At 72.4% G+C, this 55,891-nt stretch carries 56 protein-coding genes and 1 riboswitch (2 of these 57 only partly in view); of the genes, 9 read left to right on the forward strand and 47 right to left on the reverse strand.

All coding sequences use genetic code 11. The features are described 5' to 3' along the window. Positions 1-9, forward strand: partial view of a glycoside hydrolase family 18 protein gene (locus AB0F77_RS06940; RefSeq protein ID WP_361942691.1) — the end only. Its footprint begins 1,242 nt before the window's first position; the window shows 9 of its 1,251 coding nt (coding positions 1,243-1,251); the start codon falls outside the window, past its left edge; it ends in the stop codon at positions 7-9. A 60-nt stretch (positions 10-69) separates the two neighbouring features. Here the strand turns inward: AB0F77_RS06940 and AB0F77_RS06945 are convergent, their stop codons facing one another. From AB0F77_RS06945 to AB0F77_RS06955, 3 genes are all read right to left on the reverse strand, one after another. Beyond that, a complete protein-coding gene (locus tag AB0F77_RS06945) occupies positions 70-723 on the reverse strand; it encodes a TetR/AcrR family transcriptional regulator (protein ID WP_361942694.1) in 654 nt (217 codons plus the stop codon). A 101-nt stretch (positions 724-824) separates the two neighbouring features. Continuing rightward, a complete protein-coding gene (locus AB0F77_RS06950) occupies positions 825-965 on the reverse strand; it encodes an SCO1431 family membrane protein (protein ID WP_361942697.1) in 141 nt (46 codons plus the stop codon). Between the two features lie 148 nt (positions 966-1,113). Continuing rightward, positions 1,114-2,469, reverse strand: coding sequence for a peptidase C39 family protein (locus AB0F77_RS06955; RefSeq protein ID WP_361942700.1), 1,356 nt, complete (start codon positions 2,467-2,469; stop codon positions 1,114-1,116). Positions 2,470-2,803: 334 nt separating this feature from the next. Here AB0F77_RS06955 and AB0F77_RS06960 point away from each other — a divergent pair, with 334 nt between their 5' ends. Continuing rightward, entirely contained in the window at positions 2,804-3,424 is a 621-nt protein-coding gene (locus tag AB0F77_RS06960; RefSeq protein WP_361942703.1) for a hypothetical protein, read from the forward strand. Between the two features lie 429 nt (positions 3,425-3,853). Next, complete coding sequence (locus tag AB0F77_RS06965; protein ID WP_361942706.1) at positions 3,854-5,713, forward strand: AAA family ATPase; 1,860 nt, start codon at positions 3,854-3,856, stop codon at positions 5,711-5,713. A gap of 157 nt (positions 5,714-5,870) precedes the next feature. Here AB0F77_RS06965 and AB0F77_RS06970 read toward each other — a convergent pair whose 3' ends face one another. The 10 genes from AB0F77_RS06970 to AB0F77_RS07015 form a co-directional block, all read right to left on the reverse strand. Further along, positions 5,871-6,956, reverse strand: coding sequence for a hemolysin family protein (locus AB0F77_RS06970; RefSeq protein WP_361942709.1), 1,086 nt, complete (start codon positions 6,954-6,956; stop codon positions 5,871-5,873). Next, complete coding sequence (locus AB0F77_RS06975; protein ID WP_361942712.1) at positions 6,953-8,287, reverse strand: hemolysin family protein; 1,335 nt, start codon at positions 8,285-8,287, stop codon at positions 6,953-6,955. The genes AB0F77_RS06970 and AB0F77_RS06975 overlap by 4 nt, the downstream gene beginning before the upstream one ends. A gap of 202 nt (positions 8,288-8,489) precedes the next feature. Continuing rightward, positions 8,490-8,945, reverse strand: coding sequence for a PH domain-containing protein (locus AB0F77_RS06980; RefSeq protein WP_361943473.1), 456 nt, complete (start codon positions 8,943-8,945; stop codon positions 8,490-8,492). A gap of 23 nt (positions 8,946-8,968) precedes the next feature. After that, complete coding sequence (gene hisG, locus AB0F77_RS06985) at positions 8,969-9,817, reverse strand: ATP phosphoribosyltransferase (RefSeq protein WP_361942715.1); 849 nt, start codon at positions 9,815-9,817, stop codon at positions 8,969-8,971. A 58-nt stretch (positions 9,818-9,875) separates the two neighbouring features. After that, on the reverse strand, positions 9,876-10,148 hold the full coding sequence (locus tag AB0F77_RS06990) for a phosphoribosyl-ATP diphosphatase (RefSeq protein ID WP_361942718.1): 273 nt from the start codon (positions 10,146-10,148) through the stop codon (positions 9,876-9,878). 34 nt (positions 10,149-10,182) lie between these two features. Then, on the reverse strand, positions 10,183-10,668 hold the full coding sequence (ribH, locus tag AB0F77_RS06995) for a 6,7-dimethyl-8-ribityllumazine synthase (protein ID WP_361942721.1): 486 nt from the start codon (positions 10,666-10,668) through the stop codon (positions 10,183-10,185). A 30-nt stretch (positions 10,669-10,698) separates the two neighbouring features. Then, entirely contained in the window at positions 10,699-12,030 is a 1,332-nt protein-coding gene (locus tag AB0F77_RS07000; RefSeq protein ID WP_361942724.1) for a bifunctional 3,4-dihydroxy-2-butanone-4-phosphate synthase/GTP cyclohydrolase II, read from the reverse strand. Then, entirely contained in the window at positions 12,027-12,668 is a 642-nt protein-coding gene (locus AB0F77_RS07005) for a nicotinamide mononucleotide transporter family protein (RefSeq protein ID WP_361942727.1), read from the reverse strand. The genes AB0F77_RS07000 and AB0F77_RS07005 overlap by 4 nt, the downstream gene beginning before the upstream one ends. Beyond that, positions 12,665-13,267: a riboflavin synthase gene (locus AB0F77_RS07010; protein ID WP_361942730.1), complete on the reverse strand. Its 603-nt coding sequence runs from the start codon at positions 13,265-13,267 to the stop codon at positions 12,665-12,667. Before AB0F77_RS07010 ends, AB0F77_RS07005 begins: the two co-directional genes overlap by 4 nt. Positions 13,268-13,422: 155 nt before the next feature. Next, a riboswitch (FMN riboswitch) is annotated at positions 13,423-13,553 on the reverse strand. A gap of 279 nt (positions 13,554-13,832) precedes the next feature. Then, positions 13,833-15,452, reverse strand: coding sequence for an ROK family transcriptional regulator (locus tag AB0F77_RS07015; RefSeq protein ID WP_361942733.1), 1,620 nt, complete (start codon positions 15,450-15,452; stop codon positions 13,833-13,835). Positions 15,453-15,595: 143 nt separating this feature from the next. Here AB0F77_RS07015 and AB0F77_RS07020 point away from each other — a divergent pair, with 143 nt between their 5' ends. After that, entirely contained in the window at positions 15,596-16,819 is a 1,224-nt protein-coding gene (locus AB0F77_RS07020; protein ID WP_361942736.1) for an MFS transporter, read from the forward strand. Here AB0F77_RS07020 and AB0F77_RS07025 read toward each other — a convergent pair. Then, a complete protein-coding gene (locus AB0F77_RS07025; protein WP_361942739.1) occupies positions 16,779-17,237 on the reverse strand; it encodes a thioesterase family protein in 459 nt (152 codons plus the stop codon). The two genes, AB0F77_RS07020 and AB0F77_RS07025, sit on opposite strands and share 41 nt — an antisense overlap. Before the next feature lie 346 nt (positions 17,238-17,583). Between AB0F77_RS07025 and AB0F77_RS07030 the strand changes: the two genes are divergently transcribed. After that, positions 17,584-18,270, forward strand: a complete 687-nt coding sequence (locus AB0F77_RS07030) for a DUF5995 family protein (RefSeq protein ID WP_361942743.1) — start codon at positions 17,584-17,586, stop codon at positions 18,268-18,270. A gap of 29 nt (positions 18,271-18,299) precedes the next feature. Here the strand turns inward: AB0F77_RS07030 and AB0F77_RS07035 are convergent, their stop codons facing one another. From AB0F77_RS07035 to AB0F77_RS07070, 8 genes are all read right to left on the reverse strand, one after another. Next, positions 18,300-20,012, reverse strand: a complete 1,713-nt coding sequence (locus AB0F77_RS07035) for an NAD(P)/FAD-dependent oxidoreductase (RefSeq protein WP_361942746.1) — start codon at positions 20,010-20,012, stop codon at positions 18,300-18,302. A gap of 49 nt (positions 20,013-20,061) precedes the next feature. Continuing rightward, the gene (locus tag AB0F77_RS07040) at positions 20,062-20,847 is read right to left on the reverse strand and encodes a carbon-nitrogen hydrolase family protein (RefSeq protein WP_361942749.1); all 786 of its coding nucleotides are present in this window, start codon (positions 20,845-20,847) and stop codon (positions 20,062-20,064) included. 211 nt (positions 20,848-21,058) lie between these two features. Beyond that, entirely contained in the window at positions 21,059-21,496 is a 438-nt protein-coding gene (locus AB0F77_RS07045; protein ID WP_361942751.1) for a roadblock/LC7 domain-containing protein, read from the reverse strand. A 181-nt stretch (positions 21,497-21,677) separates the two neighbouring features. Next, on the reverse strand, positions 21,678-23,144 hold the full coding sequence (locus AB0F77_RS07050) for an HAD-IA family hydrolase (RefSeq protein ID WP_361942753.1): 1,467 nt from the start codon (positions 23,142-23,144) through the stop codon (positions 21,678-21,680). Positions 23,145-23,158: 14 nt separating this feature from the next. After that, positions 23,159-24,238 carry an ABC transporter ATP-binding protein gene (locus AB0F77_RS07055; protein WP_361942757.1) on the reverse strand — a complete coding sequence of 360 codons (1,080 nt, stop codon included), beginning with the start codon at positions 24,236-24,238 and terminating at the stop codon, positions 23,159-23,161. 4 nt (positions 24,239-24,242) lie between these two features. Then, positions 24,243-25,061, reverse strand: coding sequence for an ABC transporter permease subunit (locus AB0F77_RS07060; RefSeq protein WP_361942760.1), 819 nt, complete (start codon positions 25,059-25,061; stop codon positions 24,243-24,245). Continuing rightward, positions 25,046-25,945, reverse strand: coding sequence for an ABC transporter permease subunit (locus AB0F77_RS07065; RefSeq protein ID WP_361942763.1), 900 nt, complete (start codon positions 25,943-25,945; stop codon positions 25,046-25,048). The genes AB0F77_RS07060 and AB0F77_RS07065 overlap by 16 nt, the downstream gene beginning before the upstream one ends. Beyond that, positions 25,942-27,102: an extracellular solute-binding protein gene (locus tag AB0F77_RS07070; protein ID WP_361942766.1), complete on the reverse strand. Its 1,161-nt coding sequence runs from the start codon at positions 27,100-27,102 to the stop codon at positions 25,942-25,944. The genes AB0F77_RS07065 and AB0F77_RS07070 overlap by 4 nt, the downstream gene beginning before the upstream one ends. Before the next feature lie 211 nt (positions 27,103-27,313). Between AB0F77_RS07070 and AB0F77_RS07075 the strand changes: the two genes are divergently transcribed. Beyond that, positions 27,314-28,054 (forward strand): GntR family transcriptional regulator, encoded by a 741-nt coding sequence (locus AB0F77_RS07075; RefSeq protein ID WP_361942769.1) that lies wholly within the window; start codon positions 27,314-27,316, stop codon positions 28,052-28,054. A 3-nt stretch (positions 28,055-28,057) separates the two neighbouring features. Here the strand turns inward: AB0F77_RS07075 and AB0F77_RS07080 are convergent, their stop codons facing one another. From AB0F77_RS07080 to rpe, 6 genes are all read right to left on the reverse strand, one after another. Further along, the gene (locus tag AB0F77_RS07080; RefSeq protein WP_361942772.1) at positions 28,058-28,510 is read right to left on the reverse strand and encodes an Lrp/AsnC family transcriptional regulator; all 453 of its coding nucleotides are present in this window, start codon (positions 28,508-28,510) and stop codon (positions 28,058-28,060) included. Positions 28,511-28,597: 87 nt separating this feature from the next. After that, a complete protein-coding gene (locus AB0F77_RS07085) occupies positions 28,598-30,040 on the reverse strand; it encodes a GuaB1 family IMP dehydrogenase-related protein (RefSeq protein WP_361942776.1) in 1,443 nt (480 codons plus the stop codon). A 169-nt stretch (positions 30,041-30,209) separates the two neighbouring features. Then, positions 30,210-30,530 carry a barstar family protein gene (locus tag AB0F77_RS07090; protein ID WP_361942779.1) on the reverse strand — a complete coding sequence of 107 codons (321 nt, stop codon included), beginning with the start codon at positions 30,528-30,530 and terminating at the stop codon, positions 30,210-30,212. Then, positions 30,527-30,946 carry a ribonuclease domain-containing protein gene (locus AB0F77_RS07095; RefSeq protein ID WP_361942782.1) on the reverse strand — a complete coding sequence of 140 codons (420 nt, stop codon included), beginning with the start codon at positions 30,944-30,946 and terminating at the stop codon, positions 30,527-30,529. Before AB0F77_RS07095 ends, AB0F77_RS07090 begins: the two co-directional genes overlap by 4 nt. 49 nt (positions 30,947-30,995) lie before the next feature. Next, positions 30,996-32,039 (reverse strand): sugar-binding domain-containing protein, encoded by a 1,044-nt coding sequence (locus AB0F77_RS07100; protein ID WP_361942785.1) that lies wholly within the window; start codon positions 32,037-32,039, stop codon positions 30,996-30,998. Between the two features lie 78 nt (positions 32,040-32,117). Beyond that, on the reverse strand, positions 32,118-32,804 hold the full coding sequence (gene rpe / locus AB0F77_RS07105) for a ribulose-phosphate 3-epimerase (protein WP_361942788.1): 687 nt from the start codon (positions 32,802-32,804) through the stop codon (positions 32,118-32,120). A gap of 263 nt (positions 32,805-33,067) precedes the next feature. Here rpe and AB0F77_RS07110 point away from each other — a divergent pair, with 263 nt between their 5' ends. Continuing rightward, positions 33,068-33,337 carry a hypothetical protein gene (locus AB0F77_RS07110; RefSeq protein ID WP_361942791.1) on the forward strand — a complete coding sequence of 90 codons (270 nt, stop codon included), beginning with the start codon at positions 33,068-33,070 and terminating at the stop codon, positions 33,335-33,337. A gap of 42 nt (positions 33,338-33,379) precedes the next feature. Here the strand turns inward: AB0F77_RS07110 and AB0F77_RS07115 are convergent, their stop codons facing one another. After that, positions 33,380-34,807 carry a transcription antitermination factor NusB gene (locus AB0F77_RS07115; RefSeq protein ID WP_361942794.1) on the reverse strand — a complete coding sequence of 476 codons (1,428 nt, stop codon included), beginning with the start codon at positions 34,805-34,807 and terminating at the stop codon, positions 33,380-33,382. 109 nt (positions 34,808-34,916) lie between these two features. Continuing rightward, positions 34,917-35,849 (reverse strand): methionyl-tRNA formyltransferase, encoded by a 933-nt coding sequence (fmt, locus tag AB0F77_RS07120; RefSeq protein WP_361942797.1) that lies wholly within the window; start codon positions 35,847-35,849, stop codon positions 34,917-34,919. A gap of 328 nt (positions 35,850-36,177) precedes the next feature. On the opposite strand from fmt, the gene AB0F77_RS07125 reads away from it, so the two are divergent. Further along, complete coding sequence (locus AB0F77_RS07125) at positions 36,178-36,717, forward strand: hypothetical protein (protein ID WP_361942800.1); 540 nt, start codon at positions 36,178-36,180, stop codon at positions 36,715-36,717. A 107-nt stretch (positions 36,718-36,824) separates the two neighbouring features. On the opposite strand, the gene AB0F77_RS07130 is transcribed toward AB0F77_RS07125, so the two are convergent. The 14 genes from AB0F77_RS07130 to pyrR all read right to left on the reverse strand — a co-directional run bounded on the left by AB0F77_RS07130 (position 36,825) and on the right by pyrR (position 53,444). Beyond that, positions 36,825-38,972, reverse strand: a complete 2,148-nt coding sequence (locus tag AB0F77_RS07130) for a primosomal protein N' (RefSeq protein ID WP_361942803.1) — start codon at positions 38,970-38,972, stop codon at positions 36,825-36,827. 113 nt (positions 38,973-39,085) lie between these two features. After that, positions 39,086-40,294, reverse strand: coding sequence for a methionine adenosyltransferase (metK, locus tag AB0F77_RS07135; RefSeq protein ID WP_361942806.1), 1,209 nt, complete (start codon positions 40,292-40,294; stop codon positions 39,086-39,088). Between the two features lie 236 nt (positions 40,295-40,530). Continuing rightward, entirely contained in the window at positions 40,531-41,733 is a 1,203-nt protein-coding gene (coaBC, locus tag AB0F77_RS07140) for a bifunctional phosphopantothenoylcysteine decarboxylase/phosphopantothenate--cysteine ligase CoaBC (RefSeq protein ID WP_361942810.1), read from the reverse strand. Positions 41,734-41,852: 119 nt separating this feature from the next. After that, a complete protein-coding gene (gene rpoZ, locus AB0F77_RS07145) occupies positions 41,853-42,125 on the reverse strand; it encodes a DNA-directed RNA polymerase subunit omega (protein ID WP_003970369.1) in 273 nt (90 codons plus the stop codon). Between the two features lie 74 nt (positions 42,126-42,199). After that, entirely contained in the window at positions 42,200-42,793 is a 594-nt protein-coding gene (gene gmk, locus AB0F77_RS07150) for a guanylate kinase (protein ID WP_361942813.1), read from the reverse strand. A 37-nt stretch (positions 42,794-42,830) separates the two neighbouring features. After that, a complete protein-coding gene (locus AB0F77_RS07155; protein ID WP_003977346.1) occupies positions 42,831-43,154 on the reverse strand; it encodes an integration host factor in 324 nt (107 codons plus the stop codon). A gap of 267 nt (positions 43,155-43,421) precedes the next feature. Next, positions 43,422-44,267: an orotidine-5'-phosphate decarboxylase gene (gene pyrF, locus AB0F77_RS07160; protein ID WP_361942815.1), complete on the reverse strand. Its 846-nt coding sequence runs from the start codon at positions 44,265-44,267 to the stop codon at positions 43,422-43,424. Beyond that, positions 44,264-45,370 carry a quinone-dependent dihydroorotate dehydrogenase gene (locus AB0F77_RS07165; RefSeq protein WP_361942818.1) on the reverse strand — a complete coding sequence of 369 codons (1,107 nt, stop codon included), beginning with the start codon at positions 45,368-45,370 and terminating at the stop codon, positions 44,264-44,266. The genes pyrF and AB0F77_RS07165 overlap by 4 nt, the downstream gene beginning before the upstream one ends. A 55-nt stretch (positions 45,371-45,425) precedes the next feature. Further along, on the reverse strand, positions 45,426-48,734 hold the full coding sequence (gene carB, locus AB0F77_RS07170) for a carbamoyl-phosphate synthase large subunit (RefSeq protein ID WP_361942821.1): 3,309 nt from the start codon (positions 48,732-48,734) through the stop codon (positions 45,426-45,428). After that, positions 48,727-49,911 carry a glutamine-hydrolyzing carbamoyl-phosphate synthase small subunit gene (gene carA, locus AB0F77_RS07175; RefSeq protein WP_361942824.1) on the reverse strand — a complete coding sequence of 395 codons (1,185 nt, stop codon included), beginning with the start codon at positions 49,909-49,911 and terminating at the stop codon, positions 48,727-48,729. Before carA ends, carB begins: the two co-directional genes overlap by 8 nt. Further along, on the reverse strand, positions 49,908-50,468 hold the full coding sequence (locus AB0F77_RS07180) for a hypothetical protein (RefSeq protein WP_361942827.1): 561 nt from the start codon (positions 50,466-50,468) through the stop codon (positions 49,908-49,910). The genes carA and AB0F77_RS07180 overlap by 4 nt, the downstream gene beginning before the upstream one ends. Further along, positions 50,465-51,760 carry a dihydroorotase gene (locus AB0F77_RS07185; RefSeq protein WP_361942830.1) on the reverse strand — a complete coding sequence of 432 codons (1,296 nt, stop codon included), beginning with the start codon at positions 51,758-51,760 and terminating at the stop codon, positions 50,465-50,467. Before AB0F77_RS07185 ends, AB0F77_RS07180 begins: the two co-directional genes overlap by 4 nt. Positions 51,761-51,765: 5 nt before the next feature. Then, on the reverse strand, positions 51,766-52,746 hold the full coding sequence (locus AB0F77_RS07190; protein ID WP_361942833.1) for an aspartate carbamoyltransferase catalytic subunit: 981 nt from the start codon (positions 52,744-52,746) through the stop codon (positions 51,766-51,768). Positions 52,747-52,886: 140 nt separating this feature from the next. Further along, positions 52,887-53,444: a bifunctional pyr operon transcriptional regulator/uracil phosphoribosyltransferase PyrR gene (gene pyrR / locus AB0F77_RS07195; protein WP_361942836.1), complete on the reverse strand. Its 558-nt coding sequence runs from the start codon at positions 53,442-53,444 to the stop codon at positions 52,887-52,889. A gap of 254 nt (positions 53,445-53,698) precedes the next feature. Here pyrR and bldD point away from each other — a divergent pair, with 254 nt between their 5' ends. Continuing rightward, positions 53,699-54,202 carry a transcriptional regulator BldD gene (bldD, locus tag AB0F77_RS07200; protein WP_014671524.1) on the forward strand — a complete coding sequence of 168 codons (504 nt, stop codon included), beginning with the start codon at positions 53,699-53,701 and terminating at the stop codon, positions 54,200-54,202. A gap of 229 nt (positions 54,203-54,431) precedes the next feature. Here bldD and nusB read toward each other — a convergent pair whose 3' ends face one another. The 3 genes in view from nusB to AB0F77_RS07215 are tightly spaced (at most 49 nt apart) and all read right to left on the reverse strand, a layout consistent with a single transcriptional unit that may run on beyond the window. Next, entirely contained in the window at positions 54,432-54,860 is a 429-nt protein-coding gene (nusB, locus tag AB0F77_RS07205; protein ID WP_361942840.1) for a transcription antitermination factor NusB, read from the reverse strand. 2 nt (positions 54,861-54,862) lie between these two features. After that, positions 54,863-55,429 (reverse strand): elongation factor P, encoded by a 567-nt coding sequence (gene efp, locus AB0F77_RS07210; protein ID WP_361942843.1) that lies wholly within the window; start codon positions 55,427-55,429, stop codon positions 54,863-54,865. A 49-nt stretch (positions 55,430-55,478) separates the two neighbouring features. Continuing rightward, positions 55,479-55,891: the 3' end of an aminopeptidase P family protein gene (locus tag AB0F77_RS07215; RefSeq protein WP_361942846.1), read on the reverse strand. It continues 700 nt past the right edge of the window; only the last 413 of its 1,113 coding nucleotides appear in the window; its start codon lies beyond the right edge, outside the window; the stop codon is at positions 55,479-55,481.

Below are 55,891 nucleotides of genomic sequence, written 5' to 3' on the forward strand. Positions count from 1 at the left end.
ATCAACTGAGCGCTCAGCTGGGCACGGACGGACCGACCGGGGCGGGGGCGTGACGCCTCCGCCCCGCCGTCACCCCTCGCGGCGGGCCGCCCCGGGCGCCCGGTGGGCGGGGTCCAGCTCCTCGATGGCGCGCAGGACCCCGCCGAGCGTGCGGACCAGCAGTTCGCGCATGGTGTCCCGGGAGAGCCCGGGGGTGCCTATCCAGTCCAGTGTGGAGCCCTCCACGCTGCACACCCAGGACAGCAGGCCCATGCGGGCCAGCGGGGAGATGTCGCTGCGGCCGTAGGCGCCCTCGGCGATGGTCGACACGATCGCCTCGCGCACACCGTCCCGGATGGCGTGCACCTCGGCGTCGAAACCGACACCGCCGCTGACGATGGTGCGGTACGCCTCCTGGTGGTGCTCGGCGAAGCGCAGATAGCTGTCGATGGTGCGCTGCACGCGGTTCACGGCGGGCAGTTCGACACCGCTCGCGGCGAAGGAGACCAGGTCGGCCACCGAGTCCTGGATGATCGCCAGGTAGTAGCCGCGCTTGGACTGGAAGTAGTAGTAGATCAGCCCCTTGGCGACATGGGCCTGTCGGGCGATGTCGTCCATGGAGAGCGCGTCGTAGGACGTGTCGGCGAACAACTTCCGCCCGATGGCGATGAGTTCGGCGCGGCGTGCCGTGGAGCGCTCGGTGCCGCGCGCCCGGGGGCGGACGACGGCGGGCTGTTGCCTCATATTCGATTTACACCCTGGTCTCAACGGGCGGCGGGACATCCGCAGTATGTCAGAACGTCCTCATGTGATCCGGTGCCGGACCGGGCGTTCGGACGGGCCGCTCAGAGCAGACCGAGCTGGGTGACGAGCATCGCGACGACCACGACGAGGGTCCAGCCGAGGACGTGTTCCAGGATCTTCGGGGTCTCGTCCCGGGGGCCGCCGGTACGGGTGCGGACGGCGGTGGCTGACTGTGCGGTCATGGTGTCTCGCTGAGGTCGCTGTACGGGTGGACTCCCCCCACCGGTTCGTCCACCTTGCCACCGTGGGCGCCATTTGTGGCGGAGACCTTGGTCACAGGGCTCGCGGGCCGCGACCCCCGGTCCCGCCCGGGGATCGCGGCCGGCCGCTTCAGCGCACGCCCACCGCCGCGAGCGCCCTGCGCTGGCGCGGGGTCGGACGGGCGGGGAAGTAGAGGTAGCAGACGCCGCCGGTGCCCGAGGAGACCCCGCCGCTCGCGTTGTACCGCTTCGTCCTGAGCCAGATGTTCTCCCACTCGCGCCGCCGGTAGACGCGCCGTACCGCCTCGTCGTCGGGCGAGGCCGGGTCGTTGGCGATCACGTCGCCCTCGGCGGTGAAGCCGATCACGGTCATCAGATGGCCGGAGGTGCCGTAACCGGCGCCGGTCAGCTCGCTCGCCAGGAACGACTGGGACGTTATGGCCGGGATGCCGGCCGCGATCAGCGTCTCCAGGTCGGTGAGCGAGCCGAGGCGGGTGACCACGCCCTGGATGCCGTCGAAGGTGGCCGCGTAGGCCGCGTTGAACGGCCAGTTGCCGCAGCCCTCGTACTGGTGGTCGTAGGTGAAGCGGGCCGCGTGGTCGACCTGCGGGTCGGCGTAGGCCGGGTCCACCCAGGACAGTTGCGCGGGGGTGAGCCGGCCTCCCCAGTACTCGATGATCATTTGCGAGGAGGTGGGGCTGCACCACGCCTCGCCGCCGTTGTCGTACTCCGGGTACTGGCCGGTGTGGATCTCCTGCGAGTAGCGCGGGACGACCAGTTCCTCGGCGAGGCCGGGCGTGGAGGCGGGGACGGTGAAGCGGTCGGGAACGTCCGAGCCCATCGCGCCCAGCCGCCACACGGTCGGGGTGAGCCGGGTGCCCGGCCGGCGGTGGAGGGTCAGGCGCAGCCGGTACGACACCAGGCGCAGACCGGTGCTCGCGTCGTCGATCGCGAACGTGTCCGTCCAGATGCTGCTCCTGCCGTCGCCCTGGCCGTCCACCGAGGTCCGCTTGATGTCCTGGTCGCCGGCCGCCCAGCGGCCCATCACGTACCAGGGGGTGGCGGTGCCGTCGGAGTACGTCCCGGACAGTTCGACCTGGAGCCAGGTGCCGGCCGGGGTGTGCGCGTTCCAGGAGGCGACGACCTCGGTGGCGGGGACCCGCAGCCGGTGCACGGGTGAGGTCCAGGTCGCGTACTCCCAGGTGGCGGTGGTGCCGGTGTGCGGATCGGTGTAGTCGGTGGTGCCCGCCGGAGCGGCGATCACCGCGCCGGGGCGCGGGCCCGCGTGGGCGCGGACGCCCTGGGCGCTGCCGGTGCACCAGTCCGTGTACGTGGTCCAGGCGCGGTTGTCGACGGGGCGGGCGGTGTCGGGGTCGTCGGCGTCGGAAGCGGTGGCGGCGGACGCCTGTCCCGTGCCGCCGGCCACGGCCGCGGCGACCGCGGCGGCCAGGACGGTTCTGCGGGACGGCTGTTCGGCTCTGCTCATGGGCGCGGGTACCCCCAGGGGTCCGAGTCGGGTCCGGTGCGCGGCGGTTCGCGCCGGGGACGCGCTCCGGTGTCCCCGCGGCTCGCCCGCCGTGCGGTCGTGCGCCAACTATGCGGCAGGCGGCATGGCCCTGCCAGCACTTCGGCGGATGCCACGCCCGGCAATATTGGTCTCGTCCACTGGTGCCACCTGCGGCGGACCCGCGCACGACACCACGCGCCCGTGTCCCCGCCACCGGAGACCGTCACGGGGCGGACCTCGCCTGCCGGGGCACTAGAATCCCGCGCGGTCACACCGTCCTCGCTTCTCGCCCCTCACACCCCCGGGATCCGCCATGCACGCCCTCGCCGCCCGGCTGCGCCGGCTCGCTCCGTCCTGCGGGCCGGTCCGGCTGATCGGGGTGGACGGGCACGCGGGCTCCGGGAAGTCCACGTTCGCCGGGCGGTTGGCGGCGGCGCTGGACGGGGCGCCGGTGCTGCACCTCGACGACATCGCCAGTCATGACGCGCTCTTCGCCTGGACCGACCGGCTGCTCACCCAGGTGATCGAGCCGTTCGCCCGCGGTGCGGGCGCCGCCTACGAGCCGTACGACTGGCACGCGCGGCGCTTCGGCCCGCCCCGGGAACTGCCGCCCGCGCCGGTGGTCCTGGTCGAGGGCGTCGGCGCGGGCCGCCGCGCGCTGCGCCCGCACCTGGCGCGGCTGCTGTGGCTGGACCTGCCGCCCGAGGAGTCGTGGGCGCGGGGACGGCTGCGGGACGGCGCGGAACTGCGGGAGTTCTGGGACGAATGGGTCGAGGCGGAACGCAGGCACTTCGCCACGGACCCCGCACGGCCGTACGCCGACGATCTGGTGGTGCGGTCACGGGAGGGGTACGAGGTGCTGCCGGGACCCGGGAGAACGCCTGGACCGGACCAAGATGTCACCCACCGTGATGGACCGTCCGCTGTGTGCTGAACTTGTGAAGACTCCCGCGTGAGAAGTTGGTCCGGCGCTCCAACTCGGCTTGACCCGGGGGCCGTACAGGACTTACGTTCTGAATGAGCGGTTGCTTGGAACCGCCCAGAAACGCGAAGCCCCCGGTTGTTCCCCCGTGATCGGGGGCTTCGTTCTGCCCCGGCACACATTCCCGGGCGCCGCGCGCACCGATCCGTTCACCCTCGGTCACCGATCCCTGTGCGCCCCGTCTGCTCCCAGCTCCTCGAACGGCCCCTGTGACACCCCTTCGGTGCACGTCCACCCCACAGGTACGATGCCCTCGGTGCGACCTTCGGACGGCTGCTCAGCGCACCTGCAACTCCGGTCCGCGGCACAGCGGTTCGACCAAGGTGGCCGTCGGGGACCGCCCGGCGGCGAACCACGGGGGCACGGTTTGTGGGGGACGTGATGGACTTCGGCACGCAGGGCCCCGAGGCCCCGGCCGACCTCGCCTGGCTGCGAGGCGTGGACGCCTACACGATGGGCGCCTATCCGCAGGCGGAGGAGGAGTTCCGCGCCGCGGTGCGGATGGATCCCGGGATGGCCGACGCCTGGCTCGGGCTGCACGCGCTGCGCATCGACACGACGACCGCGCTGCTGCGGATGTTCCGGCACCGCGACCGCTTCGGCGAACAGCGCGCCCGGCACCGCCGCTCGCTGAACTCCTGGTACTGGCTGGGCTGGTGGGTGCAGCCGGTGCTGGAGAACCCGCGCGACCTGCTGCTGGCGCACGCCTCCCACTGGCTCGACGGACGACACGTGCCGGAGTTGGACCGGGCGCTCGCCGGGCTGCCGCCGATCGACACCGATCCGCAGGTCCGCTTTCTGCACGCCTGCCGGGCCTATCTCGTCAAGGACTGGGAACAGCTGGTCCGGCACACCGACTCGCTGATCAACGACGCCCTGCTGGGCATCGAGGCGGGACTGTTCGGCGGCATGGCGCGGGTCCGGCTGGAGATGTACGGGCAGGCCGAACCGCTGCTCGCGGCGGCCCTGATGCGCTGCCGCAGCGAGCAGCCGCAGCGCAAGGAACTGCGCTACTGGCTGGCGCGGGCGCACGAGGGCACCGGCCGCAGCGCCGCCGCCCTCCCCCTCTACCGGGCCGTGCACCGCGTGGACGCGGCGTTCATGGACACCGCGGCCCGGCTCGCCGCGATCGCCGAGGGCGACGGCTACGACGACACGGCCGACCTCGCCGCGATCACCCTCAGCGGGGCCGGGGACACCGTGGACGGCCCGGACGCCCTCGATCCGCTGTTCGGCACCGAGGGCCGTGATCTGCGGCTGCCCGAGACCGATCTGCCGCCCGTGGGGTCCCTGCCGCCGGTGCCCGATCCCGCGGTGCGCGAGAAGCTGATCGTGCCCTCACCGCTGCCGCCCGGGCCGACCGATGCCGCGTTACTCGAGGAGGCGCTCGCCGAACTGGAGCGCATGGTCGGGCTGGAGCCCGTGAAGCGCCAGGTCAAGGCGCTGTCCGCACAGTTGAACATGGCCCGGCTGCGGGCCGGTCAGGGGCTGCCCGTCCAGCCGCCCAAGCGCCACTTCGTCTTCTCCGGGCCGTCCGGGACCGGCAAGACCACCGTGGCCCGCATCCTCGGCCGGGTCTTCTACGCCCTGGGGCTGCTCGGCGGCGACCACCTCGTGGAGGCGCAGCGGGCGGACCTGGTCGGGGAGTACCTGGGGCAGACCGCGGTGAAGGCCAACGAGCTGATCGACTCCGCGCTGGGCGGGGTGCTGTTCGTGGACGAGGCGTACTCGCTGTCCAACTCCGGGTACGGCAAGGGGGACGCCTACGGGGACGAGGCGTTGCAGGTGCTGCTGAAGCGGGCCGAGGACAACCGGGACCATCTGGTGGTGATCCTCGCCGGGTACCCCGAGGGCATGGACCGGCTGCTGGCCGCCAATCCCGGTCTGTCGTCCCGCTTCACGACCCGCGTCGACTTCCCCTCGTACCGGCCGCTGGAGCTGACCTCGATCGGTGAGGTGCTCGCCGCGGAGAACGGGGACGCGTGGGACGAGGAGGCGCTGGACGAGCTGCGCTCCATCGCCGGGCACGTGGTCGACCAGGGGTGGATCGACGAGCTGGGCAACGGGCGGTTCCTGCGCACGCTGTACGAGAAGAGCTGCGCGTACCGCGATCTGCGGCTGTCGGGCTATCCGGGCCTGCTGACCCGCGACGACCTGGCGACGCTGCGGCTGCCCGATCTCATGCAGGCGTACGGGGAGGTCCTGTCGGGCCGGGGGCCGCAGGACCCGCCGGGAGTGTGACCGCGGGCGGCGACCGAGCGGCGGCGACCGGACCGTCGGCGTGGACGGTGTCGCCGCCGCACTCCGGGCGCCGCCGGGCGCGGGCCGCAGCCGTGCCCTCCCCCGGCGCCCGGATCCGCGCGTGTCCTCCCCTGCCCGGCCCCCGTCCCCGCGGCGCTCAGCCCGCGAGGGCCTGCTCCGGCTCCCCGCTCGATCTCGGCTCCGCGACCCGCGGTACCGGCGCGTCGCGGTGGGCCGGGTCCGTGACCTCGCCGACCAGCAGTTCCAGGACGTCCTCCAGGGCGACCAGGCCGAGCACCCGGCCGGAGGCGTCGGCGACCTGGGCCAGGTGGGTGGCCGCCCGGCGCATCACCGTGAGGGCGTCGTCCAGCGGGAGTTCGGCGCGCAGCGTCGTCATGGGGCGCCAGATCTGCTGCGGCACCGCCCGCTGCGAGTCCTCCAGGTCGAGGACGTCCTTCACGTGCAGATAGCCCATGAAGGCGCCCTTCTCCGTCGCCACCGGGAAACGGGAGTAGCCGGTGCGGGCGGTCAGCTCGACGATCTGGCCCGGTGTCACCGACGGCGGCACCGTCACCAGCGACTCGCGCTTGAGGAGCACGTCGGTGACCGGGTGCGAGCCCAGCTCCAGTGCGTCCTCCAGGCGCTCCTGCTCCTCCGGGCCGAGCAGGCCGGCCTGGCCGGAGTCCTCCACGAGGCGGTTGAGCTGCTCACTTGTGAAGACGGCCTCGACCTCGTCCTTGGGCTCCACGCGGAACAGCCGCAGGATGCCCTGGGCACAGGCGCCGAGCGCCACGGTGATCGGCCGGCACAGCCGGGCGAAGGCGACCAGGCCGGGGCTCAGCCACAGCGCGGCCTTCTCCGGCGCGGCCATCGCCAGGTTCTTCGGCACCATCTCACCGATGACCAGGTGGAAGAAGACCACCGCGGCGAGGGCTATGACGTACCCGAGGGGGTGGATCATGCCCTCAGGCAGATGCATCCACTCGAACACCGGCTCCAGCAGGTGCGCCACGGTCGGCTCGGCGACCGCGCCCAGCGTCAGGGAGCACACGGTGATGCCGAACTGGGCCGCGGCCATCATCTGCGGCAGCCGCTCCAGGCCGTACAGCACCTGGCGGGCCCGGGCGGTGCCGAGCGGTTCGATCTGGCTGCGGCGCACCGACACGAGGGCGAACTCGGCGCCCACGAAGAAGCCGTTGGCGAGCACCAGGAGCGCGGCGAAGACGAGTTGGAGCAGGCTCATCGGACCGCCTCCGGGACGGGGGCCACGGGGGCGGTGCGCACGAGCCGGACGCGCTCGGCGCGGTAGTGGCCGACCTGGCGCACGGACAGCCGCCAGCCGGGCAGCTCGGCCCGGTCGCCGGGGGCCGGGATGCGGCCGAGGAGATCAGCGACGAGGCCGGCGACGGTCTCGTACGGCCCCTCGGGCACCTCAAGACCTATCCGCTTGAGGACGTCGACGCGGCAGCCGCCGTCCACGTCCCAGGCGGGCCTGCCGTCCTCCGGCGGGGCCACGGCGAGTTCGGGGAGGTCCTGGCCGTCGTGCTCGTCGCGGACCTCGCCGACGAGTTCCTCGACGATGTCCTCCAGGGTGACCACGCCCGCCGTGCCGCCGTACTCGTCGACGACGACCGCGATGGGCTGTTCGCTGCGCAGCCGGGCCAGCAGGGGCTGCACGGGCAGCGTCTCGGGGACGAGCAGCGCCGGGTGCGCGATCCGGCCGACGGGGGTGCGCAGCCGGTCGTGCACCGGGACGGCCAGGGCGTCCTTGAGGTGGGCCATGCCGACGATCTCGTCGATCTTGTCCCGGTAGACCGGGAAGCGGGACAGTCCGGTGGCCCTCGTGAGGTTGACGACATCCTCGGCGGTCGCGGACGCCTGGAGGGCGCTGACCTTCACGCGTGGGGTCATGACGTGCTGCGCGGTCAGCTCGCCCAGGGAGAGCGTCCGCACGAACAGGTCCGCCGTGTCCTGCTCCAGGGCGCCGGCCCGCGCGGAGTGGCGGGCCAGGGAGACCAGTTCGCCCGGGGTGCGGGCGGAGGCCAGTTCCTCGGCGGGCTCCACGCCCAGGGCGCGCACCAGCCGGTTGGCGACCGTGTTGAGCGCGGCGATCACCGGGCGGAACAGCAGGGCGAAGCGGTGCTGGGGGCCGGCGACGAAGCGGGCCACGGTCAGCGGCTTGGACACCGCCCAGTTCTTGGGCACGAGTTCGCCGACGACCATCTGGATCGCGGAGGCCAGCAGCATGCCGACGACCACGGCGACACCGGAGACGGCGCCGTCGGGAATGCCGATCGCGGCGAACGGGCCGGACAGCAGCCGCGCGAGGGCGGGTTCGGCGAGCATGCCGACGACGAGGGAGGTGATGGTGATGCCGAGCTGGGTCCCGGAGAGCTGGAAGGACAGCTCCTTGAGGGACTCGACGACCGTACGGGCACGTTTGTCGCCCTCGGCCGCGGCCTTCTCGGCGTCGGCGCGTTCGACGGTGACGAGGCCGAACTCGGCCGCCACGAAGAAGCCGTTGGCGAGGATCAGCACGAAGGCGGCTGCGAGCAGCAGCAACGGGGTGGTCATGATGCCGCCGCCTCGGTATGTCGGGAGGGGGCGGCGCAGGTACTACAGGACGATCCGTCCATCGCTGGAGGGAATCACTCCTCGGGTAGCAGGAAGCCTCTGAGGGCCGGCGGGACGACAGAGGCGGAGGCGTCGTGCGAACGCCTCCGCCAACAGGTTAATCAAGACAGGGGCCCGGAGGGCAGAGTGGCCACCGCCACACTCAGCCGCGGGGCCGCTCCGGGTCCCCGATCGAGCGGGCCTCGGCGAGGGCGCGCAGGGCCCGGGCGTCGGCGACGGCGCGCTCCCGGGCGATGCCCGGCTGGATGCCGAGCGCGGGCAGGCTGGTGCCGTCGCTGAGGTTGAGGAACACCCAGGGGTCGCCGGCGCGCAGGTTCACCTGAAGGATCTCCGCCCACTCCAGCCGTCTGCGGCTCACGATGTTGACGACGGTGACCCCGGTCTCGTCGGCGACGACCCTCACCCGGGCGAGCTGGGCCAGCACCCACAGGATCAGGGCCCCGGTGACGACGAAGCTGAGCCGCTCCCCCGGGCCGAGCTGCTCCAGGAGCATCGCGACCCCGGAGACGACCAGGAAGATCACGACGCCCGCGGTGAGCAGCACGGCGCGGGTGCGGCCCGGCCGGAAGGTGACGGGCAGGGCGGGGAGGTCGGGCAGGTCCGACATGGTCGTGCGGTCCCTCAGAGGCGGCAGGCGTGGATGGCCGTGGTCAGGATGGCGCGGGCGCCGATGGCGTAGAGGTCGTCCATGATGCGCTGCGCGTCCTTGGCGGGGACCATGGCGCGCACGGCGACCCAGCCCTCGTTGTGCAGCGGGGAGATGGTGGGGCCTTCGAGGCCGGGGGTGATGGCGACGGCCGCTTCGAGGTGCTCGGCGCGGCAGTCGTAGTCCATCATCACGTACGTCCGGGCCACCAGGACGCCCTGGAGGCGGCGCAGGAACTGCTCGACCTTGGGCGCCTCGGTGTCCGCGCCGGTGCGGCGGACCACGATCGCCTCGGACCGCATGATGGGCTCGCCGATGACCTCCAGGCCGGCGTTGCGCAGCGAGGTGCCGGTCTCCACGACGTCGGCGATGACCTCGGCGACCCCGAGTTCGATGGCCGTCTCGACGGCGCCGTCGAGGTGGACGACGGAGGCGTCGATGCCGTTGTCGGCGAGGTGCTTGGCGACGATGCCCTCGTAGGAGGTGGCGACCGTCTTGCCGTCGAGGTCGGCGACGCCGCCGGCCGTGCCGGGCTTGGTGGCGTAGCGGAAGGTGGAGCGGGCGAAGCCGAGGGGCAGGATCTCCTCGGCGTTGGCGCCGGAGTCGATGAGCAGGTCGCGGCCGGTGATGCCGATGTCGAGCCGCCCGGAGGACACGTAGATCGCGATGTCGCGGGGGCGGAGGTAGAAGAACTCGACCTCGTTCGCCGGGTCGACGATGCGCAGTTCCTTGGACTCGCGGCGCTGCTGGTAGCCGGCCTCATGCAGCATGTCCGCCGCAGGGCCGGACAGGGAACCCTTGTTGGGGACGGCGATGCGCAGCATGAGGTCGGCTTCCTTTGCTCGTTCTGGCTTCTCGGTGCGGGCGGTGCGGGGGTACGGCTCAGAGGTGGGCGTAGACGTCGTCCAGGGTGATGCCGCGGGCGACCATCATCACCTGGACGTGGTAGAGCAGCTGCGAGATCTCCTCGGCGGCCGCTTCCTTGCCCTCGTACTCGGCGGCCATCCAGACCTCGGCGGCCTCTTCGACGACCTTCTTGCCGATGGCATGGACGCCCTTCCCGACCAGTTCCGCGGTGCGGGAGGAGGCGGGATCGCCGTGGGCGGCCTTGTGCTGGAGCTCGGTGAAGAGCTCCTCGAACGTCTTCTTGGACATGGTGGTCCTTACCCTACGCGGTCCGGCCGGTACCTCAGCGCCAGGGTTCGGACACCGAGCGGAGCGTGACCGCCGTGGACACGGCGGCGGTGACCGCCTCGTGGCCCTTGTCCTCGGTGGAGCCGGGCAGACCGGCCCGGTCGAGGGCCTGCTCCTCGGTGTCACAGGTGAGGACGCCGAAGCCGACCGGGACGCCGGTCTCGACGGAGACCTGGGTGAGGCCCTGGGTGACGCCCTGGCACACGTAGTCGAAGTGCGGGGTCCCGCCGCGCACGACGACACCGAGGGCGACCACCGCGTCGTAGCCGCGCCCGGCGAGGACCTTGGCGGCGACCGGCAGTTCGAAGCTGCCGGGGACCCGGATCAGGGTCGGCTCGTCGATGCCGAGGTCGCGCAGTGCGCGCAGGGCGCCGTCGACGAGGCCGTCCATCACCTTCTCGTGCCACTGTGCCGCGATGACGGCGACCCTGAGGTCCCGCGCGTCCCGTACGGACAGTTCCGGTGCACCCTTGCCGCTCACGTCTCTCCTTCGTGCTTCCGTGCTTCGTGTCTACTGGTTGGCGCAGGCGGACACCGCTTCGGTGTCCAGCCAGGGCAGGTCGTGGCCCATCCGGTCCCGCTTGGTGCGCAGGTAGCGGAGGTTGTGCTCGCCGGCCTCGACGGCCATCGGCTCCCGGCCGGTGACCTTGAGGCCGTGGCGCAGCAGGGCGTCGGTCTTGGCGGGGTTGTTGGTCATCAGGCGCACGCTGCGCACACCGAGGTCGGCGAGGATGCGCGCGCCGGCGCCGTAGTCGCGGGCGTCCGCGGGCAGGCCGAGTTCGAGGTTGGCGTCGAGCGTGTCGCGGCCGCGCTCCTGGAGTTCGTACGCCCGCATCTTGGACAGCAGTCCGATGCCGCGCCCCTCGTGGCCGCGCAGGTAGACGACGACGCCGCGGCCCTCCTCCTGGACGCGCGCCAGGGAGGCGTCGAGCTGGGGGCCGCAGTCGCAGCGGGAGGAGCCGAAGACGTCGCCGGTGAGGCATTCGGAGTGGACGCGGACCAGGACGTCCTCGCCGTCCCCGAGGTCGCCGTGGACGAGGGCGACGTGTTCGACGCCGTCGGTGGTGGAGCGGTAGCCGTAGGCCGTGAACGTGCCGTGTTCGGTGGGCAGGTTGACCTCGGCCTCGCGGAGCACGACGGGCTCGGACGGGGCCGCGGGCTCCGTCTGGTCGAGCGGGGTCGGGACCGTGCGGGCGCGGCGGTAGGCGATCAGGTCCTCGATGGAGATGATCGTCAGGCCGTGCTTGCGGGCGAACGGGACGAGTTCGGGCAGGCGCAGCATGTGGCCGTCCTCGCCGGCGATCTCGACGATGGCGCCGGCCGGGCGCAGTCCCGCGAGGCGGGCGAGGTCGACGGCGGCCTCGGTGTGGCCGTTGCGCACGAGGACGCCGCCGGGCCGGGCGCGCAGCGGGAAGACGTGGCCGGGGCGCACGAGGTCTCCGGGTTCGGCGGTGCCGCCCGCGAGGACCTTGAGCGTGGTGGCGCGGTCGGCGGCGGAGATGCCGGTGGTGACGCCGTGGGCGGGCGAGGCGTCGACGGAGACGGTGAACGCGGTCTTCATGGACTCGGTGTTGTCCTCGACCATCTGCGGGAGCCGCAGCCGGTCGAGTTCGTCGCCCTCCATGGGCGCGCAGATCAGACCGCGGCACTCGCTCATCATGAAGGCGACGATCTCGGGGGTCGCCTTCTCCGCGGCGATGACGAGGTCGCCCTCGTTCTCGCGGTCCTCGTCGTCGACGACCACGACGGGGCGGCCCGCGGCGATGTCGGCGACGGCCTGTTCGACGGGGTCGAGGCCGAGGTCGTCGAGGGGTGTGCCGTAGAGGATCGATGCCGCTGTCATGCGGGCGCTCCTTCCAGGACGGGCCGCGCGCCGTCGCGGGAGCGCAGCCACCAGTCGCGCATGCCCCACAGGACGAGCGCGCCGTAGATGACGTAGACGAAGCCGGAGAAGGCGTAGCCGTTGGCGAAGTTGAGGGGGACGCCGACGGCGTCGACGAGCAGCCAGGCGATCCAGAACTCGACCATGCCGCGGGCCTGCGCGTACATGGCGACGACGGTGCCGACGAAGATGTAGGCGTCGGGCCAGGGGTCCCAGGACAGGGACGGGTACGCCGTGAAGAGGAGGGCGACGGCGACGGTTCCGGCGGCCGCGGCGGCGAGCATGGCGCCGCGCTCGCGCCAGGTGGCGAAGCGGACGACGACGTGTCCGTCGGCGCCCCGGCCCCGGTCGCGGTTCCACTGCCACCAGCCGTACAGCGCGACGACCATGACGACGGCCTGTTTGCCGGCGCTGCCCGTCAAGTGGCCGAAGAACGCGCCGAAGAGGACGAGTCCGGCGAGGAACTGGACGGGCCAGGTCCACATGGAGCGGCGCCAGCCGAGGGCGAGGGCGATCAGGCCGAAGATGTTGCCGATCATGTCGGACCAGAGGATGTGCTGGCCGAACAGGGCGAACGCCTCGGAGTTGAGCTGGTTCACCGGTCGGCCCCCCGGCTGCCCAGCAGCCGCTCGACGTACTTGGCGACGACGTCGACCTCCAGGTTGACCGGGTCGCCGGGCTGCTTGTGGCCGAGGGTGGTCAGGCCGAGGGTGGTGGGGATGAGGCTGACGGTGAAGTGGTCGGGGCCGGCCTCGACGACGGTGAGGCTGATGCCGTCGACGGTGATGGAGCCCTTCTCCACGACGTAGCGGGAGAGGTCCGCGGGGAGCGAGACCTTGACGATCTCCCAGTTGTCGGAGGGGGTGCGCGCGAGCACCTCGCCGGTGCCGTCCACGTGGCCCTGCACGATGTGTCCGCCGAGGCGCGCGCCCACGGCCATGGGGCGTTCGAGGTTGACGCGGGAGCCGACGGCGAGGACGCCGAGGCTGGAACGCTTCAGCGTCTCTTCCATGACGTCGGCGGTGAACTCGTCGCCCTCGTGTTCCACGACGGTGAGACAGACCCCGTTCACGGCGATGGAGTCGCCGTGCTGCGCGCCCTCGGTGACGACGGGTCCGCGGAGCCGGAAACGAGAGGCGTCGCCGAGGTTCTCGACGGCGGTGACCTCACCCAGCTCTTCGACGATTCCGGTGAACACTTCCCGGGTCCTCCTGCCTCATTCGGGCACGGACTCCGGGGCCTGTCGATGACGACAGAGTGAAACGGGCGAGGACACCGGGGACGACAACGCCGGACGGGACCCGTCCGGACGGACGAGCCCCAGAGACGGCGGCGCGCACACGTGCCCGCCCGCCGCGCACTGCCTCCCATCCGGACTTTAACCGTCGGTCCAGGAATTTCACCTGGTCAACCGGTCGCTGGAAGCGATCGGGTCGCGGACTGTAACCGCCGGTTCGGAGTTTCACCGACCCCGGAGTGCGCTGCTTCTGGTACGGCCAGTGTGCCACGCCGGTCCCCGATCCCGACAGACGAGCCGTGTGGGGTGGCTCACAGCCGTTGCCGCCGGGGTTCCCAGACGGGGCGTCGGATGCTCAACTCCCGTGACAGAAGGGGATCTTGACTGGCGTCCGATCTATTGACCGGAGTGGTCTAGTCCTTTTACTGTTCGAGCGGGCCCGGCGGCGGTGACGACGGCCCTTGCCCGCCGTCGGGCCTCCAGAACCTCCACGGAGGTTCTGGCAGGGCTCGGCACACCTCCCACGTCATCTCTCCGGCGGGGCGAACAACTCCTCCTGGGCGCGTTCCCGCGCCGTCAGCAGCGCTCCGCGCAGCACCGCCGCACCGCCGAGACCGCCCGCGCGGACCTCCGTGCGCAGCGGCGACATACGGCGGACCCGCGCCCCGACCAGCGCGGCGAGTGCCTCTCCCCCGGCCTCTCCGACCTCGCCCCCGAGCACCACGCACCCGGGGTCGAGCACGGCCACGACGGAGGCGACCCCGATGGCGACCCGCTCGGCGAACTCATCGAGAAAGGCCCGAGCCCGAACGGCATCAACACCGGCCCCGATCCCGCCGAAGCCCCTCTCCGCCCCGCCCGACGGCACCGCCCCGCCCTCGACGCCGCCCGCCAAGACCTCCGATGACTCACGCAGACCGCTCCCGCGCTCCGGGGGTTCGCCTGACACCCCGAAGAACACACCGTCCCCACCGGAGCCCCCGGCCGGTCCGGCTGGGTCCGCCGCACCACCGGCGGCACGAACGGGCCCCTCCGAAGACTCCGCCACACCATCGGGCAGCCCCGTCGACCCACCGGACCGAACCTCGCCACCGCCCGGAACCTCCGGTCCGGCGGGCGAGACTGCCGGCCGGGCGGCCGAACCCACCGGCCCGGCGGCCGAGTGGCCGGCGCCCCCGGGCCGGGACCCCACGGCGCCGGACGGGCCTTCCGGCGCCGTCGGGGACGGTGCCGGCGGTGCCGTGGGCATGGTCGTCAGCGCCGCGCGGAGCACCGCCGCCGCTGCCGGGCCGTCGCCGTTCGGGTCGGTGGGAAGGCCGTGGGCGGTGGCCAGGGCGGCGATCGCCGCCGCGCCCGCCAGGGAGTGGAAGCCGCCCTCGCAGTCCGTGGCCGCCGGCAGGCCGCTCGTCGCCGGGACCGGCAGGAAGCCGATCTCGCCCGTGCCGCCGGAGGCACCGCGGCGCAGATGGCCGTCCAGGACGACCGCGGCGCCCGTGCCGTGCCCCAGCCACAGCAGGACGAACGTGTCGCGGTCCCGGGCGGCGCCCTCCCGCTGCTCGGCCAGCGCGGCGAGGTTGGTCTCGTTCTCGACCGTGACCCGCGACTCGGGGAACCGTTCCTGGAGCGCGGCGACCAGCCGCCGGTGCCAGGCGGGCAGCCCGCCGGAGTCGCGCAGCTCCCCCGTCGCCGGGTCGATGAGCCCCGGCGCGCCGATGCCGACGGTGTGCAGCCGGTCGGCCCCGGCCTCCTTCGCGACGCGCTCGACGAGCGTCACCGCCTGCTCGACCGCGGGCCCGGTCCCGGTGTCCCCGCCGATCGGCACGGACGCCTCGGCGAGCACCCGCCCCAGCAGATCGGAGACGAGTACGGAGACGCTCTCGGTGCGGACGTCGAGCGCGGCGAGATGCGCGCGGTCGGCGACGATGCCGTAGAGCCGCGCGTTGGGCCCCCGGCGCTGCTCGCCCGACTCGCCGACCACGGTGATGAACCCGGCGGCGGCGAGCCGTTCGACGAGGTCGGCGACCGTGGGCCGGGACAACCCCGTGAGCTGCTTCAACTGCCCTGCCGTGAGCGGGCCTTCCTCTTGCAGCAACCGGAGGGCGAGCCGGTCGTTGATGGCCCGGGCGGTGCTCGGTGATGCGGGCATGACGGGAATCCTCCCAGATCGGCGCAGCCCCCGGCCGCCTGGAGCGGCCGTAAAACCATCTATCTATCAGGCAGGGTCCCTGATAGTTTACGGCGGTCGGCGGGGCACGCATCGGGTGACGACACCCGGGGAGGGGCTGGACCATGAGTGACGTGGGTTACGAGGAGCACGCCGTGAGACGTGCGCGGTACGCCGTGGCGGCGGTGTTCGCCGTGCACGGCGCCGTCACGGGCTCGTTCGCGACCCGGGTCCCGTGGGTCCAGGACCACGCGTCGCTGAGCGCCGGGCAGTTGGGCTTCGCGCTGGCGTTCACGGCGCTCGGCGCCTCGTGCGCGATGCCGCTCGCCGGCCGGATCAGCCACCGCTTCGGCAGCCGCACGGCGCTGCGCTGGCTGATGGCCATGTGGACGCTGTCCCTGGTGCTGCCGGGGCTCGCGCCGAACCTCTACACGCTGTGCCTGGCGATGTTCGTCTACGGCGCGAGCTCGGGCACGGCCGACGTCGTGATGAACGCGCTGGGCGTCGAGGTCGAGCGGCGGCTCGGCAAGTCGATCATGTCGGGCCTTCACGGCATGTGGAGCGGGGGCGCGCTGATCGGCTCGGCGGCCGGAACGCTCGCCGCGCACCTGGGCTCGGACGCGCGGCTGCACTTCGCGCTCGCGGCGGCCGTACTGACCGTGCTGGGTGTGCTGACGGCGGGCCAGGTGCTGGACGTGCAGCCCGCAAAGGACGAGGAGCCGCCGCCGCGGTTCGCGCTGCCGCCGAGGTCGGCGCTGCTGATCGGCGCGGTCGGCTTCTGCGCGGTGTTCGCCGAGGGCGCCAGCCTGGACTGGTCGGCGGTGTTCCTGCGGGACCGGCTGGAGAGCTCGGCGGGGCTCGCCGCCGCGTCGACGACGGGCTTCATGCTGACGATGGCGGTGGCGCGGATCGCCGGGGACGCGGTGGTCGACCGGTTCGGCGCGGTGCGCACGGTGCGCGCGGGCGGTGTCCTGGCCGTGTGCGGCGGACTGCTGATCGTGGTCGCGGGGCACCCCGCGGTGGCGATGGCCGGATTCGCGCTGATGGGCCTCGGCATCGCGGTGGTCGTCCCGCTCTGCTTCGCTGCGGCCGGGCACAGCGGCCCCAATCCGAGCCAGGCGATCGCGGGCGTGGCGACGATCACGTACACCTCGGGTCTGGTCGCTCCGAGCCTGATCGGCGGGGTGGCCCAAGCGACCAGTCTGATGGTGTCGTTCTGCCTGGTGAGCGTGTTGGCCGGCGGGATCGTGGTGTTCGCGGGCGTGCTGCGGCCGGGTGAGCGGCGCGGCCGGGGCGACCGGGACGGGGTCAGCCGGCAGGCCGCAGCAGTTCCCGGCCCGCGGCCCTGAACTCCTCGCTCCACGGGGCGGGGCGCAGGGTGGCCGGGTCCAGCCTGACCAGGACGCGGCTGCCGTGCGCGTGGGTCAGCGCGCCGTCGGCCGAGCAGAAGCGGAAGCCGTAGGTCAGGCCGGTGGTGCCGAGCCGTTCCAGCCAGAGGTGGACGGCGTGGCCTCCCGGCCTGGTCACCGGCGCCTCGTAGGTGATGCGGAGTTCCTTGACGGCGGTGCAGGCGTCGCCGGCCGCCGCCCAGTCCCCCTCGAACCGGAAGCCGTGCCCCTGCCACAGCGCGGCCCAGGCGCGCTCGACCATCAGCGGATACCGGGCGTTGTGCAGCAGACCGAGCGCGTCGAGGTCGTCGAAGTGGACCGTGACGGGAATCAGCCTGCCGTACGGGAGGGCAGGGGCGGAGGGGGCTTCAGCGGTCACGGAGGAACTCCTGGACGTCGCCTGCGGAGTGCGGGGCACACGGAACGCGCCCATTCTAAGCGATCGCTCAGCCCCACCGGGCGGGAAGCCCCTGGTCAGCCCGCCGGTGGGACGGACCGGTACCCGTGACAATGGTCCGGACCAAGCCACCCCTGCTGGACGAGGGCACGTCCACCTACGACACGGAACGGACCACCGAGTCCTAGGGCCGGCCCGCCGTCCTGGGTCTGGTCCGGCGTCCTGGGGCCGGTCCGGTGATTCCCGGCGGGTCCGGGCCGTTCGCCCGTTCCGGGGAAGCGGTGGAGCCGTCGGCGCGCGGGCCGCCCCGGGCTGGGACCCTGCCCCCATGGCGCAGTCGGAACACCTCAGCCCCTCCGTCGCCGCCGTCGTCTCCCGGATGCGCGCGCTCGCCGCGGGCCTGCCCGAGCGGGACGGCGTCGCGGTGTTCAACCGCGTCTACCTGACCGTCACCGAGGAGGTCGAACGGGGCCTGGACGGCGGGTGGTTCAGGAACCCGAGGGCGGCGGCCGCGCTGGACGTGCGGTTCGCGGAGCGCTACCTCGCCGCCGTGGACGCGGTCGCCGACGGCCTGCGACCGCCCGCCTGCTGGCGGCCCCTGTTCCAGTTCCGCCGCCACCCCGGCGTACGGCCGCTCCAGTTCGCGCTCGCCGGCATCAACGCCCACGTCGGGCACGACCTGGCGCTCGCCGTGGTGGACGCCTGCCGCACGCTGGGCTGCGAACCCGGCGACCTGGAGGGCGAGTTCGACCGGGTCGGAGAACTCCTCGGGTCGCTGGAGGAGCGCGTCCGCGAGGATCTGATGCCGGGCCCCGACCTGCTCCAGATCGCCGATCCGCTCACCCATCTGCTCGGCTCCTGGAGCCTGGAGCGGGCACGGGAGGCGACCTGGGCCGCGGCGCGGGCGCTGTGGGCGCTGCGCGGATGCGAGGACGTGGCCGAGGAGTTCACCGAGCGCCTGGACGCGGCGGTCGGCTTCGCCGGCCGGATGCTGCTGACACCGCTGGGTGACTGATCCTCGTTGGATGACCGATCCGCGCCGGCTCAGTCCTCCGGGAGTTCGACGGGGGCGATGTCGTCGTAGACGTCGCCGGGGCCGGGGTTGGTCGGGTCGGTCGCGCCGCCGAAGTGACGCATCACGCCCCAGACCGCGTTGAGGGCGGTCTGGACGGCGCCCTCGGCCCAGCCGGCCGTCCAGGAGATGTCGTCGCCCGCCAGGAAGACGCCCCTCTTGTCGGCGGGCAGCCGGTCCTGCATGAAGTGGGTGAACAGGCGCCGCTGGTAGCGGTAGTGGCCGGGCAGATTGGCCTTGAACGCGCCCATGAAGTAGGGCTCGTTCTCCCAGGAGACGGTGACGGGGTTGCCGATGACGTGCTTCCTGATGTCGACACCGGGATAGATCTCGCCGAGCGACTTCAGCATGACCTCCATCCGCTCGTGCGCGGACAGCGGCAGCCACTTCAGGCTGTCGTCGCACCAGGTGTACGAGAGGCAGATGACGGCGGGCCGGTCCGGGCCGTCGTCCAGGAGGTAGGTGCCGCGGGTCATGCGGTCGGTGAGCGTCATCGACATGACGTCCCGCCCGGTGGGGTTCCCCCGGTCGTCGACGGCCTCGTCCCGCCAGAACGGCCGGTCCACCGGCACGAACAGCTTGCTGGACTCCATGTAGTGGGTGCGCTCGATGGCCGTCCAGTGGTCGATCGGGAAGAGCGAGTCGTCGCAGTCGATCTTGGAGAGCAGCATCCAGGACTGGGCGGTGAAGACGGCCGCCCGGTACGTGCGGATGTCGCCGTTCGTGTCGGTCACGGTGATCCGGTCGCCCGCGGTGCGGTGCAGCCGGGTCACGGCCGGGCGGGGCTCGCCGCCGGTGTGCAGGGACTTGAGCGAGGTGCCGTACGCCCAGTGCACGATCTTCTGCGGCTCGCGCTCCCACAGGCGCAGCGGAAGCTGCTGGCTGCCGCCGACGATGCCGCGGTGGTGGTCGTCCGCCTCGGTGTAGACGACGCGCAGGATCTCCAGGATGGAGTTGGGGAAGTCGGTGTCCCAGCCGCCGGTGCCGAAGCCGACCTGGCCGAAGATCTCCCGGTGCCGGAAGGACGCGAACGCCTCCGAGTCGCACAGGAAGCCGTAGAAGGTCTGGTCGTCGAGCTTCTCGACGAGCCTCGCCCAGATCTCGCGGATGCGCGGCACGTCGCGCTCGCGCATGGCCCGGTTCATGTCGGAGAAGTCGGCGCCCTCCTCCAGGCACCTCGCCCAGGCGTCGGCGACGTCGCGGTAGACCTGCGGCAGGTCGTCGATGGTCTCGGCGTAGTGCGACTCGCCCTTGAGGTCGACGACCGTCGAAGGCGTCGCCTCGGACAGGGGGTTGGGGAAGGGGCGGGTCTCCAGTCCGACCAGGTCGATGTAGTGCTGGAGCGCGGTGGAGGACGGCGGGAAGCGCATCGCGCCCATCTCGGCGGTCAGCGAGGGGTCGCAGCCGTCGAAGCCCACGGTCCGCAGCCGGCCGCCGATCCTGTCGGCCTCGTACACGACGGGCTTGAGGCCCATCTTCATCAGCTCGTAGGCGGCCACCACCCCGGAGAGCCCGCCGCCGATGACGGCGACCTCGGTGCCGTGCTCGGTCGCGGGGATCTGGCCGAGGCCCGCCGGATGGGCGAGGAAGTCGTCGTACGCGTAGGGGAAGTCCGGGCCGAACATGGTGATCGGCCGCTGCCGCTCGTCGGTGTGCTGGACGGCGTCGGGCACCGTGGACGTCATGGGGTGGGGACTCCTTGAGCGGTGGAACTCGGGGGTGGCTGCCGGGGGTTCAGACGAGGGACCCGTAGAGGCCGGGACGGCGGTCCTTCAGATACGGGTTCGCCTCGCGGGAGGCGGCCAGGAAGGCGGGGTCGGCGTCGGCGCACACCAGTTGCTCGGTGCGGCCGGCGCGGGTGCGGGCGACACCGTCGGGTCCGGCGAGGGTGGAGAGGCCGACGAACTCGAACTCGCCCTCCCGGCCGACCCGGTTGACGTACGCGACGTACATCTGGTTCTCGAAGGCGCGCACCGGGATCATCGACTCGGCGACGAACTGGAAGGGGTGCATCTGCGCGGTCGGCACGACGAGGAGGTCGGTACCGGCCAGGGCGTGGGCGCGGACGTTCTCCGGGAACTCGACGTCGTAGCAGATCAGTAGGCCGACGGTGAGGCCGTCCACCTCGGCCTGGACGACGGGTCCGTCGCCGGGGGTGAAGCGGTCGCGCTCGTAGTCGCCGAAGAGGTGGGTCTTGCGGTGGTTGGCGAGGCGGGTGCCGTCGGCGGAGATCAGCTGGGCGGAGTTGAAGACCGTATCGCCGTCGCGCTCCGGGTAGCCGTAGGCGATCGCCAGTCCGTGCCGGCGGGCCAGTTCCGCGACCGCGTCGGCGGAGGCTCCGTCGGCGGGTTCGGCGAGCCGCGCGACGCCGTCGCCGATCGCGTACCCGGTGAGGTACATCTCCGGCGCGGCCAGCAGCGCGGCGCCCGCGGCGGCGGCCCGGCCGGCGGCCTCGTCGAGCACCGCGAGGTTCTCGACGACGCCACCGCGGCCGGAGCTCTGCAACAGGGCGGTACGCATACGTGATCCTCACCGGGACGGAAGGGGGTCTGGGGGCCAGATAGAAGCTACGGTCACCACCCCACCCGGACAAGCGGCACCCATTGCGCACCGCCGTCGCATTCGTTGCGCGCACCGGGCCCCGGACGGCGATTCGTTGCGTCCCGCGAAACCCCGGGCCTCCGCTGAGGCGCAGGTCACAGGGGGAACGGTGCCGGCGCCCGGCGCGGGGTCAGGGAGCCGATCTCAGCGAGGCGTCCAGATGGCGGCCGAGGCGGCGGACCAGGAGCTCCATCTCGTGGGCCAGGACGCCGACGTCGGTGCGTATGTCGCTGAGGACCGCCAGACGGCTGCCGTGGCCGGCCGGGGTGACGAAGAGGAAGGCGTCGTCCAGCAGCACCGACGTCTGCCGCACGTCGCCCGCCCCGAACCGGTCCCCCGCCGACCGCGCGAGGCTGTGGAACCCGGCGCAGACGGCCGCGAGGTGTTCGATGTCCCGGCGGCGCATCCCGGCGGAACAGCTGAGCGGCAGGCCGTCCGCGGTGAGCAGGACGGCCTGGCGGACGTGCACGACCCGCGCCACGAAGTCGTCGAGCAGCCAGCCGAGATCCGTGCCGGGGGCGCCTTCGGCGAGGTCGAGGGGCTCGTGGTCCGGGTCGTCACGGCGCATCGTCGGGGCGCTTCCCTTCATCGGGGTCGGTCGTGTCGGTCGTTGCCGTCGGTGTCGGTCGCTTCCCTCTGCCTTCGCCGTTCCGCCCGTCCTCCCACCGGAGTTACCAGCCGGTAGAAAGTCCGGCACAACTTACGGGATGACCACCCCGACCGCAACGCCCACCCTGGACCCTCCCCGGTCAACGGCGCGACCACACCCCGAACTCGGTCAGCACGGCCGCGTGGTCCGAGGGCCAGTCGTTGTCCGCGACGTCCGGCCAGGGCTGCGGCGTGCCCACGACCACCGTCCGGGACCCGAGCACGGTCAGCCCCCGGTGCAGCACGAAGTCGATGCGGTCCTGCGGCTCCACCCGCCCGCCGCCGTCCTCGTGCAGCCGGTGGATCGGCGACCAGGTGTGCCCGGGCTCGGCGACCGGGTCCGGGTGCGCCTCACGGAAGGAGTCGCGCAGCCCGGCCTCCTCGGCGGCCTTCGTCACCGGCCACTCGACGTCCGGCCAGTCCAGGTGCGAGGGGCAGTTGAAGTCCCCGACGAGGACGACCGGCACGGTCTCCTCGGACACCTCGGCGATCCGCCGCAGCGCGTCCCGCATCTGGGCGAGCCGCACCCGCTCGTGGTCGATCAGCTCCCGCGCGCCGAGCCCGTCGAAGTGGAACTCGTAGGGCCCGTACGGCGTGTGGACGAGGTGGGCCGTCCAGACGTCGACCGCGCGACCGGGCCCGATCTCGACCCGCACCCCGGCGGCGCCGTAGAAGCCCACGTCGGGGTCGCCGAAGCGGGCGGTCAGCGGATGGCGGCTGATCACACCGAGGTTCTCGCCCGCCGTGTGGTGGTACCAGCCGAGGGCGTCGGCGAGCTCCCGCGCCGCGCTCCCGCCGGTCTCCTGGAGGCCGACGACGTCCGCGCCGCTCTCCAGGATCGCCTTGAGCTGCTTGGCGCGGTGGTCCTCGACCTCGCTGCCGCCGAGCCACAGGTTCCAGGACATGACCCGCAGCTCGGTCGCGACCAGCGCGGACAGCTCCTGGGGGGTCACCCCGACGAGGCTGTCGCGCACGGTACGGGCGGGCCCGGCGTCGATCGGCGCGAGCGAGGGCACCGCGAGCACGGCGCAGCCGGCCGCCTCGGCGGAGGCCACGCCGGTCTCGGTGTCCTCGACGGCCACGCACCGCGCCGGGTCCACGCCGAGGGCGCGGCAGGCGGCGAGGTAGGGGTCGGGGGCCGGCTTGGTGCGCTCGGTGTCGTCCGCGGTGACGGAGACGGCGAACCGGCCGGCGCCGAGGGCGTCGAGCACGATGTCGGCGACGGCGCGTGGGGACGCCGTGACCAGGGCGGTGGGAACGCCGGCCGCGGCCAGCGCGGTCAGCAGGCCGACGGCGCCGGGCCGGGGCACGATGCCGGTGCGGACGCGGTCGGCGAACTCCCGGTGCAGTTCGGCGGCGAGGTCCGCGCCGGGGCGGCCCGTGACCGGGGCGAGCCAGTCGGCGGTGTACTCGACCGGGCGGCCCAGCACCTCCCGCTGGTCGGCCTCGGTCAGCGGGCGCCCGGCGACCTGTTCCACCGCCTCCCACCACAGGCGCTCGGTGTCGACGAGCGTGCCGTCCATGTCGAACAGGACGGCCTGGAGCGGGAGTCGGGGGTGGGGGGTCACGTCTCTGCTTCTCCTCACTTCTGGGTACGTTCCGCCACCAGCACCGGCCGCTCGGGGAGCGACACACGCACGGCGGCTCCGGCGCCGAGTCCGGCGGCCTCGTGCACGGGCAGGTCGGCCTTGACCTCGGTGCCGTCGGCGAGCTGGACGGTGACCCGGACGACCGCGCCCAGGAAGGCCGTGCCGACGACACGGGCGCCGCCGGTGCCGTCCGCGTGCACCCGGACCGCCTCCGGCCGCACGAGCACGTCGACGGCGGTGGTGCCGGGCGTCTCGCCGTCGACGGGCAGCCGTCGGCCGAGCACCTCGACGTGGTCGCCCGTCACCGTGCCGGGTACCCGGCTCATCGTGCCGACGAACTCGGCGACGAACGGCGTGGCCGGCCGGCCGTACAACTCGGCGGGTTCCGCGCACTGTTCGAGCCGTCCGGCGCGCATGACGGCGACCCGGTCGGCCACGGACAGGGCCTCCTCCTGGTCGTGGGTGACGAACAGGGTGGTGATGCCCAGCTCCTTCTGGAGCCGGCGGATCTCCTCGCGCAGGGTCAGCCGCACCTTGGCGTCGAGCGCCGACAGCGGCTCGTCGAGGAGCAGCACGCGCGGGCGCAGGGCGAGCGCGCGGGCGAGCGCGATGCGCTGCTGCTGGCCGCCGGAGAGCTGGTGCGGGAACCGCTCGCCCTTGTCGGCGAGTCCGACGAGTTCCAGCAACTCCACTGCGCGGGCCCGGCGTTCGGCCGTACGGACCTTGCGCATCCGCAGTCCGAAGGCGACGTTGTCGACGGCGTTCAGATGCGGGAAGAGGCTGTACGACTGGAAGACCATGCCGGCGTCGCGGCGGTGGGCCGGGACGTGGGTGACGTCCTCGCCGTCCACCAGCACGGCACCGGAGTCGGGGTGTTCGAAGCCGGCGAGCATGCGCAGTGCGGTGGTCTTGCCGCAGCCGGACGGGCCGAGCAGCGCCAGGAACTCCCCGGGGTGCACGGCCAGGTCGAGGCCGTCGAGGGCGACGGTGGACCCGAACTCGCGGCGCAGGCCGCGGAATTCGACGGTGGCGGCCTGCTCCGTGGCGGCCTTCTCGAGTGTGGTGGCGGTCATTGGTTCATCCCCGGGACGAAGCGGTTCGGCCACGCCCGCCGGCACCGGCGAGCGCGAGGAGCAGGGCCCATGTGACGAGCAGGCTGAGCACGGACACGGCGACGGACATCTGGGCCTGGGAGCCGCCGACGTTGTAGATCCACACGGCGAAGGGCCGGAAGCCGAGCAGCGCGGCGACGGTGAACTCGCCGAGCACCAGGGCCAGCGTGAGGAAGGACGCGTTGAGCAGCGCCCCGCGCAGATTGGGCAGGACGGCCTGCACGAGGGCCTGCGGCCAGGACGCGCCGCAGCTGCGGGCGGCCTCGACGAGGGTGCGCACGTCCATGGCGCGCAGCCCGGAGTCGAGCGCCCGGTAGACGAAGGGCAGCGCCATCACGACGTAGGCGAGGACGAGCACGAACGGGAAGCTCGGGTTCTGGATCGCCACGAACGTCTGGAACAGCGGTGTCCGGGACAGGTGCTCCGGGCCCCACTTCAGGACGGTCGAGATGCCCGCGACGAAGGCGATGGGCGGCACCACCAGCGGCAGCGAGCAGATCACCTCCACGACCGGCCGCAGGCGCGGCGCGCCGAGCCGCAGGGCGACCACGGCGGGCACCATCAGCAGCAGCACGACGGCGATGGTGGCCGCGGCCAGCTCCAGGGAGAGCACCAGGCTGGTGACGAAGCCCTCGGTGGAGACGATCTGCGTGTAGGCGTCGAAGGTGAGGCCGTGCCCCGGTACGTCGACGGTGAAGACCACGGAGGCGGCGAGGGGCACCAGGAAGTACAGCGCGGCGAGGCCGAGCACGGCCCACCGCCACGGGGTCAGGCGTCGAGCCATCGGGCGCTCCGTCGTTGCAGGGGCAGGTAGACGGCCATGACCAGGCCCGCGACGAGGACCATGTCCAGGCTGAGGGCGAGGGCCACGTTCTCCTGGCCGACCAGCACGTTGCCGGAGATGGCGTCGGCGATCTGGAGGGTCACGAGGGGCACGGCGCTGCCCACCATCGCGGCGGCGGTGGCGTACGCCGCGAAGGCGCTGCCGAACAGCAGCACGAAGCCGCCCATGAGCGAGGGCGCGAGGACGGGCAGGGCGACGTGCCGCCAGTACTGCACGGAGGTGGCGCCGTTGTTGCGGGCCGCCTCGCGCCACTGGGCGCGCAGTCCGTCCAGGGCCGGGGTGATGGTGAGGACCATCAGCGGGATCAGGAAGTACAGGTAGACGATCACCAGGCCCCAGAAGCTGTAGAGGTTCCAGCCCTTGTCCGCGAGGCCGAGGTGGACGGTCAGCACACCGGCGTTGCCGAGGGTGGCGACGAACGCGAAGGCCAGCGGGACGCCGCCGAAGTTGGCGAGCACGCCGGACGCGGTGAGGACCGCCTCGCGCAGCGCCCGGGAGCGGGAGGTGACGACGGCCTGGGCGAGCGGCAGCCCGAGCACCGCCGCGAGGGCGGCGGAGACCGCGGAGAGCTTCACGCTGCCCACGAGGGCGGTGAGGTACGGCCCCTGGAGCGAGGTGCTCAGGTTCTGCGCGGTGTAGGAACCGGCGCCGGTCGTCTGGTCCTTGACCGTGAAGGCGCCGTTCAGCATCGCCACGGCGGGGATGCCGAAGGCGATGGCGGTGAAGACCAGCAGCGGGACGACCGCGAGCCAGCCGGGGGCGGGGCGCCGCCGCTTCACCGAAGCGGTCGGCGCCACGTCCGCGCGCGTGAGGGTGGCGGTCATCCGGAGACGGCCTTCGCCCAGCCCTGGGAGAGGACGGTCTTGGCCTTGGCCTGCTGGTCCTCGCTCGGGAAGGTGGGCGTGCCGGAGACCTGGGGCAGCTTGGCGGCGGCCTCCTTGTCGAGGGTGCCGGCCTTCTCCATGGCGGGCATCAGGACCGGGCGGGCGTAGCCCTTGAGCCACGCGTTCTGGCCCTCGGCGCTGTAGAGGTACTCCTGCCACAGGCGGGCGGCCGCGGGGTGCGGGGCGCCCTTGACGATGGCCTGGGAGTAGTACTGGGCGTACTCGCCGTCGGTGGGGACGGCGACCTTCCAGTCGACGCCCTTGGACTTGAACTCGTCGGCGTAACCGGCGTTCAGGTAGTCCCAGTCGATGCTGATGGGCGTCTCGCCCTTCTCGACGGTGGCCGGGGTGGACTCGACGGGCGTGTAGTTGCCGTTCTTCTTCAGCTTGCCGAAGAAGTCGAGGCCGGGCTGGATGTCGTCGAAGGAGCCGCCGTTCGCGAGGGCCGCCGCGTAGACGCCGCCGAAGGCCGAGCCGGACTTGGTGGGGTTGCCGTTGAGGGCGACCTGGCCCTTGTACTGCGGCTTGAGGAGGTCCTTGAAGGTGGTGGGGCACTCCTTGACGCGCTTGGCGTCGCAGCCGATGGAGATGTAGCCGCCGTAGTCGTTGAACCAGCGGGCCTGCGGGTCCTTCTGGCCCTCGGGGATGTCGCCGAAGCCGGCCACCTTGTACGGGGCGAGCAGGCCCTGCTGGGCGGCGCTCAGCGCGAAGGAGCTGCCGAGGTCGAGGACGTCGGGCAGCCGGTCCTGGCCCTTGCGGGAGGTGACGGCGTTGATCTCGTCCTGGCTGGAGCCGTCGGGGCTCTCGTCCTCGATCTTGATGCCGTACTTCTTCTGGAAGCCGTCGATGATGGCACCGTAGTTGGCCCAGTCGCGGGGCACCGCGATGATGTGCAGCGCGCCCTCCTTCTTGGCGGCCTTCACCAGGGCGTCCATGCCGCCGAGGTCGGCGGCGGAGGTGGCGGTGGCGGCGTTCTTGCCGTCGGTGGTGGTGGTCGCGGCGTTGTCGGGGGCGGCGCCGCAGGCGCTCAGGGCGAGCGCGGCTACGACGGCGAGGGAGCCGCCCAGGACGGCGGTTCTCGGCAGGGACACGGTCACGGTCTCTCCAGGGAGTACGCACGAGGGTTGGTGACGCAGAAAACTTGTCTGAACAAGTTGGCCCCAGTACGCCCGGCACGGATGTCCTGTTCATGAACACCGCTGAAACCACGGCCCCTGATTCCCTGCACAATCTCGGCTGACACGAATCACCCGGGAACGTGGATTACGCTGATCACGCTGTGCACAGCCGCCTACTCAGAGGGGAAGCATGACGGCCCGACACGAGGAGATCGCCGACGAACTGCGGCGGGCGATCGACCGCGAGGAGTACACAGTCGGCAGCCGACTGCCCGCGGAGACCGACCTGGCCGCCCACTACGGCGTCTCGCGCGGCACCGTCCGCCAGGCCGTCGCGGCGCTGACCGCCGAGGGGCTCATCGGCTCGCGGCAGGGCGCCCGCCGGGTGGTGCTGGCCAGCCGGCGCAGCCAGAGCTTCGAGGAGCTGCGCAGCTTCGCCCAGTGGGCGCGTGCGATGGGCCGCGCGGCCACGGGACTCGTGGTGCTCCAGGAGTACCGCCCCGCCACCAAGGAGGACGCGGTCCGCCTCCAACTGCGCCCCGGCACACCGGTGCTGCATGTCGTGCGGGTGCGCGGCCTGGACGGAGAACCGGTTCTGCTGGAGCGGACCGTGTACGCCGACTGGATCTCCCCCGCCGTCGAGGCCATCGAGCCCGACTGCCCGTCCGTGACCCAACGCCTGTACGACGACACGGGGTTGGTCTTCGCCTACGGCGAGCACGTCATCGACGCGGTGGCGGCGGGCGCCCAGGACGCCGACCTCCTCGGGGTCCGCCGTACGAGCCCCCTCCTGCGGGTCCGCCGGGTCACCACGACCCGCGAGGGCCGCCCGGTGGAGTGGTCGGACGACCGCTACCGCTCGGACGCGGTCTCCTTCAGCGTCCGCAACTCGATGAGCAACAACGCCCTGGCCCGCAAGACGGCCGAGTGACGGTCAGGCGGGGGAGCCCGAGGTGAAGCGGCGCAGCAACGGGGAGAGGACCAGGACCGACTTGGTGCGTTCCACGAAGGGCTCGCCCGCGATGCGTTCCAGGACGCGTTCGAAGTGGCGCATGTCGGAGGCGAAGACCTGGACGATCGCGTCCGCGTCACCGGTGACGGTGGACGCCGACACGACCTCCTGGTAGCGCTCCAGGCCCCGCTGGATGGTCTCCGGCGAGGTGTTGCGCCGGCAGTGCAGCTCGATGAACCCCTCGGTCTCCCAGCCGAGCGCGGCCGGGTCCACCCGTACGGTGAACCCGGTGATGGCCCCGGTGGCCCGCAGCCGGTCCACGCGCCGCTTCACCGCGGGCGCGGACAGGCCGACCAGCTGCCCGATGTCGGCGTAGGAGCGGCGGGCGTCCTCGGCGAGGGCGTGCACGATGCGTTCGTCGAGATCGTTCAGCACGGGGGTGGTTCAGCTCTCAGGTGTCACTGGACGGGAACGGCCGTGGCCGTACCCGAAGTAGAACACGGGCCGGCCCACGGCACACGGTCAGCTCCAGCTGGCGTGCAGCGGCTTGCCCTCCGCGTAGCCGGCGGCGCTCTGGATGCCGACGACGGCCCGCTCCGCGAACTCCTCCAGGGAGCCCGCACCGGCGTAGGTGCAGGAGGAGCGCACGCCCGCGATGATCGAGTCGATCAGGTCCTCGACACCGGGCCGGCCCGGGTCCAGGAACATGCGGGAGGTGGAGATGCCCTCCTCGAACAGCGCCTTGCGGGCACGGTCGTAGGCCGACTCGTCGGAGGTGCGGTTGCGCACCGCGCGGGCCGAGGCCATGCCGAACGACTCCTTGTAGAGGCGGCCGTTCGCGTCCTGCTGGAGGTCGCCCGGGGACTCGTAGGTGCCAGCGAACCAGGAGCCGATCATCACGTTGGACGCGCCCGCTGCGAGCGCCATCGCGACGTCGCGCGGGTGGCGGACTCCGCCGTCGGCCCACACGTGCTTGCCGTACTTCCGCGCCTCCGCCGCACACTCCAGGACGGCCGAGAACTGCGGCCGGCCCACGCCGGTCATCATGCGCGTGGTGCACATCGCGCCGGGTCCGACCCCGACCTTGATGATGTCCGCGCCCGCGTCGACCAGGTCCTTGACGCCCTCGGCGGACACGATGTTGCCGGCCACGATCGGCACCTGCGGATCGAGGTCGCGCACCTGCCGGATCGCGGTGATCATCGACTCCTGGTGGCCGTGCGCCGTGTCGATGACCAGCGTGTCCACACCCGCGTCGAGCAGCTGCTTCGCCTTGCCCGCGAAGTCGCCGTTGATGCCGACGGCGGCGGCGACGCGCAGCCGCCCGCCCGCGTCGGTCGCCGGGGTGTACAGCGTGGCGCGCAGGGCGCCCTTGCGGGTGAGGATGCCCGCGAGCCTGCCGTCCCGGTCGACGGCGGGGGCGTAGCGGCGGTTGGCGCCGTCCAGCGTGTTGAACGCCTCGCGCGGGTCGATGTCCGCGTCGAGCAGCAGCAGATCGCGGGACATGACCTCGGTGAGCTGGGTGAAGCGGTCGACGCCGCTCAGGTCCCGGTCGGTGACGACACCGATCGGCCGGCCGTCCTCGTCGACGACGACACCCGCGTTGTGGGCGCGCTTGGGCAGCAGGGCCAGGGCGTCGGCGACGGTCTGGTGCGGGGCGAGCACGATCGGCGTGTCCAGCACCAGATGGCGGCTCTTGACCCAGGTGATGACTTCGGTGACGACGTCGATCGGGATGTCCTGCGGGAGCACGACGAGCCCGCCGCGCCGGGCCACCGTCTCGGCCATGCGCCGGCCGGCGATGGCGGTCATGTTGGCGACGACCAGCGGGATCGTGGTGCCCGTGCCGTCCGGGGAGCTGAGGTCCACGCCCTGGCGGGAGCCGACCGCGGAGCGGCTCGGCACCATGAAGACGTCGTCGTACGTCAGGTCGTACGCGGGCTGGAGGTCATTGAGGAAACGCACGTGCCGCACATCCCAGTCGATCAGAGGTGACCCCCGGACAGGTGTGCCCGGGGGAGAAGCACGTACTTCATTCTCCCATGTCGCCCCTTGTGCCACGCCTGGGCGCATCGTCCAGGGCGCCGGCCCGGGCTTCGGAGGATCCGCCGGGCGGGCGGCCCGTCCGGCCGGGTCACTCCAGCGCGAGGGCCACGACCAGCCGGGGCTCGCCGCCCTGTGCCCCGGTGAGGACCTCCTCGGCCACGGCCCACTCCTCGGGCCGTTCCCGCGCGAAGTCCCGCCACCCCGTGACGACGAGCAGCAGCCCCTCGACGGCGGCCCCGGCCGGCCACACCGTGGGGTCGGAGAGGCTGTCCGCGAGGGCGTCCCAGTTGCGGCCGAACCAGTCGGGCAGGCCGAGGGCGCCGGCGCACCGGTCCATGAGGCCGGCCTTGTCGGTGACGCCGTGCAGGTCCAGCGCGACCGTGTGCAGGCCCGCGAGGTCGTCGCTCATCTCAGTACCGCCAGGAACGTCTCGTAGTGGTCGTCGGTGTAGTAGAACTCCCCGCCCTGCCCGGTGACGATCCGCCGGGCCCCGCGGCCGGGCGAGCCCGGGGTCTCCACCGTGTACTCGTGGTAGTAGCCCCGCGGGTGCCTGGGCAGCCGGCGCTCGAAGTTCCGGAAGGCGGAGCCGTCCTTGGCGTACGGGAACGGCCCGCCCCGGTCGATGAGTCCGAGCGTCCTACGGGCCTCGGCGGGCAGCCGGGCCTCCCCCACGGTGGCCATGTGATCGGCCCACGCGGGGGTGGTCGCGGCCGGGACGGCGGTGGGCACGGCCTCGGTGATACGGGTCGTGGAGCAGCCCGTGAGCAGCAGGGCGAGACAGATCAGCAGCCCCGGAAGCACACGGGGGACGAACCGCAGCAGCATGTTCCGATGCTGTCACGGCCGTCCCCTCGCAACCTCCTGTCAGGGTCTGTCAGGGTCCATCCGGGTCGGCGCGGTGCAGGGCGGGCCTGGGCGTCTGCCCCGCGGCCATCAGGTAGTCCGCGGCCGAGGTGTCCGTCACCAGGCTGGTGACGAGACCCGAGCGCAGGACCGCGTCGATCGCGGCGGCCTTGCGCTGCCCGCCCGCGATCGCGACGACCTCGGGGACCCGGCGCAGTTGGTCCGCCTTGACGGTGATGCACCGCTCCCCCAGGTCCCGGCCGACCCGGCGGCCCTCGCCGTCGAAGAGGTGCGCGGCCATCTCGGCGGCGACGCCGAACGAGGCGTACTGGCCGCGCTCCTCGTCGCTGAGCATGTCGTACACCGTCGAGATGCCGGGCTCCCAGGAGCCGATGGAGACACAGGCGACCGTGACCTTGTCGAAGTACTCGAAGGCCCGCGCGATGCCCGTCTGGTTGCGCAGCGCCGCCGCGGTGGCCGCGTCGGGCAGCAGCATCGGCGCGTAGATGGGGTGGGCGTCGCCGCCCGAGACCTGGGCGGCGCGGCGGACGGCCTCGACCGAGCCGCGCTCGGAGGTCCCGGCGTCGTACACGCCCGTCAGCTGCACCACCGTGCACGGCGGCAGCCGGTCGAGGGCGGCCGCCATGTGGATGGTGGACCGTCCCCACGCCAGGCCGAGGACGTCGCCCTCGTTCACCAGCTCCCCGAGCAGGTCGGCGGCGACCTCACCGAGGTTCTCGGGGTCGGGCGTCTCCTCCGCCTCGGCCGGGGACTCGACCACGACGGCGTGCCTGAGGCCGTACCGGGCGCGCAGCGCGTCGGAGCGCTCGGCGTCCAGTTCGGCCGGGACACGGATCTCGATGCGCACGAGATCCCGTTCGAGGGCGGTCTCCAGGACCCGGGCCACCTTGAAGCGGCTGACGCCGAACTCCTCGGCGATCTGGATCTTGGACTTGCCCTCGAGGTAGAAGCGGCGGGCCATGGCCGCCGCCTGCACCAGCTCAGCGGGTCCCATCCGCATGGCTGACCGGCCCGCCGACATACCCGACACGGCGTTCTCCTCACTGCTGTTCACACTCTGGATTCGCCGTTCATCCTTGCAGATGCGGCGCGCTTGATCGGCCCTGATGGGCGCCGTTCACGTAGCTGTGGCTCAGTGGTCGCATGCCCAGGACGCCCCGGCGGTGGCCGTCTCCGCCTGGGTGCGCAGTGCACGTACCGCCGCGGCCGGGTCGTCCGCGCCGTAGACGGCCGATCCGGCGACGAAGACGTCCGCCCCGGCCTCCGCGCAGCGCTCGATCGTCGACGCGGAGACACCCCCGTCCACCTGCAGCCACAGCTGGAGACCGTGCTTGGCGATCAGTTCACGGGTGCGACGGATCTTCGGCAGCATGATGTCGAGGAACGCCTGCCCGCCGAAGCCCGGCTCGACCGTCATGATCAGCAGCATGTCGAGTTCGGGGAGCAGGTCCTCGTACGGCTCGATGGGCGTCGCGGGCCTCAGCGCCATGGAGGCGCGGGCCCCCTTGGCCCGGATCTCCCGCGCGAGCCGCACCGGCGCGGCGGCGGCCTCGACGTGGAAGGTGACCGACGAGGCACCTGCCTCGACGTAGTGGGGTGCCCAGCGGTCGGCGTCCTCGATCATCAGATGGCAGTCGAGCGGGGTGTCCGTGGCGCGGGCCAGGGACTCCACGACCGGCACGCCGAGCGTGAGGTTCGGGACGAAGTGGTTGTCCATGACGTCGACGTGGAGCCAGTCGGCGCCCTCGACCGCCTTCGCCTCGTCCGCGAGACGGGCGAAGTCGGCGGACAGGATGCTGGGGTTGATCTGCACGGCCATGCCCCAAGCCTGCCATGCCGGGGCCCTCCCGTTCGCCCCGGTCCGGACCATTGCCGTTCATCGTACGGTTCGGCCGCCCCGACGGCATCCGTTTCCTCGGCGGCGGCATCGCGCGCTTCACCGTGACCGCATCCACGGGGCGGGATCCGGTGTCGTACCACTCGACGCGCACTTCACCGCACACGGGGGACACATCATGACCGCCCCGGCTCACCGGCTACTGGCAGGGGACCGTCACTTATGCGGACAACAACCGCAGACAGGTGCTGCTCGACATCCGCCACGACGAGAACTGCTCCATGGCCTGCGACGTGACCGGCCGCGTCAAGGTGTGCGGAGCGGGCGACAACACCGGCGGCGGCCTGGCGGGCGACGTGCACGACTGGCGCGGCAACCGCCTCACGCTCGACCCCTACCTCCCGAAGGCCAAGGGCGAGGTGAACATCGAGACCCTGGACGGCGACTGGAACGGCGAGGTGATCCGGATGCGCGCGAAGGTCGCGTTCTACGACGCCGCGTGCGCCACCGGGTGACCCGTACGCCCCGTCTCCGCAGCCGGTCGGCAGGGCGCCGGATCAGCCGGTGCGCCGGATCAACGCCAGGTACATCGCGTCGGTGCCGTGCAGATGCGGCCACAGCTGGATGTCGGGGCCCTCGCCGAGCGCGGGGACACCGGGCAGCAGCGGCCGGGCGTCGATCAGTTCGGCGTCCGGGTGCTGCTTGAGGACGTCCCGCACGACCGCCCGGGTCTCGGCGAGGTGCGGCGAGCAGGTGGCGTAGCCGACGATCCCGCCGACGCGGACCGAGTCGAGGGCGGTGCGCAGCAGGGCGCGCTGGAGCGGCGCGAAGTTCTCCAGGTCCTCCGGGCGGCGCCGCCAGCGGGCCTCGGGCCGGCGCCGCAGCGCGCCGAGCCCGGTGCAGGGAACGTCCATCAGCACCCGGTCGAAGCTGCCGGGCCGCCACGGCGGCCGGGTCCCGTCGGCGGCGATGACCTGGTACGGCCCCGGGTTGCCGTCCAGCGCCCTGGCGACGAGACCGGCGCGGTGCGGCTGCTTCTCGGAGGCCAGCAGCGTGGCGCCGCGTTCGGCGGCGAGCGCGGCGAGCAGCGCGGCCTTGCCGCCGGGGCCTGCGCATCCGTCGAGCCACTTCGCGTCGGGGCCGTCCAGCGGGGCGCCCGCGAGCGCGAGGGCGACGAGCTGGCTGCCCTCGTCCTGCACACCGGCGCGGCCCTCGCGGACGGCGTCGACGGCACCCGGCTCGCCGCCCTCGGTGAGCCGCACCGCGTACGGCGACCAGCGGCCGGCCACGGCGGAGTCCTCGGTGAGCAGTTCCCCGATCGTGGACCGGCCGGGGCGGGCGACCAGGGTGACCTCGGGCCGCTCGTTGTCGGCGGCCAGCAGGTCCTCGATGCCGGCGCGACCGCCGCCGAGCGAGTCCCACAACGCGGAGACCACCCAGCGCGGGTGGGAGTGCACGACGGCGAGGTGGTCCTCGGGGTCCTCGTCGTAGGGCGGCGCGACCTTGGCCAGCCAGCCGTCGAGGTCGTCCCGGGCGACCTTGCGCAGCACGGCGTTGACGAACTTGGCCCGCCCGTCGCCGAGGACGACCCGGGCCAGTTCGACGGAGGCGGAGACGGCCGCGTGCGAGGGGATGCGGGTGCCGAGCAGTTGGTGGGCGCCGAGGCTGAGCACGTCCAGGACGGGCGGGTCGACCTCGCGCAGCGGCCGGTCGACGCACTCGGAGAGGATCGCGTCGTACGTCCCCTGCCGGCGCAGCGTCCCGTAGACCAGCTCGGTGGCGAGGGCGGCGTCCCGGCCGTCGAACTTCTCGGGCCCCTCCTTCTCCCGGGCCTTGCGCAGCAGCGGCGGCAGCACGAGGTTGGCGTACGCGTCCCGCTCGTCCACGGCGCGCAGCGCGTCGAAGGCGAGGATGCGGACGGGGTCCTTCTGGGGACGGCGGTAGGGCTTGGCGGGCTTACGGGGCCGCCGGGACTGCTCGCTCACGAAAAAGGTGCTCCGGATGGGAAAAGGGGGTGCGGCCCCCAGCGTACGTCGGGACGCCGGGTCCGGAGCCGGGCGGGGCGTCGGCCCCGGGGGCTCGCCGGGCCGGGCGTCAGCCGCCCAGGGTCTCGCCGGGCGCGACCCGCACGCCGCGCGCCCAGTCCGCCGCGCGCATCGGCTTCTTGCCCTGGGCCTGCACCCACAGCAGCTCGACCGCGTACGAGCCGGTGCCCACGTGCACGCTGTTCTTGCCGACGGCCGGCTCGCCGGGGGCGAGGTCGGTGCGCTCGGGGACGGGCGCTACCTGGATGAGCTTGAGCCGCTCGCCGCGGAAGGTGGTCCAGGCGCCGGGGGCCGGGGTGCAGCCGCGCACCACGCGGTCGACGCGCAGCGCCGGCGCGGTCCACTCGACCCGGGCGTCCTCGACGGTGATCTTCGGGGCGAGGGTGATGCCCTCGGCGGGCTGCGGTACGGCCTTGAGCGTGCCGTCCTCGACGCCGTCCATGGTCGCGGCGAGCAGCCCGGCGCCGGCGAAGGCGAGACGGGTGAGCAGGTCGCCGCTGGTGTCGGTGGGCCGGATCTCCTCGGTCACGGTGCCGTAGACCGGGCCGGAGTCGAGTCCTTCCTCGATGAGGAAGGTGGAGGCGCCGGTGATCTCGTCGCCCGCCATGATCGAGTGTTGCACGGGCGCGGCGCCGCGCCAGGCGGGCAGCAGCGAGAAGTGCAGGTTGACCCAGCCGTGCGCGGGGACGTCGAGGGCCACGCGGGGCAGCAGGGCGCCGTAGGCGACGACGGGGCAGCAGTCGGGCGCGATCTGCGTGAGCCGCTCCAGGAACTCGGGGTCGCGGGGCTTCGCCGGCTTCAGCACCTCGATGCCGGCCTCCTCGGCCCGCTCGGCCACGGGGGACGCGACCAGCCTGCGGCCCCGCCCGGCGGGGGCGTCCGGCCGCGTGACGACGGCGGCCACCTCGTGCCGCCCGGAGGCGAGAAGGGCGTCCAGAGCGGGAACGGCGACCTCGGGAGTACCGGCGAAGACGAGCTTCATGGGCGGGACGGAGCCTCTCGGACGGGCGAACAGAACCGACGCCCAAGTCTATGACCACGCAAGGAGGGCGATCCGGCGCCCGGCGGAACCGAATTCGCCACCCTTCCGGGGAGGACCGTCGGCGCATGAGCACCCGATCGGGTGGTCCGGCCCCCCGATCGAGTGACAGCCGGTGGCGCGTGGGTGGACGAACCCGGCGTACAGGAGCACGTACGCGCCCCCTCACCGTTACCCGCGGAGCGCACGCGCGTTGGTCAAGAAAGAGTTGACCACAGTGGGCCGCCGACGCGGCCCGATTCCTTTCAACGCCGGTTCGAGAGGCTTGTTCATGGCCGACCACGCAACCCACGACGCCCAGGCCCGGGCCAGCCTGCACTTGCTGGTGCGGGACATCGAGCGGGTCCGCCGGCAGGTGGACGCACTGCGCACGCTCACCGCCCAGTTGGGCAACGTCTACCGCCCGCGCCGCTCCGGCCCCTCCACGGGCTTCGTCGTCTACGGACGTGCCCCCGCCCCGACCGTCCGCCTCGCCCAGGAACTCCGGGACAGCGTCGAGACGCTGGTGACGGCCGCCGTGGACTTCGACCGTTCGCTCGGCTTCTCCTGGGACGCGGTGGGCTCGGCCCTCGGCGTCACCAAGCAGGCGGTGCACCGCCGTTACGGCGCCCGCCGCGCCGTCGCCCAGGCCGCGGCCGACGCCGAGCGCGGCACCGACCCGTCCGGGACCCGCACGATCAACGTGGGCGCGGGCCTCCCGGTGCCCACGGTCCCCGCGGCGCGCTCGATGCCGACCCAGCCGACCGCGGGCAGCCCCACTCTCCGCGAAGAAGTACGCCCCACGGCCTTCCCCGGCCCTCGCAACGGCTGACCCGTCCCCACCCTGCCCTCCCGGCGACCCCCGGGAGGGCAGCCGTTTGTCCGGACCCCTCCGAACACCCGGTCCCCGCAACGGGGTTCGACACCGCCGACCCGGTGTCACCCGATGTCGGGCGGATCGAACCGCACCCACACGGGATCCCCGCTCCCCCGCGCCATCCGCGCCGCCTGCGCCGCCTTGAGCGCGGACGCGAGCGCGGAACCGCTGCCGGGCGGCACCCGGACCAGGGCCCTTTCCCAGTGCTCACCCGGCCCCGGCGCACCCGCGCGCCGGGGCCGCCCGGCCGGCGCGGCAGGTATGGGCACCGGCCCCAGCACCTCGGCGTCCGGCGGCAGTTCGGCCACACGCAGAAACTCGGCGACGGCCTGGGCCGGACCCGACACGGCCGCCATCCGCGACACGGGCGGGAACCCCAGCTCCGCCCGCTCGGCCAGCTCGCGCACGGCGTGCCCGACGGGGTCCCAGCGCACCAGCGCCTGCACGGGCCGCAGCGTCGGCTCGGCCACCACGACCACGGTCCCGCCCTCCCCCTGCGGCCGCACCAGCGCGCTCGCCGCGATCCACCGCCGCAACGCGTCCTCACCGGCCCGCAGGTCCGGCCGTCCGAGCATGGCCCAGCCGTCCAGCAGCAGCGCCGCCGCGTATCCGCCCTCGGCGACCGGCTCCGCGCCCGGTGTGCTCACGACCAGCGCGGGCGTCCCCGGCACCGTGTCCAGCACCTGTTCCCGCCCGGACGTCCGCACCGGCACGGCGGGAAACGCCCGCCCCAGCTCCTCCGCCGTGCGCCGCGCCCCCACGACCTGGGCCCGCAACCGGAACGACCCGCACTCCGGGCAGTGCCACGCGCCCTCCTCGCGCCCGCACCAGCCGCACCGCAGCGGCCCCGCGTCCCGCGCCTCCAGCGGTCCCGCGCAGTGCCGGCAGCGTGCGGGCGCCCGGCACTGCGCGCACGCCATCCGCGGCACGTAGCCACGCCGGGGCACCTGGACGAGCACCGGCCCGTGCCTGAGTCCTTCCCTGACCGCCTGCCAGGCCAGGGTGGGCAGCCGGGCGGCCCGCGCCGCCTCGTCCCGGGCGAGATCGCCGTCCCCGACGGTCCGCACGAGCGGCGCGGCCCCGCGGACCTGGTCCCGGGCGGCGGCCAGAGGCCGGGCCCAGCCGCTCTCCACGAGCTGCGCGGCCTCCACGGTGCAGCTCCAACCGCCCAGCAGGAAGCCGCACTTGTCGAGGGCGGCGCGCAGCAGCAGCACGTCCCTCGCGTGCGGCTGCGGCGCGTGCTGCTCGCTGTGGCTGTCGTCCCCGTCGTCCCAGATCGCGACGAGCCCCAGGTCGCGCACGGGCGCGAACATGGCGGCCCGGGTGCCGACCACCGCCCGTACGGAACCGCGGCGCACGGCGAGCCACTGCGCGTACCGCTTCTCGGGTCCCGCGTCGGCGGTCAGCAGCGCGTGGCGCCCCTCGCCGAGCAGTGCGGTCAGCGCGGCGTCGACCCGCGCGGCGGCCCGCCCGTCCGGCACGACGACCAGGGCGCCGCGTCCCGAGGCGAGCGTCGCGGCGACGGCCCGCGCCAGTTCCTCGCTCCACAGCGGTCCCGGCAGGGCGTTCCACACCGCGCGCGGCGCCCCGCCGGAGGCCAGCGCCTCCAGGAAGGCCGCCCCCTGCCCGTACCGCACCCACGATCCCGGCTGCGGCGCCGACGGCGGCGGCAGCGGTGGGGGCGACGTCCGCTGCTCGGCCCGCGCGCTGCGCGGCGGCACGGCGAGCTGGAGGACGTCGGCGAGGCTTCCCGCGTACCGGTCCGCGACCGCCCGCGCGAGCCCGAGCAGTTCCTCGCCGAGCACGGGCTCGGGGGACACGACCTGGGCGAGCGCGGCGAGCGGCCCGGAGTAGTCGGACTCGGCCCGCCGTTCGACGAGGAACCCGTCGATGAGCCCGCCGCCCTCCCGGCGGCCCTCCCGGACCCTGCCGCGCCCGGCACCGAACCGCACCCGCACCCGCACACCGGGCTGCGCCTGCTCGTCCAGTTCCTCGGGCACGGCGTAGTCGAAGTACCGGTCGAGGTGCAGCACGCCCTTGTCCACGAGCACCCGGGCGACCGGCAGCTCTCCGGCCAGGGCGGCTCCCCGCCAGGTCCGCGGCTTGGCACGGGGCACCTTCGCGCCGCGCACGCTCTCCCGGATGAGCGCGAGCTGTTCCGGCGGCGCCTCCTCGGCCCCGCGGTCCGTCTGCCCGTCGTCGCTGCTCACGCCTGCATTCTTACCAAACCCCACTGACAGCCCACACGGCCGAAGACCCCGGCACCCCTCAACGGGGCCCGGGGCCTTGGAAACACGGTCGGCGACACACGCCCCTCAGGGGCTCACACCCCGGCGGCGGCCTTCAGCGCGTCCACGCGGTCGGTGCGCTCCCAGGTGAACTCGGGCAGCTCGCGCCCGAAGTGCCCGTACGCCGCGGTCCGGGCGTAGATGGGCCGCAGCAGGTCGAGGTCGCGGATGATCGCGGCCGGGCGCAGGTCGAAGACCTCCTCGATCGCCTTCTCGATCTTCTCGGGCTCGATCTTGTGCGTGCCGAAGGTCTCGATGAACAGGCCGACGGGCTCGGCCTTGCCGATGGCGTACGCGACCTGGACCTCGCACCGCGACGCGAGCCCCGCCGCCACCACGTTCTTGGCCACCCACCGCATCGCGTACGCGGCCGAACGGTCCACCTTCGACGGGTCCTTGCCCGAGAACGCGCCACCACCGTGCCGCGCCATGCCACCGTACGTGTCGATGATGATCTTCCGCCCGGTCAGCCCCGCGTCACCCATCGGGCCACCGATCTCGAACCGGCCCGTCGGGTTCACCAGCAGCCGGTAGCCCTCGGTGTCGAGCTTGATGCCCTCGTCCAGCAGGGCCTTCAGCTCGGGCTCCACGACGAACTCGCGGATGTCGGGGGCGAGCAGCGACTCCAGGTCGATGTCGCTGGCGTGCTGCGAGGAGACGACCACCGTGTCGAGCCGGACGGCCTTGTCACCGTCGTACTCGATGGTGACCTGTGTCTTGCCGTCGGGGCGCAGGTAGGGGATGGTGCCGTTCTTGCGGACCTCGGAGAGGCGCTTGGAGAGCCGGTGGGCCAGGAAGATGGGCAGCGGCATCAGCGTCGGCGTCTCGTCCGTCGCATAGCCGAACATCAGGCCCTGGTCGCCCGCGCCCTGCTTGTCCAGTTCATCTTCGTCGCCCTCGACGCGGAGCTCGTAGGCGGAGTCGACACCCTGCGCGATGTCGGGGGACTGGGAGCCGATGGACACCGAGACACCGCAGGAGGCGCCGTCGAAGCCCTTCTTGGAGGAGTCGTAGCCGATCTCCAGGATCTTCTCGCGCACCAGCTGGGCGATCGGCGCGTACGCCTTGGTCGTGACCTCGCCGGCCACGTGCACCAGGCCGGTCGTGATGAGCGTCTCCACGGCGACGCGCGAGGACGGGTCCTCGCGCAGCAGCGCGTCGAGAATCGTGTCGCTGATCTGGTCAGCGATCTTGTCCGGGTGACCTTCGGTCACGGACTCCGAGGTGAACAGGCGACGGGACACAACGCTCCCTGGGGTTGCAGCGGCTGCTGGCTGATCATGGGCGGACGCGTCGGGAGCTGCGCCCGGCATCGTCCGTGGAACAGTTTATCGGTCGCACTTCGCCGCGGGCCCACCCGTCTCGCCTCTCGGGAGCGCTGTGACCTGCGGCACGGGCATTGTGCCCAATGGCCCGACGCGTTGACCAGGGCCGCCGCACGTGCGCGTCGCCCGCGCGGCGGCCCGGGCGCGTCGGGGGCTCAGCCCAGGCGCCGCACGACGAGGTCCCACACCGTGTCGGCGAGGGCCTCCTTGGGGCCGAACGGCACGGGGGTCTCGCTGCCGTCGGCGCCGAGCACCAGGGCCTCGTTCTGTTCGGAGCCGAACGTCCTGCGCTCCCCCACCTCGTTCACCACGAGCAGGTCGCAGCCCTTGCGGGCCAGCTTCGCGCGGCCGTTGGCGAGGACGTCGTCCGTCTCCGCGGCGAAGCCGACGATCACCTGTCCGGACCTCGCCCGGTCGGCCGAGATCTCCGCGAGGACGTCCGGGTTCCGCACGAGCACCAGGGGCTCCGGGTCCTGGCCGTCCTTCTTCTTGATCTTTCCGGAGGCATAGCTCCCGGGGCGGAAATCGGCCACGGCGGCGGCCATCACCACGGCGTCCGCGTCCGCAGCCGCCTTGAGCACGGCCTCGCGCAGCTGCACCGCCGTGCCGACCGGGACCACGTCGACGCCCGCCGGGTCGGGCAGGCCGGTGTTGGCGGCGACCAGGGTGACCCGGGCGCCCCGCGCGACCGCCGTGCGCGCGAGGGCGTACCCCTGCTTGCCCGAGGAGCGGTTGCCGAGGAAGCGGACCGGGTCGAGCGGCTCGCGGGTGCCGCCGGCGGAGACGACGACGTGCCGCCCCTTCAGGTCGGGCTCGGTGACTCCGCGGGCCAGCACCCGGCGGCAGACCTCGAAGATCTCGGCGGGGTCGGGCAGCCGGCCCTTTCCGGTGTCGACGCCGGTGAGCCGGCCGACGGCCGGTTCCATGACGACGGCGCCGCGCCCGCGCAGCGTCGCCACGTTCTCCCGGGTGGCCGGGTGCTCCCACATCTCCGTGTGCATCGCGGGCGCGAAGACGACCGGGCAGCGGGCCGTGAGGAGCGTGTTGGTGAGCAGGTCGTCGGCGAGGCCGTGGGCCGCCCTGGCGAGCGTGTCGGCGGTGGCCGGGGCGACCACGACGAGGTCGGCGTGCTGGCCGATACGGACGTGCGGGACCTCGTGGACGTCGTCCCAGACCTCGGTCGAGACGGGGTTGCCGGACAGCGCGGACCAGGTGGCGGCGCCGACGAAGTGCAGCGCGGAGGCGGTGGGGACGACCCGGACGTCGTGGCCCGACTCCGTGAATCTGCGCAGCAGCTCACACGCCTTGTAGGCGGCGATGCCACCACTGACGCCCAGAACGACCTTCGGCTTGTCCACCGTCTCTCCCCGGACTCGGCTCGGGTGCAACCTCCCCGGGTGCACGCCTCCATGAGACACCACAGGCCCGGCAGTCGTGCTGCCGGGCCTGTGGATAAGTCAACCGCGATCTGAACGTATTACTGCGCGGGGCCTTCGATGGCCTCGGACGTCAGGAGACCCGCGTTGATCTCGCGGAGGGCGATCGAGAGCGGCTTCTCGTGGACGTGGGTGTCCACGAGCGGACCGACGTACTCAAGGAGGCCCTCGCCGAGCTGCGAGTAGTACGCGTTGATCTGGCGGGCACGCTTGGCCGCGTAGATCACGAGGCTGTACTTCGAGTCGGTGGCCTCGAGGAGCTCGTCGATCGGCGGGTTGATGATGCCCTCGGGCGTGGTGATGGAAGAGGACACGCTCTACCTTCCGATGGATGGGAAAGATTCAGTGGTGCGACCGGGCCGTACCGCTCGATGGACGGAGGTCACGATCACACGACGTCCATCAAGGCTAGCAGCTCGCGCGCCACGTCCTCGACGGAGGTGTTGACCAGGGTCACGTCGAACTCCGGCTCGGCGGCCAGCTCGATCCGCGCGGCGTCGAGACGGCGCTCGATCACCTCGGGCGGCTCGGTGCCCCGGCCGGTGAGTCTGCGCACCAGCTCCTCCCAGGAGGGAGGGGCCAGGAACACCAGCTGGGCCTCCGGCATGGAGTCGCGGACCTGCCGGGCCCCCTGGAGGTCGATCTCCAGGAGGACGGGCTCGCCCGACTCCAGGCGGTCCAGCACGGCCGTGCGCGGCGTGCCGTACCGGTTGCCGGCGAACTCGGCCCACTCCAGCAGCTCACCGTTGGCGATGAGCTTGTCCATCTCCTCGTCCGTGACGAAGAAGTAGTGGACCCCGTGCTGCTCGCCGGGGCGGGGCTCGCGGGTCGTCGCCGACACCGAGAGCCAGACCTCGGGGTGTTCCTTGCGCATATGGGCGACGACCGTGCTCTTGCCGACCCCCGAGGGGCCGGAGAGCACGGTCAGCCGCGGACGTACGTCCGGGGGCTCGGGGGTCGTCCCCCGGAATGTTGCAGCCATGCAGCGATTATTCCAGCAATCCCGTGGTCGCCGGGACTCAGGAACCGGTGCTGCCGAACTCACGCTCCAGGGAAGCGATCTGGTTGGAGCCGAGGCCGCGCACACGGCGGCTCTCGGAGATGCCGAGTCGCTCCATGATCTGCTTGGCGCGGACCTTGCCCACGCCGGGCAGCGACTCGAGCAGCGCGGAGACCTTCATCTTGCCGATGACGTCGTTCTCCTGGCCCTGCTTGATGACCTCGTGCAGGGAGGCGCCGGAGTGCTTGAGTCGATTCTTGACCTCGGCCCGCTCCCGGCGAGCCGCGGCGGCCTTTTCGAGCGCGGCTGCGCGCTGTTCAGGGGTAAGGGGCGGAAGAGCCACGCCTACGTCACCTCGGATGTCGAACTGTCGGATACGGACCGGTGAGGAACCTAGTCGCCCCACACCTGGGGAGCCACGAGCAACACGCTCGCCCGTTGACTCTGCTCGGAGACTAGCGGTCAAGTCCGCAAGAGTCAGCGAGAACAGCGGAAAAGTCCTGGTCAGCCTCTGTCAGGACGGACATTTCAGACATATCTCCCATGATTTGAGGGTGTATCCAGGCTCAAGTCGCACCCGCACAGCACTCCCGCGCACCCCCCGCGCACCTCATCCACCTGCGACGGCGTCCCTGATCTCGTGTGCGAACCGCTCCGCGGCACCGCGCAGCGCGGCGACGTCCGGACCGTGACGCAGAACACCTCGGCTGACGTTCGGGACGACATTGCGCACCGCCCGGCCGAACACCCGGGGAAGATCGGCGGGCGTCGCGCCCTGGGCACCGATGCCGGGGGCGAGCAGCGGGCCGTTGACGTCGAGGTCGTACGACGACAGATCGCCCAGTGTGGCGCCCACGACCGCCCCGAAGGAGCCCAGGGGGCGCTCCCCCTCGTTCTCGGCCGCCAGGTGCGCCAGCATCGTCGCGCCGACGCTCCTGCCGTCCGGGCGGACGGCGTGCTGCACCTCGCCGCCCTCCGGGTTGGAGGTCAGCGCCAGGACGAACAGGCCCGTGCCGCTCTCGCGGGCGAGCGCCACGGCGGGGCTCAGCGAGCCGTAGCCGAGGTACGGCGAGACGGTCAGGGCGTCCGAGAACAGCGGGGCGTCCCGGTGCAGGAAGGACTCGGCGTAGGCGGCCATGGTCGAGCCGATGTCACCGCGCTTGGCGTCCATGACGACCAGGGCGCCCGCCGCTCGCGCCTCGCGCACGGACGTCTCCAGGACGGCGAGCCCGCGCGAGCCGAAGCGCTCGAAGAACGCGCTCTGCGGCTTGAGCACGGCGACCCGGTCGGCCATCGCCTCGACGACCGTGCGGCTGAACCGCTCCAGGCCGGCCACGTCGTCGTCCAGGCCCCACTCGGCGAGCAGGGAGGCGTGCGGGTCGATGCCGACGCACAGCGGGCCGCGCTCGTCCATGGCGCGGCGCAGCCGGGCGCCGAAGGGTTCGAGGGAGGTCATGCGGCCGTCCTGACGTCGGCGCCGACCGCGTCGGCGAGGGTGGCGTGGGGGCTGGTGCGCAGGCGGGCGGCGAGTCCCTTGTGGATCGAGCGCGCCCAGAAGGGCCCCTCGTAGACGAAGGCGCTGTAGCCCTGGACGAGCGTGGCGCCGGCCAGGATGCGCTGCCAGGCGTCCTCGGCGTTCTCGACGCCGCCGACGCCGACCAGGGTGATCCGGTCGCCCACGCGCGCGTAGAGGCGGCGCAGCACCTCCAGGGAGCGCGCCTTGAGGGGGGCGCCGGACAGTCCACCGGTCTCGGCCACCACGGCGGGCCGGGAGGTCAGACCGAGTCCGTCGCGCGCGATGGTGGTGTTGGTGGCGATGATCCCGTCCAGGCCGAGCTCCACGGCGAGGTCGGCGACGGCGTCCACGTCCTCGTCGGCGAGGTCGGGCGCGATCTTGACCAGGAGCGGGACCCGGCGTGCGGTCACCGTGCGGTCGGCGGCCTCGCGGACGGCGGTCAGCAGCGGGCGCAGCGCCTCGGTCGCCTGGAGGTCGCGCAGGCCGGGGGTGTTCGGGGACGAGACGTTGACGACGAGGTAGTCGGCGTAGGGGGCGAGCCGCTCGGCGGACTTCACGTAGTCGCGGGTGGCCTCCGCCTCGGGGACGGCCTTGGTCTTGCCGATGTTGACGCCCACGACGGTCCTGAACACCGGTTCGCGGGTGGCCAGGCGGGCGGCGACGGCGAGGGAGCCGTCGTTGTTGAAGCCCATGCGGTTGATGAGCGCGCGGTCGGCGACGAGCCGGAACAGCCGCTTCCTGGGGTTGCCGGGCTGGGCCTCGCCGGTCACGGTGCCGATCTCGACGTGGTCGAAGCCGAGCATCGCCATGCCGTCGATCGCGACGGCGTTCTTGTCGAAACCGGCCGCGAGCCCGAACGGCCCGTGCATCCGCAGCCCGAACGCCTCCGTGCGCAGTTCCTCGTGGCGGGGGGCGAGGGCGGCCGCGACGAAGGTGCGCAGCACGGGGACGCGGGCGGCGAGCCGGATCCAGCGGAAGGCGAGGTGATGGGCCTGCTCGGGGTCCATCCGGGTGAAGACCAGACGGAAGAAGATCTTGTACATGTCTCGGAGTCCTCGTGCGGAGGGGGACACCGTTTCCGGTGTCCCCCTCGGGCTGCTAGTCGCGGGCCGCGGTCAGGTGTTCCGCGTGTTCCTGGAGGGAACGGACGCCCACGTCGCCGTGGTTGAGGGCGTCGATGCCCTGGACGGCGGCGGCGAGCGCCTGGACCGTCGTCAGGCAGGGCACGGAGCGGGCCACCGCCGCCGTACGGATGTCGTAGCCGTCGAGGCGGCCGCCGGTGCCGTAGGGGGTGTTGACGATGAGGTCGACCTCGCCGTCGTGGATGAGCTGGACGATCGTCTTCTCGCCGTGGGGGCCGGTGCCCTCGGACTGCTTGCGCACGACGGTGGCGTTGATGCCGTTGCGGCGCAGCACCTCGGCCGTGCCGGAGGTGGCGAGCAGTTCGAAGCCGTGGGCGACCAGTTCCCGGGCCGGGAAGATCATCGAGCGCTTGTCGCGGTTGGCGACGGAGATGAAGGCGCGGCCCTTGGTGGGCAGCGGGCCGTAGGCGCCCGCCTGGGACTTGGCGTAGGCCGTGCCGAAGACGGAGTCGATGCCCATGACCTCGCCGGTGGAGCGCATCTCCGGGCCGAGGACCGTGTCGACGCCGCGGCCGTAGATGTCGCGGAAGCGCGACCACGGCATGACGGCCTCCTTGACGGAGATCGGCGCGTCGAGCGGCAGTTCGCCGCCGTCGCCGGTCGCCGGGAGCAGCCCCTCGGCGCGCAGTTCGGCGACGGTCGCGCCGAGCGAGATGCGCGCGGCGGCCTTGGCGAGCGGCACCGCGGTCGCCTTCGAGGTGAAGGGGACGGTGCGGGAGGCGCGCGGGTTGGCCTCCAGGACGTAGAGGATGTCGCCGGCCATCGCGAACTGGATGTTGATGAGTCCGCGCACGCCGACGCCCTTGGCGATGGCCTCGGTGGAGGCGCGCAGCCGCTTGATGTCGAAGCCGCCCAGGGTGATCGGGGGCAGGGCGCAGGCCGAGTCGCCGGAGTGGATGCCGGCCTCCTCGATGTGCTCCATGACGCCGCCGAGGTACAGCTCCTCGCCGTCGTAGAGGGCGTCGACGTCGATCTCGATGGCGTCGTCGAGGAAGCGGTCGACGAGGACCGGCCGGGAGGGGCTGATCTCGGTCGACTCGGCGATGTAGGAGGCGAGGCGGGTCTCGTCGTAGACGATCTCCATGCCGCGTCCGCCGAGGACGTAGGAGGGTCGCACCAGGACCGGGTAGCCGATCTCGTCGGCGATGGCCTTGGCCTCGGCGAAGGTGGTGGCCGTGCCGTGCTTGGGCGCGGGCAGGCCGGCCTCGGCGAGGACGCGGCCGAAGGCGCCGCGGTCCTCGGCGGCGTGGATCGCCTCGGGCGGGGTGCCGACGATCGGCACACCGTTGTCCTTCAGGGCCTGCGAGAGGCCGAGCGGGGTCTGGCCGCCGAGCTGGACGACGACGCCCGCGACCGGGCCGGCCAGCGACTCGGCGTGCACGATCTCCAGCACGTCCTCGAGGGTCAGCGGCTCGAAGTAGAGGCGGTCGGAGGTGTCGTAGTCCGTGGAGACGGTCTCCGGGTTGCAGTTGACCATCACGGTCTCGTACCCGGCGGCGCTGAGCGCGAAGGAGGCGTGGACGCAGGAGTAGTCGAACTCGATGCCCTGGCCGATGCGGTTGGGGCCGGAGCCGAGGATGATCACCGCGGGCTTCTCGCGCGGGGCGACCTCGGTCTCCTCGTCGTAGGAGGAGTAGAAGTACGGCGTCCGCGCGGCGAACTCGGCGGCGCAGGTGTCGACCGTCTTGTAGATCGGGCGCACGCCCAGGGCGTGCCGGACCTCCCGCACGACGTCCTCGCGCAGCCCGCGGACCTCGGCGACCTGCTGGTCGGAGAAGCCGTGGCGCTTGGCGTCGGCGAGCAGCTCGGCGGTCAGCTCGGGCGCCTCGGCGAGCTCGTCGGCGATCTCCTTGATCAGGAAGAGCTGGTCGACGAACCAGGGGTCGATCTTCGTGTGCGCGAAGACCTCCTCCGGGGTGGCGCCGGCGCGGATGGCCTGCATGACCGTGTTGATGCGGCCGTCGGTGGGCCGCTCGGCCGCTTCGAGCAGGGCGCCCTTGTCACCGGGATCGCCGACGAAGGTGAACTGGCTGTCCTTCTTCTCCAGGGAGCGCAGCGCCTTCTGGAACGCCTCGGGGAAGTTGCGGCCGATGGCCATGGCCTCGCCGACCGACTTCATGGTGGTGGTCAGCGTGGAGTCGGCGCTCGGGAACTTCTCGAAGGCGAACCGGGGTGCCTTCACGACCACGTAGTCGAGGGTCGGCTCGAAGGAGGCCGGGGTCTCCTGCGTGATGTCGTTGGGGATCTCGTCGAGGGTGTAGCCGACGGCGAGCTTGGCGGCGATCTTCGCGATCGGGAATCCGGTGGCCTTGGACGCGAGCGCCGAGGACCGCGACACGCGCGGGTTCATCTCGATGACGATCACGCGACCGTCCTCGGGGTTCACCGCGAACTGGATGTTGCAGCCGCCGGTGTCGACGCCGACCTCGCGGATCACGGCGATGCCGATATCCCGCAGGATCTGGTACTCGCGGTCGGTCAGCGTCATCGCCGGGGCGACGGTGATGGAGTCGCCGGTGTGCACGCCCATGGGGTCGAAGTTCTCGATGGAGCAGACGACCACGACGTTGTCGTGCTTGTCGCGCATCAGCTCCAGCTCGTACTCCTTCCAGCCGAGGATGGACTCCTCCAGGAGCACCTCGGTGGTCGGCGAGAGGGTGAGGCCCTGGCCGGCGATACGGCGCAGTTCCTCCTCGTCGTGGGCGAAGCCGGAGCCGGCGCCGCCCATGGTGAAGGACGGGCGCACGACGACCGGGTAGCCGCCCAGCTCCTCGACACCCGCGAGGACCTCGTCCATGGTGTGGCAGATCACGGACCGGGCGGACTCGCCGTGCCCGGTCTTGCGGCGGACCTCCTCGACGACGTCCTTGAACAGGTCGCGGTCCTCGCCCTTGTGGATGGCCGCCACGTTGGCGCCGATCAGCTCGACGCCGTACTTCGCCAGCACCCCGTTCTCGTCGAGCGCGATGGCGGTGTTGAGCGCGGTCTGGCCGCCCAGGGTGGGCAGCAGCGCGTCCGGGCGCTCCTTGGCGATGATCTTCTCGACGAACTCGGGGGTGATCGGCTCGACGTAGGTGGCGTCGGCGATCTCCGGGTCGGTCATGATCGTCGCCGGGTTGGAGTTGACGAGGATCACGCGCAGCCCCTCGGCGCGCAGCACACGGCACGCCTGGGTGCCGGAGTAGTCGAACTCGGCGGCCTGGCCGATGACGATCGGGCCGGAGCCGATGACCAGGACGGACTGGATATCGGTGCGCTTAGGCACGCTGGCCCTCCATCAGGGATACGAAGCGGTCGAACAGGTAGGCGGCGTCGTGCGGGCCCGCTGCCGCTTCGGGGTGGTACTGGACGGAGAAGGCCGGCTGGTCGAGCAGCTGGAGCCCCTCCACGACGTCGTCGTTCAGACAGACGTGCGAGACCTCGGCGCGGCCGAACCTCGTCTCGCTGACCCTGTCGAGCGGCGCGTCCACGGCGAATCCGTGGTTGTGCGCGGTGACCTCGACCTTGCCGGTCGTACGGTCCTGGACCGGCTGGTTGATGCCCCGGTGGCCGTACTTCAGCTTGTAGGTGCCGAAGCCGAGGGCGCGGCCGAGGATCTGGTTGCCGAAGCAGATGCCGAACAGGGGCGTCCGGCGCTCCAGGACGGCGGTCATGAGCGCGACCGGACCGTCGGCGGTGGCGGGGTCGCCGGGGCCGTTGGAGAAGAACACACCGTCCGGGTCGACGGCGTAGACGTCCTCGGGGGTGGCGGTCGCGGGCAGCACGTGCACCTCGATGCCGCGCTCGGCCATGCGGTGCGGGGTCATGCCCTTGATGCCGAGGTCGACCGCGGCGACGGTGAACCGCGCGGTGCCGATCGGGAGGGCTTCGCCGTCGGGGCCGACCGCGGGGACGACGTACGCCTCCTTGGTGGCGACCTCCTCGTACAGCGAGGCGCCCTTCATGTGCGGCTGGGCCTGGACGCGTGCGACGAGCGCGTCGTCGGAGGCGATCGCCTCGCCGGAGAAGACCCCGGCGCGCATCGAGCCGCGCTCGCGCAGGTGGCGGGTGAGGGCGCGGGTGTCGATGCCGGAGATGCCGACGACGCCCTGCGCGACCAGTTCCGCGTCCAGCGAACGCGTGGCCCGCCAGTTGGAGGGCACGCGCGCGGGGTCGCGCACCACGTAGCCCGAGACCCAGATGCGGCTCGACTCGTCGTCCTCGTCGTTCCAGCCGGTGTTGCCGATCTGCGGGGCGGTCGCGACGACGATCTGGCGGTCGTACGACGGGTCGGTCAGGGTCTCCTGGTAGCCGGTCATGCCGGTGGAGAACACGGCCTCGCCGAAGGTCTCCCCCACGGCCCCGTAGGCGCGGCCGCGGAAGATCCGGCCGTCCTCCAGGACGAGTACGGCGGGAAGCCCCTTGTTCCTGGAGGAGGAACTTCCCCTGGTGGAGGTCGTCATCGTGCGCCTTCCGTGTCGTTGATCATGTGGTTCAGGGTGTCGACCCACTCGGTGTGCTCGGCCGCGCGGTCGGAGCGGAAGCCGGAGTCGATCTCCTTGTCGCCGTGGGCCCAGGTCACCACCAGCAGTCCGCCCTCGGTGAGGACCTTGCCCGCGATGCCCTTGTCGAGCCGGGCTCCGCGCAGCGCGGTGGCGGGGACGAAGAAGTCGGTGGCTCCGGGGCGTACGACCTCCAGACCCGCGTCCGTCAGTGTCAGCTCGGCCCGGCTGCGGGTGCCGAGGCCGTGCGCCACGATGCGGTCGAGCCACTGCCCGGCGGTGGTGGAGCCGTGGTACCGGCCGCTCATGGCCAGTCTCGCCGGGCCGGGCTCCTCCGGCGCGTCGGGCAGCTCGGGCAGGTCGCCCTGGAGGGTGCCGCGCCACTTCCAGCCCTCGCGCATCAGCCAGTAGACGAGCGCGACGAAGAGGGCGAGTCCGACGAGCCAGCCGATGCGGCCGGGCCAGTTGGTGACGTCGGCCGACTTCTGGGCCTCGGCCAGGAGGTTTACAGGTGTCACGTGAGCTTCCCGTCGACGAGCGTGGCCTTGCCCCGCAGCCAGGTGTGGGTGACACGGCCCGGCAGCTCGCGTCCCTCGTACGGGGTGTTGCGGCTGCGCGAGGCGAAGCCCGCGGGGTCCACCTCGCCACGGTATGCCGTGTCGACGAGGGTGAGGTTGGCGGGCTCGCCCACGGCGACGGGACGGCCGTGTCCGGTGGCCCGGCCGATGCGGGCGGGGGTGCGGGACATGCGGTCGGCGACGCCGGCCCAGTCGAGCAGCCCGGTGTCGACCATGGTGGCCTGGACCACGGACAGGGCGGTCTCCAGGCCGACCATGCCCATGGCGGCCGCGGCCCACTCGCAGTCCTTGTCCTCGTGGGGGTGCGGGGCGTGGTCGGTGGCGACGATGTCGATCGTGCCGTCGGCCAGGGCCTCACGCAGGGCCCGCACGTCGCGCTCGGTGCGCAGCGGCGGGTTGACCTTGTAGACCGGGTCGTAGGTGCGCACCAGTTCGTCGGTGAGGAGCAGGTGGTGCGGGGTCACCTCGGCGGTGACGTCGATGCCGCGGGACTTGGCCCAGCGGACGATCTCGACGGACCCGGCGGTCGAGACGTGGCAGATGTGGACGCGGGAGCCGACGTGCTCGGCGAGCAGGACGTCCCGGGCGATGACCGACTCCTCGGCGACGGCCGGCCAGCCGCCCAGGCCCAGCTCGGCGGAGACGACGCCCTCGTTCATCTGGGCGCCCTCGGTGAGGCGGGGCTCCTGCGCGTGCTGGGCGACCACACCGCCGAACGCCTTCACGTACTCCAGCGCGCGGCGCATGATCACGGCGTCGTCGACGCACTTGCCGTCGTCGGAGAAGACGGTGACCCCGGCGGCCGACTCGTGCATCGCGCCCAGCTCGGCGAGCTTGCGGCCCTCCAGGCCGACGGTGACGGCGCCGATGGGCTGCACGTCGCAGTAGCCGTGTTCGCGGCCGAGCCGGTAGACCTGCTCGACCACGCCGGCGGTGTCGGCGACCGGGAAGGTGTTGGCCATGGCGAACACGGCGGTGTAGCCGCCGCTCGCGGCCGCCCGGGTGCCGGTCAGCACGGTCTCGGAGTCCTCGCGGCCCGGCTCGCGCAGATGGGTGTGCAGGTCGACCAGGCCCGGCAGCAGCACCTTGCCGCCGGCCTCGACGACGTCGGCGCCCTCGACGGCCCCGGCGGACAGCCCGGTGCCGACGGCCGCGATCGTCTCCCCGTCGATCAGCACGTCCTGCGGCTCGCCGCCGAGCACCTTCGCACCACGGATCAGGATCTTGCTCATGGGTCTTACTTCTCCTCGTTGGTGCGGGCGTGGGCGAGGGCGGGTTCGTTGCCGCCGAGCAGCAGGTAGAGGACGGCCATCCGGATGGAGACGCCGTTCGCGACCTGCTCGACGACGGTGCAGCGATCCGAGTCGGCGACCTCGGCGGTGATCTCCATGCCGCGGACCATCGGGCCGGGGTGCATCACGATGGCGTGCCCGGGCATCTTCGCCATGCGCTCGCCGTCGAGGCCGTAGCGCCGCGAGTACTCCCGCTCGGTCGGGAAGAAGGCGGCGTTCATGCGCTCGCGCTGGACGCGCAGCAGCATCACGGCGTCGGACTTGGGCAGCGTGGCGTCGAGGTCGTACGACACCTCGCAGGGCCAGTGCTCGACGCCGACCGGTACCAGGGTCGGCGGGGCGACCAGGGTGACCTCGGCGCCGAGGGTGTGCAGCAGGTCGACGTTGGAGCGGGCGACCCGGCTGTGCAGGATGTCGCCGACGAGGGTGATGCGCCTGCCGGAGAGGTCCTGGCCGAGGCCGGCGTCCCGGCCGACGAGGCGGCGGCGCACGGTGAAGGCGTCGAGCAGGGCCTGCGTGGGGTGCTGGTGGGTGCCGTCGCCCGCGTTGATGACTGCGGCGTCGATCCATCCGGAGTTGGCGAGCCGGTAGGGGGCGCCGGAGGCGCTGTGCCGGATGACGACGGCGTCGACGCCCATGGCCTCCAGCGTCTGCGCGGTGTCCTTCAGGGACTCGCCCTTGGAGACGCTCGATCCCTTGGCGGTGAAGTTGATGACGTCCGCCGACAGCCGCTTCTCGGCGGCCTCGAAGGAGATCCGCGTACGCGTCGAGTCCTCGAAGAAGAGGTTGGCGATCGCGCGTCCGCGCAGGGTCGGCAGTTTCTTGATCGGCCGGTCGGCGACCCGGGCCATCTCCTCGGCGGTGTCGAGGATCAGGACGGCGTCGTCACGGGTGAGGTCGGCGGCCGAGATGAGATGGCGCTGCATCTGTCAGGCTCCGTAAGGCAGTTCACGTCTGGGGATTCGGGGTCCCGGCCCGCGGCGGTGCCGGTGGGGCCGGTCCCCGCGCGGCCGGGCGGGCCGGGTCGCGGGCGGGGCGCACGGGATCGCCGCGCGCCCTCGGTCCGCTACGGGGTCTGCTTCACGCCGAGCAGCACGGTGTCGCGACCGTCCTCCTCGGCGAGCTGGACCTTGACCGTCTCCCGCAGCGACGTGGGGAGGTTCTTGCCGACGTAGTCGGCGCGGATGGGCAGTTCGCGGTGGCCGCGGTCGACGAGGACGGCGAGCTGCACCGCGCGCGGACGCCCGATGTCGTTCAGCGCGTCGAGGGCGGCACGGATGGTGCGGCCGGAGAAGAGCACGTCGTCGACGAGGACGACGAGACGGCCGTCGATGCCGTCACCGGGGATCTCGGTGCGGGCCAGCGCACGCGGCGGGTGCATGCGCAGGTCGTCGCGGTACATGGTGATGTCGAGCGAGCCGACCGGGATCGTGCGGTCGGTGATCTGCCCGAGCTTGGCGGCGAGCCGCTGGGCGAGGAAGACGCCCCGGGTCGGGATGCCGAGGAGCACCACGTCGTCGGCGCCCTTGGCGCGTTCGACGATCTCGTGGGCGATGCGGGTCAACACCCGCGCGATGTCGGGCCCTTCGAGCACGGGCCGGGCATCGGACGCTTGCATGTCCATATGAAACGGACCTCCTTCTCCGCCTCACGGGACGGACCTTAAAGGACGTCGGATTTGCGCCATCCACGGTAGCAGGTCGCAGACAGGGCTCCGATTCACCCCTTCGGGGGAACGGGCCGCCACCCGCGCGGAAGCGTCGGTGTGGACCATTCGGCTTGACGCATGAGAGTCACGCTGCGTAACCTCACAGTGAGTTACCAGCCGCGCGGTCCGGCACCCAGCCGGCTGCGTCGACACAGTGTCCGGGGAGCTATATGTCCAGCGAATACGCCAAACAGCTCGGGGCCAAGCTCCGGGCCATCCGCACCCAGCAGGGCCTTTCCCTCCACGGTGTCGAGGAGAAGTCCCAGGGCCGCTGGAAGGCCGTCGTGGTGGGTTCGTACGAGCGCGGGGACCGCGCCGTGACCGTGCAGCGCCTCGCGGAGCTGGCGGACTTCTACGGTGTCCCGGTGCAGGAACTGCTGCCCGGCACGACCCCCGGCGGCGCCGCCGAGCCCCCGCCGAAGCTGGTCCTGGACCTGGAGCGCCTGGCCACGGTCCCGGCCGAGAAGGCGGGCCCCCTCCAGCGGTACGCGGCGACGATCCAGTCCCAGCGCGGCGACTACAACGGCAAGGTGCTCTCGATCCGCCAGGACGACCTGCGCACACTCGCCGTCATCTACGACCAGTCCCCCTCGGTGCTGACCGAACAGCTGATCAGCTGGGGTGTGCTGGACGCGGACGCCCGTCGGGCGGTGGCCACGCACGAAGAGGCCTGACCTCTTCGGCAGTCCCAGCAGAAACGTGCCGCCGGGGTGGCCGGAACCTTGTGGTTCGGGCCACCCCGGCGGCGTCCGCACGACTGCTCCCGGCCCCTCTCGCGCGGGCCGGGAGCCGGATACGCCGAAGGGGCGCGGGGAACCGCGCGAGCCGACCGCGGAGGACCCGCGGCGGGCTCGGTCGCCGCGGTCCCACGGCGCCCCTCGTACGCGTCGTACGGCGCTTCGGCTAGGCCCGGCGCAGCGAGGGCTTCAGCTCCTTCAGCCGCCCGAGCAGACCGTTGACGAACGAGGGCGACTCGTCGGTCGAGAACTCCTTCGCCAGCTGCACCATCTCGTCGAGGACAACGGCGTCGGGGGTCTCGTCCACCCAGATCAGCTCGTAGGCGCCCAGGCGCAGGATGTTGCGGTCCACGACCGGCATCCGGTCCAGCGTCCACCCGACCGCGTACTGGGCGAGCAGCTCGTCGATGCGGGTCGCGTGTCCGGCGTAGCCCTCCACGAGCTGCATCGTGTACTCGCTCACCGGCGGCTGGCGGGTGTCGGTGCGGGAGAGCCGGACCCAGTCCGCGAGCACGGTGAGGACGTCGGCCCCGCGCTGGTCGCCCTCGAAGAGGATCTGGAAGGCGCGCTTGCGGGCCGTGTTGCGAGCGGCCACGGTTAGCTGTTCACCCGGCCGAGGTAGTCGCTGGTACGGGTGTCGACCTTGATCTTCTCACCGGTGGTGATGAAGAGCGGGACCTGGATCTGGTGGCCGGTCTCCAGGGTGGCGGGCTTGGTGCCACCGGTGGAGCGGTCGCCCTGGACGCCCGGCTCGGTCTCCTGGATGGTCAGTTCGACGGCGGCGGGCAGCTCGACGAAGAGCACCTCGCCCTCGTGCTGGGCGACGGTGGCGGTGAAGCCCTCGATCAGGAAGTTCGCGGCGTCGCCGACCGTCTTGCGGTCGATCATCAGCTGGTCGTACGTGTCCATGTCCATGAAGACGAAGTACTCGCCGTCCATGTACGAGAACTGCATGTCACGCTTGTCGACAGTGGCCGTCTCGACCTTGACGCCGGCGTTGAACGTCTTGTCGACGACCTTGCCGGAGAGCACGTTCTTGAGCTTGGTGCGCACGAAGGCCGGGCCCTTGCCGGGCTTGACGTGCTGGAACTCGACGACGGACCAGAGCTGGCCGCCTTCGAGCTTGAGCACCAGGCCGTTCTTGAGGTCGTTCGTGGAAGCCACGGTTGCGGAATCTCCTGGACTGACGTGGACGACCCCGGGGCACGCACTCCTACAGCGCGAGCAGCTCCTTGGTCGTGATGGTGAGTAGCTCGGGTCCGCCGTCCGCCTCGGGGCGGACGACGAGCGTGTCATCGATCCGGACACCGCCCCGGCCCGGGAGGTGGACCCCCGGTTCGACGGTGACCGGCACGCAAGCGTCCAGTTTACCCATGGCCGCGGGGGTCAACTGAGGGTCCTCGTCGATTTCGAGTCCGACACCGTGCCCCGTGAGCGGCTGGAGCCCTTCCGAGTACCCCGCGCGGTCCAGCACCTGGCGGGCCGCGCGGTCCACGTCACGGAAGGCCGCGCCCGGCGCCAGTGCCTCGCGTCCGGCGCGCTGAGCGGCGAAGACCAGGTCGTACAGCTCGATCTGCCACTCGGCGGGGGACGTGCCGATCACGAACGTACGGCCGATCTCGCAGC

Origin of the sequence: Streptomyces sp. NPDC026672 (genome assembly GCF_040638185.1) — a bacterium.
In the GTDB taxonomy this organism is placed as follows: domain Bacteria; phylum Actinomycetota; class Actinomycetes; order Streptomycetales; family Streptomycetaceae; genus Streptomyces.

What these genes read in the sequence shown, in the direction of transcription:
- AB0F77_RS06945 (WP_361942694.1), bottom strand. Translation starts at nt 723, where the DNA reads ATGAGGCAACAGCCCGCCGTCGTCCGCCCCCGGGCGCGCGGCACCGAG.
- AB0F77_RS06950 (WP_361942697.1), bottom strand. Translation starts at nt 965, where the DNA reads ATGACCGCACAGTCAGCCACCGCCGTCCGCACCCGTACCGGCGGCCCC.
- AB0F77_RS06955 (WP_361942700.1), bottom strand. Translation starts at nt 2,469, where the DNA reads ATGAGCAGAGCCGAACAGCCGTCCCGCAGAACCGTCCTGGCCGCCGCG.
- AB0F77_RS06960 (WP_361942703.1), top strand. Translation starts at nt 2,804, where the DNA reads ATGCACGCCCTCGCCGCCCGGCTGCGCCGGCTCGCTCCGTCCTGCGGG.
- AB0F77_RS06965 (WP_361942706.1), top strand. Translation starts at nt 3,854, where the DNA reads ATGGACTTCGGCACGCAGGGCCCCGAGGCCCCGGCCGACCTCGCCTGG.
- AB0F77_RS06970 (WP_361942709.1), bottom strand. Translation starts at nt 6,956, where the DNA reads ATGAGCCTGCTCCAACTCGTCTTCGCCGCGCTCCTGGTGCTCGCCAAC.
- AB0F77_RS06975 (WP_361942712.1), bottom strand. Translation starts at nt 8,287, where the DNA reads ATGACCACCCCGTTGCTGCTGCTCGCAGCCGCCTTCGTGCTGATCCTC.
- hisG (WP_361942715.1), bottom strand. Translation starts at nt 9,817, where the DNA reads ATGCTGCGCATCGCCGTCCCCAACAAGGGTTCCCTGTCCGGCCCTGCG.
- AB0F77_RS06990 (WP_361942718.1), bottom strand. Translation starts at nt 10,148, where the DNA reads ATGTCCAAGAAGACGTTCGAGGAGCTCTTCACCGAGCTCCAGCACAAG.
- AB0F77_RS07000 (WP_361942724.1), bottom strand. Translation starts at nt 12,030, where the DNA reads ATGACAGCGGCATCGATCCTCTACGGCACACCCCTCGACGACCTCGGC.
- AB0F77_RS07015 (WP_361942733.1), bottom strand. Translation starts at nt 15,452, where the DNA reads ATGCCCGCATCACCGAGCACCGCCCGGGCCATCAACGACCGGCTCGCC.
- AB0F77_RS07020 (WP_361942736.1), top strand. Translation starts at nt 15,596, where the DNA reads ATGAGTGACGTGGGTTACGAGGAGCACGCCGTGAGACGTGCGCGGTAC.
- AB0F77_RS07030 (WP_361942743.1), top strand. Translation starts at nt 17,584, where the DNA reads ATGGCGCAGTCGGAACACCTCAGCCCCTCCGTCGCCGCCGTCGTCTCC.
- AB0F77_RS07035 (WP_361942746.1), bottom strand. Translation starts at nt 20,012, where the DNA reads ATGACGTCCACGGTGCCCGACGCCGTCCAGCACACCGACGAGCGGCAG.
- AB0F77_RS07040 (WP_361942749.1), bottom strand. Translation starts at nt 20,847, where the DNA reads ATGCGTACCGCCCTGTTGCAGAGCTCCGGCCGCGGTGGCGTCGTCGAG.
- AB0F77_RS07045 (WP_361942751.1), bottom strand. Translation starts at nt 21,496, where the DNA reads ATGCGCCGTGACGACCCGGACCACGAGCCCCTCGACCTCGCCGAAGGC.
- AB0F77_RS07055 (WP_361942757.1), bottom strand. Translation starts at nt 24,238, where the DNA reads ATGACCGCCACCACACTCGAGAAGGCCGCCACGGAGCAGGCCGCCACC.
- AB0F77_RS07060 (WP_361942760.1), bottom strand. Translation starts at nt 25,061, where the DNA reads ATGGCTCGACGCCTGACCCCGTGGCGGTGGGCCGTGCTCGGCCTCGCC.
- AB0F77_RS07065 (WP_361942763.1), bottom strand. Translation starts at nt 25,945, where the DNA reads ATGACCGCCACCCTCACGCGCGCGGACGTGGCGCCGACCGCTTCGGTG.
- AB0F77_RS07075 (WP_361942769.1), top strand. Translation starts at nt 27,314, where the DNA reads ATGACGGCCCGACACGAGGAGATCGCCGACGAACTGCGGCGGGCGATC.
- AB0F77_RS07090 (WP_361942779.1), bottom strand. Translation starts at nt 30,530, where the DNA reads ATGAGCGACGACCTCGCGGGCCTGCACACGGTCGCGCTGGACCTGCAC.
- AB0F77_RS07095 (WP_361942782.1), bottom strand. Translation starts at nt 30,946, where the DNA reads ATGCTGCTGCGGTTCGTCCCCCGTGTGCTTCCGGGGCTGCTGATCTGT.
- rpe (WP_361942788.1), bottom strand. Translation starts at nt 32,804, where the DNA reads ATGGCCGTGCAGATCAACCCCAGCATCCTGTCCGCCGACTTCGCCCGT.
- fmt (WP_361942797.1), bottom strand. Translation starts at nt 35,849, where the DNA reads ATGAAGCTCGTCTTCGCCGGTACTCCCGAGGTCGCCGTTCCCGCTCTG.
- AB0F77_RS07125 (WP_361942800.1), top strand. Translation starts at nt 36,178, where the DNA reads ATGGCCGACCACGCAACCCACGACGCCCAGGCCCGGGCCAGCCTGCAC.
- gmk (WP_361942813.1), bottom strand. Translation starts at nt 42,793, where the DNA reads ATGGCTGCAACATTCCGGGGGACGACCCCCGAGCCCCCGGACGTACGT.
- pyrF (WP_361942815.1), bottom strand. Translation starts at nt 44,267, where the DNA reads ATGACCTCCCTCGAACCCTTCGGCGCCCGGCTGCGCCGCGCCATGGAC.
- AB0F77_RS07165 (WP_361942818.1), bottom strand. Translation starts at nt 45,370, where the DNA reads ATGTACAAGATCTTCTTCCGTCTGGTCTTCACCCGGATGGACCCCGAG.
- carA (WP_361942824.1), bottom strand. Translation starts at nt 49,911, where the DNA reads ATGACGACCTCCACCAGGGGAAGTTCCTCCTCCAGGAACAAGGGGCTT.
- AB0F77_RS07185 (WP_361942830.1), bottom strand. Translation starts at nt 51,760, where the DNA reads ATGAGCAAGATCCTGATCCGTGGTGCGAAGGTGCTCGGCGGCGAGCCG.
- AB0F77_RS07190 (WP_361942833.1), bottom strand. Translation starts at nt 52,746, where the DNA reads ATGCAGCGCCATCTCATCTCGGCCGCCGACCTCACCCGTGACGACGCC.
- pyrR (WP_361942836.1), bottom strand. Translation starts at nt 53,444, where the DNA reads ATGGACATGCAAGCGTCCGATGCCCGGCCCGTGCTCGAAGGGCCCGAC.
- bldD (WP_014671524.1), top strand. Translation starts at nt 53,699, where the DNA reads ATGTCCAGCGAATACGCCAAACAGCTCGGGGCCAAGCTCCGGGCCATC.